Source organism: Massilia sp. CCM 8734 (assembly GCF_011682155.1).
In the GTDB taxonomy this organism is placed as follows: Bacteria; Pseudomonadota; Gammaproteobacteria; order Burkholderiales; family Burkholderiaceae_D; genus Telluria_A; species Telluria_A rubra.
The window spans coordinates 166,282-223,008 of record NZ_WHJI01000005.1 but is presented as its reverse complement, the minus strand read 5'-3'; the positions used below and the strand labels follow the sequence as shown (position 1 = coordinate 223,008).

Annotated in this window: 53 protein-coding genes and 1 riboswitch (2 of these 54 cut by a window edge); of the genes, 28 read left to right on the top strand and 25 right to left on the bottom strand. The window is 64.2% G+C overall.

From position 1 onward, the window contains the following. From cheA to flhD, 8 genes are all read right to left on the bottom strand, one after another. Positions 1–796 carry the 5' portion of a chemotaxis protein CheA gene (gene cheA / locus F2P46_RS07360; protein WP_166886861.1) on the bottom strand. 1,364 nt of this gene lie to the left of the window's left edge, so only the first 796 of its 2,160 coding nucleotides appear in the window; its start codon is at positions 794–796; its stop codon lies off the left edge, out of view. Between the two features lie 55 nt (positions 797–851). Then, entirely contained in the window at positions 852–1,217 is a 366-nt protein-coding gene (locus tag F2P46_RS07355; RefSeq protein WP_054267173.1) for a response regulator, read from the bottom strand. Between the two features lie 59 nt (positions 1,218–1,276). Further along, positions 1,277–1,825: a chemotaxis protein gene (locus tag F2P46_RS07350; protein WP_166886859.1), complete on the bottom strand. Its 549-nt coding sequence runs from the start codon at positions 1,823–1,825 to the stop codon at positions 1,277–1,279. Positions 1,826–1,853: 28 nt separating this feature from the next. Continuing rightward, positions 1,854–2,822 (bottom strand): flagellar motor protein MotB, encoded by a 969-nt coding sequence (motB, locus tag F2P46_RS07345; RefSeq protein ID WP_166886857.1) that lies wholly within the window; start codon positions 2,820–2,822, stop codon positions 1,854–1,856. A 56-nt stretch (positions 2,823–2,878) separates the two neighbouring features. Continuing rightward, entirely contained in the window at positions 2,879–3,739 is an 861-nt protein-coding gene (gene motA / locus F2P46_RS07340; RefSeq protein WP_166886856.1) for a flagellar motor stator protein MotA, read from the bottom strand. A gap of 185 nt (positions 3,740–3,924) precedes the next feature. Continuing rightward, a complete protein-coding gene (locus tag F2P46_RS07335; protein ID WP_166886854.1) occupies positions 3,925–4,737 on the bottom strand; it encodes a class I SAM-dependent methyltransferase in 813 nt (270 codons plus the stop codon). Further along, positions 4,734–5,348: a flagellar transcriptional regulator FlhC gene (gene flhC, locus F2P46_RS07330; RefSeq protein ID WP_166886852.1), complete on the bottom strand. Its 615-nt coding sequence runs from the start codon at positions 5,346–5,348 to the stop codon at positions 4,734–4,736. The genes F2P46_RS07335 and flhC overlap by 4 nt, the downstream gene beginning before the upstream one ends. Positions 5,349–5,402: 54 nt before the next feature. Continuing rightward, positions 5,403–5,720: a flagellar transcriptional regulator FlhD gene (gene flhD / locus F2P46_RS07325; RefSeq protein ID WP_166886849.1), complete on the bottom strand. Its 318-nt coding sequence runs from the start codon at positions 5,718–5,720 to the stop codon at positions 5,403–5,405. Positions 5,721–6,359: 639 nt separating this feature from the next. Here flhD and kynU point away from each other — a divergent pair. The 4 genes from kynU to F2P46_RS07305 all read left to right on the top strand — a co-directional run bounded on the left by kynU (position 6,360) and on the right by F2P46_RS07305 (position 11,251). Then, complete coding sequence (gene kynU / locus F2P46_RS07320) at positions 6,360–7,598, top strand: kynureninase (protein WP_166886846.1); 1,239 nt, start codon at positions 6,360–6,362, stop codon at positions 7,596–7,598. A gap of 9 nt (positions 7,599–7,607) precedes the next feature. Further along, positions 7,608–8,450 carry a tryptophan 2,3-dioxygenase gene (gene kynA, locus F2P46_RS07315; RefSeq protein WP_166886842.1) on the top strand — a complete coding sequence of 281 codons (843 nt, stop codon included), beginning with the start codon at positions 7,608–7,610 and terminating at the stop codon, positions 8,448–8,450. A 304-nt stretch (positions 8,451–8,754) separates the two neighbouring features. Then, positions 8,755–10,587: a cellulase family glycosylhydrolase gene (locus tag F2P46_RS07310; protein ID WP_166886839.1), complete on the top strand. Its 1,833-nt coding sequence runs from the start codon at positions 8,755–8,757 to the stop codon at positions 10,585–10,587. A 118-nt stretch (positions 10,588–10,705) separates the two neighbouring features. Then, positions 10,706–11,251: an alpha/beta hydrolase gene (locus F2P46_RS07305; RefSeq protein ID WP_166886836.1), complete on the top strand. Its 546-nt coding sequence runs from the start codon at positions 10,706–10,708 to the stop codon at positions 11,249–11,251. Positions 11,252–11,409: 158 nt separating this feature from the next. Here the strand turns inward: F2P46_RS07305 and htpG are convergent, their stop codons facing one another. Together htpG and F2P46_RS07295 are read right to left on the bottom strand one after the other, a co-directional pair. Beyond that, positions 11,410–13,329: a molecular chaperone HtpG gene (gene htpG, locus F2P46_RS07300; protein ID WP_166886833.1), complete on the bottom strand. Its 1,920-nt coding sequence runs from the start codon at positions 13,327–13,329 to the stop codon at positions 11,410–11,412. A 63-nt stretch (positions 13,330–13,392) separates the two neighbouring features. Further along, the gene (locus tag F2P46_RS07295; RefSeq protein WP_166886831.1) at positions 13,393–14,853 is read right to left on the bottom strand and encodes a PLP-dependent aminotransferase family protein; all 1,461 of its coding nucleotides are present in this window, start codon (positions 14,851–14,853) and stop codon (positions 13,393–13,395) included. 101 nt (positions 14,854–14,954) lie between these two features. Between F2P46_RS07295 and F2P46_RS07290 the strand changes: the two genes are divergently transcribed. The 4 genes from F2P46_RS07290 (at position 14,955) to F2P46_RS07275 (ending at position 18,929) form a co-directional block, all read left to right on the top strand. After that, positions 14,955–15,923, top strand: a complete 969-nt coding sequence (locus F2P46_RS07290; protein WP_166886828.1) for a threonine dehydratase — start codon at positions 14,955–14,957, stop codon at positions 15,921–15,923. 3 nt (positions 15,924–15,926) lie between these two features. Further along, on the top strand, positions 15,927–16,841 hold the full coding sequence (locus F2P46_RS07285; protein ID WP_229509132.1) for a DMT family transporter: 915 nt from the start codon (positions 15,927–15,929) through the stop codon (positions 16,839–16,841). 318 nt (positions 16,842–17,159) lie between these two features. Next, complete coding sequence (locus F2P46_RS07280; protein ID WP_166886825.1) at positions 17,160–17,621, top strand: RidA family protein; 462 nt, start codon at positions 17,160–17,162, stop codon at positions 17,619–17,621. Positions 17,622–17,735: 114 nt separating this feature from the next. Further along, positions 17,736–18,929, top strand: coding sequence for a PLP-dependent aminotransferase family protein (locus F2P46_RS07275; protein ID WP_166886822.1), 1,194 nt, complete (start codon positions 17,736–17,738; stop codon positions 18,927–18,929). Between the two features lie 72 nt (positions 18,930–19,001). Here the strand turns inward: F2P46_RS07275 and F2P46_RS07270 are convergent, their stop codons facing one another. Both F2P46_RS07270 and F2P46_RS07265 read right to left on the bottom strand, forming a co-directional pair. Then, positions 19,002–20,417, bottom strand: a complete 1,416-nt coding sequence (locus tag F2P46_RS07270) for a hypothetical protein (RefSeq protein ID WP_166886820.1) — start codon at positions 20,415–20,417, stop codon at positions 19,002–19,004. Positions 20,418–20,502: 85 nt separating this feature from the next. Further along, positions 20,503–21,870 (bottom strand): hypothetical protein, encoded by a 1,368-nt coding sequence (locus tag F2P46_RS07265; protein ID WP_166886817.1) that lies wholly within the window; start codon positions 21,868–21,870, stop codon positions 20,503–20,505. Between the two features lie 254 nt (positions 21,871–22,124). On the opposite strand from F2P46_RS07265, the gene F2P46_RS07260 reads away from it, so the two are divergent. Beyond that, on the top strand, positions 22,125–22,928 hold the full coding sequence (locus F2P46_RS07260; RefSeq protein ID WP_166886814.1) for an alpha/beta fold hydrolase: 804 nt from the start codon (positions 22,125–22,127) through the stop codon (positions 22,926–22,928). Between the two features lie 66 nt (positions 22,929–22,994). After that, positions 22,995–23,651: a 5,6-dimethylbenzimidazole synthase gene (bluB, locus tag F2P46_RS07255; protein ID WP_368737887.1), complete on the top strand. Its 657-nt coding sequence runs from the start codon at positions 22,995–22,997 to the stop codon at positions 23,649–23,651. Between the two features lie 60 nt (positions 23,652–23,711). On the opposite strand, the gene F2P46_RS07250 is transcribed toward bluB, so the two are convergent. The 3 genes from F2P46_RS07250 to F2P46_RS07240 are packed head-to-tail and all read right to left on the bottom strand — an operon-like array spanning position 23,712 to position 28,446. Beyond that, complete coding sequence (locus tag F2P46_RS07250) at positions 23,712–25,274, bottom strand: FGGY-family carbohydrate kinase (protein ID WP_166886809.1); 1,563 nt, start codon at positions 25,272–25,274, stop codon at positions 23,712–23,714. Continuing rightward, entirely contained in the window at positions 25,268–26,854 is a 1,587-nt protein-coding gene (locus tag F2P46_RS07245) for a glycerol-3-phosphate dehydrogenase/oxidase (protein ID WP_166886806.1), read from the bottom strand. Before F2P46_RS07245 ends, F2P46_RS07250 begins: the two co-directional genes overlap by 7 nt. After that, positions 26,851–28,446 (bottom strand): FAD-binding oxidoreductase, encoded by a 1,596-nt coding sequence (locus F2P46_RS07240; protein WP_166886803.1) that lies wholly within the window; start codon positions 28,444–28,446, stop codon positions 26,851–26,853. Before F2P46_RS07240 ends, F2P46_RS07245 begins: the two co-directional genes overlap by 4 nt. A gap of 109 nt (positions 28,447–28,555) precedes the next feature. Between F2P46_RS07240 and F2P46_RS07235 the strand changes: the two genes are divergently transcribed. The 8 genes from F2P46_RS07235 (at position 28,556) to F2P46_RS07200 (ending at position 37,543) form a co-directional block, all read left to right on the top strand. Continuing rightward, complete coding sequence (locus tag F2P46_RS07235) at positions 28,556–29,587, top strand: AraC family transcriptional regulator (protein ID WP_229509144.1); 1,032 nt, start codon at positions 28,556–28,558, stop codon at positions 29,585–29,587. A gap of 60 nt (positions 29,588–29,647) precedes the next feature. Then, on the top strand, positions 29,648–30,868 hold the full coding sequence (gene dapC / locus F2P46_RS07230; RefSeq protein ID WP_166886798.1) for a succinyldiaminopimelate transaminase: 1,221 nt from the start codon (positions 29,648–29,650) through the stop codon (positions 30,866–30,868). Positions 30,869–30,913: 45 nt separating this feature from the next. Then, complete coding sequence (gene dapD / locus F2P46_RS07225; RefSeq protein ID WP_166886795.1) at positions 30,914–31,741, top strand: 2,3,4,5-tetrahydropyridine-2,6-dicarboxylate N-succinyltransferase; 828 nt, start codon at positions 30,914–30,916, stop codon at positions 31,739–31,741. A 31-nt stretch (positions 31,742–31,772) separates the two neighbouring features. Beyond that, on the top strand, positions 31,773–32,918 hold the full coding sequence (locus tag F2P46_RS07220; protein WP_166886792.1) for a PilT/PilU family type 4a pilus ATPase: 1,146 nt from the start codon (positions 31,773–31,775) through the stop codon (positions 32,916–32,918). 163 nt (positions 32,919–33,081) lie between these two features. After that, positions 33,082–33,435 carry an ArsC family reductase gene (locus tag F2P46_RS07215; RefSeq protein ID WP_166886789.1) on the top strand — a complete coding sequence of 118 codons (354 nt, stop codon included), beginning with the start codon at positions 33,082–33,084 and terminating at the stop codon, positions 33,433–33,435. Between the two features lie 7 nt (positions 33,436–33,442). Further along, positions 33,443–34,594, top strand: a complete 1,152-nt coding sequence (gene dapE, locus F2P46_RS07210) for a succinyl-diaminopimelate desuccinylase (RefSeq protein ID WP_166886786.1) — start codon at positions 33,443–33,445, stop codon at positions 34,592–34,594. A gap of 25 nt (positions 34,595–34,619) precedes the next feature. Further along, positions 34,620–35,510: a 50S ribosomal protein L3 N(5)-glutamine methyltransferase gene (prmB, locus tag F2P46_RS07205; protein WP_166886966.1), complete on the top strand. Its 891-nt coding sequence runs from the start codon at positions 34,620–34,622 to the stop codon at positions 35,508–35,510. Between the two features lie 26 nt (positions 35,511–35,536). Beyond that, positions 35,537–37,543: an ATP-binding cassette domain-containing protein gene (locus tag F2P46_RS07200; RefSeq protein ID WP_166886783.1), complete on the top strand. Its 2,007-nt coding sequence runs from the start codon at positions 35,537–35,539 to the stop codon at positions 37,541–37,543. Positions 37,544–37,696: 153 nt separating this feature from the next. On the opposite strand, the gene F2P46_RS07195 is transcribed toward F2P46_RS07200, so the two are convergent. Continuing rightward, the gene (locus F2P46_RS07195) at positions 37,697–38,179 is read right to left on the bottom strand and encodes a chemotaxis protein CheW (protein WP_166886780.1); all 483 of its coding nucleotides are present in this window, start codon (positions 38,177–38,179) and stop codon (positions 37,697–37,699) included. Positions 38,180–38,454: 275 nt separating this feature from the next. Here F2P46_RS07195 and F2P46_RS07190 point away from each other — a divergent pair, with 275 nt between their 5' ends. Then, positions 38,455–39,438: an HDOD domain-containing protein gene (locus tag F2P46_RS07190; protein WP_368737886.1), complete on the top strand. Its 984-nt coding sequence runs from the start codon at positions 38,455–38,457 to the stop codon at positions 39,436–39,438. After that, a complete protein-coding gene (gene arfB / locus F2P46_RS07185; protein ID WP_166886774.1) occupies positions 39,435–39,833 on the top strand; it encodes an alternative ribosome rescue aminoacyl-tRNA hydrolase ArfB in 399 nt (132 codons plus the stop codon). The genes F2P46_RS07190 and arfB overlap by 4 nt, the downstream gene beginning before the upstream one ends. Before the next feature lie 6 nt (positions 39,834–39,839). Here the strand turns inward: arfB and F2P46_RS38195 are convergent, their stop codons facing one another. Then, entirely contained in the window at positions 39,840–41,672 is a 1,833-nt protein-coding gene (locus F2P46_RS38195) for a flagellar assembly protein A (RefSeq protein WP_267875835.1), read from the bottom strand. 259 nt (positions 41,673–41,931) lie between these two features. After that, positions 41,932–42,315: a hypothetical protein gene (locus F2P46_RS37530; RefSeq protein WP_229509130.1), complete on the bottom strand. Its 384-nt coding sequence runs from the start codon at positions 42,313–42,315 to the stop codon at positions 41,932–41,934. A 272-nt stretch (positions 42,316–42,587) separates the two neighbouring features. Between F2P46_RS37530 and ompR the strand changes: the two genes are divergently transcribed. Together ompR and F2P46_RS07165 are read left to right on the top strand one after the other, a co-directional pair. Then, entirely contained in the window at positions 42,588–43,289 is a 702-nt protein-coding gene (gene ompR, locus F2P46_RS07170; protein WP_229477061.1) for a two-component system response regulator OmpR, read from the top strand. A gap of 38 nt (positions 43,290–43,327) precedes the next feature. Beyond that, the gene (locus F2P46_RS07165; protein WP_166886766.1) at positions 43,328–44,662 is read left to right on the top strand and encodes a sensor histidine kinase; all 1,335 of its coding nucleotides are present in this window, start codon (positions 43,328–43,330) and stop codon (positions 44,660–44,662) included. Between the two features lie 8 nt (positions 44,663–44,670). Here F2P46_RS07165 and F2P46_RS07160 read toward each other — a convergent pair whose 3' ends face one another. The 3 genes from F2P46_RS07160 to F2P46_RS07150 are packed head-to-tail and all read right to left on the bottom strand — an operon-like array spanning position 44,671 to position 48,112. After that, positions 44,671–46,116 carry an NAD(P)/FAD-dependent oxidoreductase gene (locus F2P46_RS07160; RefSeq protein ID WP_166886763.1) on the bottom strand — a complete coding sequence of 482 codons (1,446 nt, stop codon included), beginning with the start codon at positions 46,114–46,116 and terminating at the stop codon, positions 44,671–44,673. Then, on the bottom strand, positions 46,116–47,564 hold the full coding sequence (locus tag F2P46_RS07155; protein WP_166886760.1) for an NAD(P)/FAD-dependent oxidoreductase: 1,449 nt from the start codon (positions 47,562–47,564) through the stop codon (positions 46,116–46,118). Before F2P46_RS07155 ends, F2P46_RS07160 begins: the two co-directional genes overlap by 1 nt. Next, a complete protein-coding gene (locus F2P46_RS07150) occupies positions 47,561–48,112 on the bottom strand; it encodes a hypothetical protein (RefSeq protein WP_166886757.1) in 552 nt (183 codons plus the stop codon). Before F2P46_RS07150 ends, F2P46_RS07155 begins: the two co-directional genes overlap by 4 nt. 158 nt (positions 48,113–48,270) lie before the next feature. Between F2P46_RS07150 and F2P46_RS07145 the strand changes: the two genes are divergently transcribed. Next, entirely contained in the window at positions 48,271–48,642 is a 372-nt protein-coding gene (locus tag F2P46_RS07145) for a YXWGXW repeat-containing protein (RefSeq protein ID WP_306667674.1), read from the top strand. 55 nt (positions 48,643–48,697) lie between these two features. On the opposite strand, the gene F2P46_RS07140 is transcribed toward F2P46_RS07145, so the two are convergent. Both F2P46_RS07140 and F2P46_RS07135 read right to left on the bottom strand, forming a co-directional pair. Beyond that, positions 48,698–49,045, bottom strand: a complete 348-nt coding sequence (locus F2P46_RS07140) for a hypothetical protein (protein WP_166886754.1) — start codon at positions 49,043–49,045, stop codon at positions 48,698–48,700. Between the two features lie 123 nt (positions 49,046–49,168). Continuing rightward, complete coding sequence (locus F2P46_RS07135) at positions 49,169–49,480, bottom strand: thioredoxin family protein (protein WP_166886751.1); 312 nt, start codon at positions 49,478–49,480, stop codon at positions 49,169–49,171. Between the two features lie 138 nt (positions 49,481–49,618). Here F2P46_RS07135 and F2P46_RS07130 point away from each other — a divergent pair, with 138 nt between their 5' ends. Continuing rightward, positions 49,619–50,407, top strand: coding sequence for an MBL fold metallo-hydrolase (locus F2P46_RS07130; protein WP_166886748.1), 789 nt, complete (start codon positions 49,619–49,621; stop codon positions 50,405–50,407). On the opposite strand, the gene F2P46_RS07125 is transcribed toward F2P46_RS07130, so the two are convergent. Then, positions 50,404–51,321: a LysR family transcriptional regulator gene (locus tag F2P46_RS07125; RefSeq protein ID WP_166886745.1), complete on the bottom strand. Its 918-nt coding sequence runs from the start codon at positions 51,319–51,321 to the stop codon at positions 50,404–50,406. The two genes, F2P46_RS07130 and F2P46_RS07125, sit on opposite strands and share 4 nt — an antisense overlap. A 160-nt stretch (positions 51,322–51,481) precedes the next feature. On the opposite strand from F2P46_RS07125, the gene F2P46_RS07120 reads away from it, so the two are divergent. Next, positions 51,482–52,687 (top strand): MFS transporter, encoded by a 1,206-nt coding sequence (locus F2P46_RS07120; RefSeq protein WP_166886742.1) that lies wholly within the window; start codon positions 51,482–51,484, stop codon positions 52,685–52,687. Between the two features lie 201 nt (positions 52,688–52,888). On the opposite strand, the gene F2P46_RS07115 is transcribed toward F2P46_RS07120, so the two are convergent. Beyond that, entirely contained in the window at positions 52,889–53,599 is a 711-nt protein-coding gene (locus tag F2P46_RS07115) for a glutathione S-transferase (RefSeq protein WP_166886739.1), read from the bottom strand. 134 nt (positions 53,600–53,733) lie between these two features. Between F2P46_RS07115 and F2P46_RS07110 the strand changes: the two genes are divergently transcribed. From F2P46_RS07110 to F2P46_RS07100, 3 genes are all read left to right on the top strand, one after another. Beyond that, positions 53,734–54,261, top strand: a complete 528-nt coding sequence (locus tag F2P46_RS07110) for an SRPBCC family protein (RefSeq protein ID WP_166886736.1) — start codon at positions 53,734–53,736, stop codon at positions 54,259–54,261. Between the two features lie 86 nt (positions 54,262–54,347). Continuing rightward, a complete protein-coding gene (locus F2P46_RS07105; protein WP_166886733.1) occupies positions 54,348–55,505 on the top strand; it encodes an iron-containing alcohol dehydrogenase in 1,158 nt (385 codons plus the stop codon). Between the two features lie 58 nt (positions 55,506–55,563). Continuing rightward, positions 55,564–55,662: riboswitch (TPP riboswitch) on the top strand. Positions 55,663–55,737: 75 nt separating this feature from the next. Beyond that, positions 55,738–56,727: the 5' portion of a TonB-dependent siderophore receptor gene (locus tag F2P46_RS07100; protein WP_166886731.1), read on the top strand. The gene runs 1,119 nt beyond the window's last position; 990 of the gene's 2,109 nt are visible here — the first part of the coding sequence; it begins with the start codon at positions 55,738–55,740; the stop codon falls past the right edge of the window.

Below are 56,727 nucleotides of genomic sequence, written 5' to 3'. Positions count from 1 at the left end.
CGCGTTCCTCGTCGGTCTGGACCTGGGTGGGGGCGTCGATCGGGTCGAAAAAGCCGTAACCCATGTCGTCTTCGATCTTGGCCCGTTCGCGGTCTTCGATGATCTGCTGCTCGGGCGTGAGCGCCGGCGCTTCGAAAATTTTCAGGTCGTCGGGGTTGAGCACGAACGAGCAGATCGCAATGATGTCGTCCAACGACTCGTGCGTGGTGACGGTGATCGCATGCCGGTCGTCCGGCAGCGGCATGACCGACACGCGCCCGAGCAGGCCCAGTTCGGCCGTGAGCGCATTCACATCGCGTTGCTCCACATGCGGCATCTCGATGCGAAAGCGCCGCCCGCCGGTGCTCACGTTGGCCTTGATCGAACTCTGGATGAACGAGGGCGCCGGCGGCGCGGCCACCGGCACCACATCCTGCGAGAGCTCCTGCAGCATCATGCGCACATTGGCCACGGCATCCTGGTCGACGTGGGCGCCGTTGCGATGGCCGTCGAGCTGCATCTTGAGGATGTCCTTGGCCGCGAGGAAGGCGTCGACGTGTTCGGCGGTGAGCGCCATTTCGCCTTTGCGGATGCGGTCGAGCAGCGACTCCAGGAAATGGGTCACTTCGGTCATGTCGTTCAGGCCGAACGTCGACGAACCGCCCTTGATCGAGTGGGCGGTGCGGAAAATGGCGTTCAGGTCTTCCGGATCCGGCGACGCGATGTCGACGGCCAGCAGCAGACGCTCTTTTTCGGCCAGCAGTTCTTCGGCTTCATCGAAGAAGACCTGGAAAAACTGGCTTATGTCGATGGTCATGGTCAGACTCCGTGAATTTCGCGATGCATCATGGCGCGTGCTCCCACCCGGTTCATCAACCGATGACTTTTTTGACGACTTCGATCAGGCGCTGCGGGTCGAACGGCTTGACCAGCCAGCCATTGGCGCCGGCGGCACGTCCCTTGGTCTTCATTTCGTCGGACGATTCGGTGGTCAGCATCAGGATCGGCACCTTCTGGTACGCGGGCAGGCCGCGCAGCAGTTTGATCAGGGACAGGCCGTCCATGCGCGGCATGTTCTGGTCGGTCAGCACCAGGTCGACCGTTTGCTGCTTGGCTTTTTCGAGCCCGTCCTGGCCGTCGACCGCTTCCACCACGAGGTAGCCCGCGGCCTTGAGACTGAATGCCACCATCTGGCGCAGCGAACTGGAATCGTCGACTGCGAGTATTGTTTTAGCCATTTTTGCTCCTGCTTTTTTTGAATCGGGGGCACTGCGCCCATAATCATCGAGAGTGAACCTTAGAACAGTTCTATGTCGCCACTTTCCAGATGCTGCTGATTGACTGCTTTTCTTAGTACACTGCGTAATTCGAGCGACTGGATCGCCAGCGCCATGCTGACCTTGCCGAGCAGTTCGACGATTTCTTCGCTGCCCGTCTCGGGCACGATGTCGGCGCCGTGCGCACCCAGGGTGCCGAGGAACTCGCGCAGGCCGGTCACCCGTTTCAGGGTGCGGTCGATCAACTGGCTCGTCATGTCCTGGAACTGCATGCTGGTGATCGCCGTGTTCACGTGCGCGCCGATCTCGCCCGACATGGCGCCCAGGCGCGCGCTGTCTTCCGGGCTCGGCGTGCCGCCGGCCAGCAGCAGGTTGATGGTATCCTGCTGCGCCCCGACGGCGGTATGAATGGCCATGAAACTGCTGGTGAGCTTGTCGATGGCTTCCTCCAGCAGCAAATGGGTCTGGAGCAGATCGGTCTCGACTTCCGTCAGGTGCTTCTTGCCGTGATCCGACACGCCCGACAGCAAGCGCTTCACGTGCGAGCCCAGTATTTTCTTTCTTGTCATTCGCCCTCTCCCGTAACTTCCCTGGCCATCATGGCGCCGCCTTCGTTACTGCCGGTGCTGCTGCCGGCGCCTGTCCCGCCGCCGGCGTAGCGACGCCCGGCGTGGCGACGCCCGACTGCTCCGGCACCTCCATCGAGGCGCCGTCGCGCATGACCGCTTCTTCCGTGCGCTTGTTCATGACGATGATGCTGATGCGCCGGTTCGCCGCGGAAAACGGATCCTGGCGGTCCAGCGGCGCCGCTGCGGCCAGTCCCACCACGCGCAGGATCTTGGCGTCGCTCATGCCGCCGATGACCAGTTCGCGCCGCGACGCATTCGCGCGGTCGGCCGACAATTCCCAGTTGCTGTAACCGGTGTCACTCATGTACGGGGTCGAATCGGTGTGGCCCGACAGGCCGATCCGGTTCGGCACTTCATTCAAGACGATCCCGATCACGTGCAGGATGTCGCGCGTGTACGGCTGCAGTTCGGCCTTGGCCAGGTTGAACATCGGCCGGTTCAATTCGTCCACGATCTGGATGCGCAAGCCTTCGCTGGTGATATCGAGCAGCAGCTGGTTCTTGTATTTTTTCAGCAGCGGATTGGCCTCGATGGTCGCTTCCAGCTTGGCCTTGAGTGTCTTGAGGCGGTCCGCCTCGGCCGCTTCCAGCGCCGCCTTGGCCGCCTTCAGGTCATACGTTTTCTTGTCCGGGTTTTCGCCGCGCTTGACCTGGCCGGTGCGGCGCGACAAATCCTGGCCGCCGCCCTGCAGGATCGAGGAACTGTCGCCGCTGCCCGAGCCGCCCGCCAGCGCCACCTTCAGCGGGGTCTGGAAAAATTCGGAAATGCCGTTCAAGTCACCCTTGCTGGTCGAACCCAGGAGCCACATCAGCAGGAAAAAAGCCATCATCGCCGTCACGAAGTCGGCGTAGGCGATCTTCCAGGCGCCGCCGTGGTGGCCGCCGGCGGTCTTCTTGATGCGCTTGACGATAATCGGCCGCAGGCCTTCATCGGACATATGCGCTCCGTCTGGTCGGCATCATGCAAGGGGCTAAGTGGCTGGGCATGATGGGCTTATTTGGTCTTCGATTTCTTGATGTGGTCTTCCAGCTCGGCGAAGGTCGGTCGCTCGGTCGAGTACAGCACCTTGCGCCCGAATTCAACCGCCAGCGCTGGCGCGTAGCCGTTCAAGCTTGCCAGCAGGGTCACTTTCACGCACTGGAACATCTTGGTCGACTCTTCCAGCTTCTGTTCGAGCAGGCTGGCCAGCGGGCCGACGAAGCCGTACGCCAGCAAAATCCCGAGGAAGGTGCCGACCAGCGCCTTGGCGATCAGGATGCCCAGTTCGGCCGGCGGAATGCCGACCGACTCCATCGTGTGCACCACGCCCATCACCGCCGCCACGATGCCGAACGCCGGCAAGCCATCGCCCAGCTTGGCGATGCAATGGGCCGGAACCGCGCCTTCGTGGTGGTGCGTTTCAATTTCGTTATCCATCAGATTTTCAATCTGGAAGGCGTCCATATTTCCCGATACCATCAAACGCAGATAATCGGTCATGAATTCGACAATATGGTGGTCGGCCAGCACGCCGGGATATTTGGAAAACACCGGGCTTTGTTCCGGGTTTTCGATATCGCCTTCAATCGACATCAAGCCTTCCTTGCGCACTTTGGAAAGGACGTCGAACAGCAGCGACATCATCTCCATGTACAGGTCCTTGGTATAGCGCGAGCCCTTGAACAGGCCGGGAACGGCCTTGAGCGTGGCCTTGATCGATTTGCTGTTATTGCCGACAAAAAAAGCGCCAAAAGCCGCACCGCCGATCATCACCAGTTCGAGCGGCTGGAACAGCGACGCCAGGTGGCCGCCACTGGCGGCAAAGCCGCCGAAGACGGAACCGCAAACGATGATGTATCCGAGTATGACTAACAAGTGCGCTGACTCCCAGGTTGGAAAGAGCTCGGGCAGCGCCCGACGTTTTAAAGAAAACAACGCCAATATATGAATGGCAATGAATGCTGTCGTTTCTTTAAATTGCTCGATTCATTTAATTTACATACGGAACTACAATAGCGTGAGACGGCCCGAGCGGCAAGGAAAACCCTGCCGTCTGTCTCCTAAAAGTGCCATCCGTAGAGAGGCGCGCCACGCCCTGTAGGCATAAGAATAATATCCGGCGTTTTTTCCGTTATCAGAAACTCATAACTGAGCAAAATGCTACCGGGACGCATCTCTTTTGAGGCCTTGTTCCATAAAGCACTCATTGGCGCCGGCGACAGATAAGCGAACACCGCGTCGTAGTTACTTAAATCAAGATTGTCGTAATCGCCACGTACAAAACGCGCGCGACTTGCGGTAAGCCGGGCGCGCAAAAAGCTCAGCAGCCAGGGCAGGGGCGCCAGTTCGATGCCCACAAAATCCGACTCCGGCCGGCGCCGCGCCATCTCCATCGTAAAACCGCCCAGGCCGCTGCCGATATCGATCACCAGCAAGGGTTTGTCTTTGGGCAGCAGCTTGTCGACTTCATTCCAGACCCACTTGCCGGAGGGGTAGTACGGCACCTGGGTGCGGAAGGTGGACCAGTACAGCGCCAGCAGGAACAGGAACACGCCCAGGAACAGCAGCGGAGGCATGTCGAGGCTGAGCGCGCCGGTCAAGGCCAGCGGAAACACCAGCGCGATCCCGAGCCACCACACGGCCAGGCCGCGCAGGCGCGTCATGGCGCAGGCGACGATGCCCTGCACCAGGGCGAGATCGGCATACGCCAAGGCGGCGCCGCTGCGCGCCAGCAGGAACACGATGAGCAAGGTCAGCGGAAAAGCCAGGCATTGCAGCAGCAGCGCCTGCACCGCGGGGGCACGCCAGATGCGGCGAAGGGCAAGGCTTGCGCCCTGCCCTTCGGAGGATGTGCGGGAAGGTTTGCCGGTCACGCGTTCAGCAGCGCCGTCGCGGCGGCGTGCGCGTCCCTGGCCGCTTTGGCGTCCCTGGCGTCGCTCGCATCCTTGGCGTCTTTGGCATCCTTGACCTTCCTGGTCTTGCCGGCGCGCGAAGGCATGTTGCACAGGCCGCACTGATACCCGTGGTTCAGGTCGAGGCAATCGACCACGAACTTGCCCTGGCACTTGTCGCACGGGGCCATGGCCAGCATTTTGCTCTGGAAGAAGCGCACCAGGGTCCACGCGCGGGTGAGCGAGAGCAGCGCTTCGACGCCGGGCTCGGGCGGCATTTGTTCGAGGTACAGCTTGTAGGCCTTCATGACCGCTTCGATACCGGTGGCGCCGGCATGCTCGACCAGGAATTTATGGATATTGATGAACAGCGAAGCGTGGATATTCGGCTGCCAGGTGAGGAACCAGTCGGTCGAGAAAGGCAGCATGCCCTTCGGCGGCGAGACGCCCTTGAGTTCCTTGTACAGCTTGAGCAAGCGTTCGCGCGAGAGCGACACTTCGGTCTCGAGCAACTGCAAGCGGGCGCCCAGGTTGATCAGCTCCATGGCCAGGCCGATTTCCTGGGCTTCCGATACGACGCTTTTCTTGGCCATGAGCTCTCCCGAGGTTGCTGTTGTTGGCCGCGACTGCGACAAACCAGGCAACGCTTAAACGATTTCTTCGACTGCCTGGCCGGCCATCAGGATGGCGGCGTGGGACTGGGCGAGGACGCGGTCTTTGCTATTGCTGGTCAACATCGACAGAATAGCACCATCGTCGAAGCGGAAGCGCGCCAGCATCATATTGCCGCCAGCCAACTTCAGGATCTGGGAATTGCTCATGTTTTCGATCAGTTCAGCGATGTCCGCCGAAATCCCGAGACGGAAGATCGCGGTCACTTTGTCGGCGCGAATCATCTGCTGGGCGAGCATCAGGTAGCTCAGGTTCGCATCACGAATTTCAGCCATCATGTCGTTCGCAGTCATTTTCCGTCTCCTTCAATCCGTTGAAATCTGGCGCTGTGTTCGTATTGCCAGTGAGATAGATTCTGACTGTACAGCAACAATACGAGAATAGGCGCGCGCCTGTATTTTGGGTGAGGTACAGATGAGGCAAGTCCGTAGGTGTTCGTCCTACGAACCCTGCCGGATCATGGTCGCGCCCCTATGAAAACGGGGCGGAGAAGCTGATTGTGGGGCGCTGTGTAACTGACCCGTCGACGCGGTTTTTCTGTCGTCTTGTACCGGTTACGTCAAACTTTTGGAGAACTTGAGGGTTTTTTCAAAATAAATTCAAAAAAACTGAAAACAGTTTGAAAGTTCCGCGTGTCTGACTCGGTAACGGCGGGTGGACGGGGAACTTGAGGGGAAGTTGAAAAATATTTTCACGCTCAGTGCTCAGGTCGTTTCCGTAACGCCCCTGTCGTTCTCGCAGCCAGCTCGTCGTTCCCGCGAAGGCGGGAATCCAAGTACGTGCCGACGCCACTAGCGGATCAATCAACTTGGGTTCCCGCCTTCGCGGGAACGACGGGGCGGGGGCCATTCCCGCCTCCCGCCTCAATTTTCTTGCTACACTGCCGCATTGGCTCAAATTACATGAAGCCTAAAGTATTTCTAAGGTGAACGATGAACCGTAACGACTGCCTTGCCCTCGACGCCGGCGACGCCCTCGCCCCCTTGCGCCAGCAATTCGACCTGCCCGATGGCCTGATCTACCTCGACGGCAACTCGCTGGGCGCCCGCCCGCGCGCCGCCCTCGCCCGCGCGCAAGACGTCATCGCCCGCGAATGGGGCCGCGACCTGATCACCAGCTGGAACACGGCCGGCTGGTTCGACCTTCCCAAGCGCCTCGGCGACCGCCTCGCCCCGCTGATCGGCGCGGCGGCCGGCGAGGTCGTCGTCAACGACACCACCTCGCTCAACCTGTTCAAGGCGCTCGCCGCGGCCCTGCACATGCAGTCGGGCTCGCCCGGGCGCAAGCTCATCGTCACCGAACGCAGCAACTTCCCCACCGACCTGTACATGGCCCAAGGCCTGACCGGCTGGCTCGACCGCGGCTACGAGGTGCGCCTGGTCGACTCGGTCGAGGAGCTTGCCGGCGCTGTCGGGCAAGACTGCGCGGTCGTCATGCTCACCCACGTGAATTACCGCACCGGCTACCAGCACGACATGGCCGCCATGAGCCGCCACGCGCACGAACAGGGCGCGCTGATCCTGTGGGACCTGGCCCACTCGGCCGGCGCCGTGCCGCTCGAGCTGCAACGCGACGGCGCCGACCTGGCCGTCGGCTGTACATATAAGTACCTCAACGGCGGCCCCGGCGCGCCGGCCTTTATCTGGGTGCCCGAGCGCCACCAGGCGGCCTTCACCCAGCCGCTGTCGGGCTGGTGGAGCCACGCCCGGCCGTTCGCCATGGCGCCCGAATTCGAGCCGACCGCCGGCATCGGACGCGCGCTGTGCGGCACCCAGCCGATCGTCTCGCTGTCCCTGGTCGAATGCGGGCTCGAGATCTTCGAACAAACCGACATGCACGCCATCCGCGCCAAGTCGCTGGCCCTGACCGACTTGTTCATCGCCCTGGTCGAACAACGGTGCGCCAGCCATCCGCTGGGCCTTGCCACCCCGCGCGAGCATGCGCGGCGCGGCAGCCAGGTCAGTTTTACCCACCCGCACGGCTACGCGGTGATGCAAGCCCTGATCGCGCGCGGCGTCATTGGCGACTACCGCGAGCCGGCCATCATGCGCTTCGGCTTTACGCCGCTGTACACCAGCTTTGCCGACGTCTGGGACGCGGTCGAGATCCTGCGCCAGATCCTCGATGACCGAGCCTACGATATTGCCGCCAGCCGCGGCGCCGTTACCTGAAAGCGAATTATGTCCGATGAAGCAAAATGCCCGGCCCAATGGCACGGCGCCAAGATGGATTTCAGCGAAGCGATGAGCTACGGCGACTACCTGGGACTCGACCAGATCCTGGGCGCCCAGCATCCACGCTCGCCCAACCACAATGAAATGCTGTTCATCGTGCAGCACCAGACCAGCGAATTGTGGCTCAAGCTGATGCTGCACGAATTGCACGCGGTGCGCGCCAACCTGCGCGCCGGGGAACTGGCGCCGGCCTTCAAGATGCTGGCCCGGGTGGCGCGCATCATGGACCAGTTGGTGCACGCCTGGGACGTGCTGGCGACCATGACGCCGACCGAATACACCGCCATCCGCCCGTTCCTGGGCGCGTCGTCGGGCTTTCAGTCGCACCAGTACCGCGAACTCGAATTCCTGCTCGGGAACAAGAACGCGGCGCTGTTGAATGTGCACGACACCGCGCCGGCGGCGCACGCGGTGCTCGATCGCGAACTGCGCGCGCCCTCGGTCTACGACGAAGCGGTGATGCTGCTCGCGCGCAGCGGCTTTGCCATCGCGCCCGAACGCCTGAACGCCGACTGGACCCTGCCGACCCGCGCCGACGACTCGGTCAAGGCGGCCTGGCTGACCGTATACCAGGACCCGTCGCAGCACTGGGCCTTGTACGAACTGGCCGAAAAGCTGGTGGACATGGAGACCGCCTTTCGCTTCTGGCGCTTCCGCCACGTGACGACGGTCGAACGCATCATCGGTTTCAAAACCGGCACCGGCGGCACGGCCGGCGTGAGCTACCTGCGCAAGATGCTCGATGTAGTGCTGTTTCCGGAGTTGTTCTCGCTGCGCACGGCCCTGTAAGCGGTACAAGAGCCTGGAAGGTTCGCGCTGCGCCGGGCGACGACTTCATGATCAGCCAGCCGGTATCCTGAATACTTGCAGCAAGTCAGTGTTTCTTCCACGCCGCACGGCGGAAAGGTTTCCATTGACTTGGACGGGAGCATGATGTCAAATGTTCCACAGTCACCTGAAAACGATTTCAAAACTATTCGGGGACGACAGGCGCCAAGGTGCGCCGCACGCAGAACCGAGATGGCAGCAAGCCCGATCCCGCCACTGGCCCGTCGCCCCTCGCTCACCGACATCGACTCAGGAGACAATAGCGATGAGCATGACCCTCAGCAATGCAGCAGTATTGCGCCCAACCTTCCGCCCGACTTTCCACCTCCCCTTCACGCGCCTGGCCGCCGTGCTGGCGCTGTCGCTGTGCGCCGGCGCCGCGCTGGCCGATGTGGCGGCGCTGTCGGTGGCCGGCAACCAGGTGCTGGTCGGCGGCAAGCCGGGCAGCATCAGCGGCAGCAGCATGTACTGGTCCAACAACGGCTGGCCCGGCGCGCGCTTCTACAACGCCGGCGCGGTCGGCTGGCTCAAGGAAGACTGGAAGGCCAAGCTGGTGCGCGCCGCCATGGGCGTGGAAGAAGACGGCGGCTACATCCAGTTCCCGGCCGATAACAAGGCGCGCGTCAAGGCGGTGGTGGACGCCGCCATCGCCAAGGACATGTACGTCATCATCGACTGGCACTCGCACTACGCCTTCCGCCATCAAAACGAAGCGATCGCCTTCTTCCAGGAGATGGCGCGCACCTACGGCAACCACAAGCACGTCATCTACGAGATCTACAACGAACCGAAGGACGACGTCACCTGGGACGCCAACGTCAAGCCGTACGCGCAGGCGGTGATCGCGGCGATCCGGGCGATCGATCCCGACAACCTGATCATCGTCGGCTCGCCGCACTGGTCGCAGGATGTCGACATCGCCTCGCGCAATCCGATCACGGGCCACAGCAACATAGCCTACACCCTGCACTTCTACGCCGGCACCCACACCCAATACCTGCGCGACAAGGCCACCACCGCCATGAACAACGGCCTGGCCCTGTTCGTGACCGAATGGGGTTCGGTCAACGCGGACGGCAACGGCGGCGTGAACTACCCCGAAACCAACGCCTGGATCGACTTCATGAAGAAGCACAACATCAGCAACGCCAACTGGGCGCTGGATGATGCCAGAGAAGGCTCGGCCAGCCTGGTGCCGGGAGCCAGCTCCAACGGTGGCTGGGCCAACTGGGACCTGACCGAATCGGGCAAGCAGGCGCGCGAGACGGTGCGCAACTGGCCATCGACGCCGGATGCCGGCTGCGCCACCGCCAGCGTGCCATCGACCATCCAGGCCGAAGCCTGGTGCCAGATGAGCGGCGTGCAGCTGGAAGCGACCAGCGACGCCGGCGGCGGCCAGAACGTCGGCTACATCGACAGCGGCGACTGGATGAACTACACGGTCGACGTGCCGTCCGCCGGGCTGTACACGGTGTCGTACCGCGTAGCGAGCGCCAGTGGCGGCGGCAGCATCAGCCTGGAACGGGCCGGCGGCAGCCCGGTGTTCGGCACCAAAGCGGTGGGCGCGACCGGCGGCTGGCAAAACTGGAGCACCATCTCGCACGACGTGCAGCTCCCGGCCGGCAAGCAGTCGATCGGGATCGCGGCCAAGACCGGCGGCTTTAACCTGAACTGGATCGGCATCGCCGCCGCCGGATCGGGCGGGCAGATCGCGCTGATCCAGGCCGAAGACCATGCCAGCATGAGCGGCGTGGAGTCGGAACCGACCACCGACGCCGGCGGCGGCAGGAACGCCAGCCATATCGATACCGGCGACTGGATGTCGTACACCAACGCACCCGTGCTCATTCCCGAAACCGGCGCCTACACGATCGAATTCCGGGTGGCCAGTCCGGGCGGCGGCGAGCTCAGTTTCGAGGAAGCCGGCGGCAAGCCGAACTACGCCACGGTAGCGGTGCCGGCCACGGGCGGCTGGCAGAACTGGGCCTCGGTGAACCGGACCGTGACCTTGTCGGCCGGCAGCCATTCGTTCGGCGTGTATGCGAAACAGGGCGGCTGGAACCTGAACTGGATCAAGGTGAGCAAGGGCGCGCGATAACGCCCCCTGTGCCGCGGCCGGGCGCGCTGTTCATGCCAGTGCGCCCGGCCGCGTGCACAACCGCTGGCGCCTTTAGTCGTACAATCGTTGTAATCGAACCAACGACAGCGGAGGGGTAATGGATTGCGATGTACTGACATTGGCGGGGATCTGGAATTCGGGGCCGTCGCACTGGCAAACGCACTGGGAACGGCGCAACCCGAAGTGGAAGCGGGTCGCGCACCGCGACTGGAACAATCCCGATTGTCACGAATGGGTCGATGAACTCGATGCGGCCATTGCGATGAGCGAAGGGCCGCCGATCCTGGTGGCGCACAGCATGGCGTGCGGCCTGGTGGCGCACTGGGCGCGTTCGGAATCAAAGCTCGGTATCAGCGGGGCCTTCCTGGTGGCGCCGGCCGATGCCGATGCCCACTCGTTTCCGTCCGAGGCGGTGGGGTTTGCGCCGGTGCAGCTGCAAAAGCTGCCGTTTCCGAGCATTGTGGTGGCCAGCACCAACGATCCTTACGTGTCGATCGAACGCGCACGCGCGTTTGCCCAGGCGTGGGGCAGCCGCTTCGTCGAGATTGGCGACGCGGGGCATATCAATGGGGAGAGCGGGTACGGCGACTGGCCGGAGGGGGAGAAGCTGTTGGGGGAGCTGTGCAAGCAGGTGTCGGGGTAACATGCCAACGTAATTTGACAATTCACGTTACCCTCAAAACCGTCGTTCCCGCGCAGGCGGGAACCCAATTTCGTGCCGCAGTTGCAGGCGGCTCCAAAAAACTTGGGTTCCCGCCTGCGCGGGAACGACGGTCTTGAAGATAGCGGTACTAACGGAGCTTACTTCGCGCCGGCGAGCAGCATCTCGTTCAGGCGCTTGACGAACGTCGCCGGATCGCTCAGCGAACCGCCTTCAGCCAGCAGCGCCTGGTCGAACAAGATGTGCGCCCAGTCGCCGAACTGGGTGCTCGCCGCGTCTTCATTCTTCAAACGCGTCACCAGCGGGTGATTCGGGTTGATCTCCAAAATCGGCTTCGACTCCGGCGCACTCTGCCCGGCCGCCTTCAACATGCGCAGCAGGTTGCCCGACAGCTCATTTTCATCGGCCACCAGGCAGGCTGGCGAATCGGTCAGGCGGAACGTCACGCGCACGTCCTTGGCCTTCTCGCCCAGCGCCGCCTTCATGCGCTCGACCAGGTCCTTGTAGGAGGTTTCGGTTTCTTCGTGTTCCTTCTTCTCGGCTTCATCTTCCAGGCCGCCCAGATCAAGGCCACCCTTGGCCACCGACACCAGTTCCTTGCCTTCGAACTCGGTCAGGAACGACAGCATCCATTCATCGACGCGGTCGGTCATCAACAGCACTTCCACGCCCTTCTTGCGGAAGATTTCGAGGTGCGGGCTGTTCTTGGCAGCGGTGTAATTGTCGCCGGTGACGTAGTAGACCTTCTCCTGGCCTTCCTTCATGCGCCCGATGTAATCGGCCAGCGAGGTCGTCTGGTCGGCGTTCTCGTTGGCGGTCGAGGCGAAACGCAGCAACTTGGCGATGCGTTCGAGGTTGCCGGAATCTTCGCCGATGCCTTCCTTGAGAACCTGGCCGAATTCCTTCCAGAAGGTGGTGTACTTGTCCTTCTTTTCCTGCTCCTCGGCGTTGGCCAATTCTTCGAGCATGCCCAGCACGCGCTTGGTCGAACCTTCGCGGATCACCTTCACATCGCGCGATTCCTGCAGGATCTCGCGCGACACGTTCAGCGGCAGGTCGTTCGAATCGATCACGCCCTTGATGAAGCGCAGGTAGGCCGGCATCAGCTGCTCGGCATCGTCCATGATGAACACGCGCTTGACGTACAGCTTGATGCCGCCGCGCTTGTTGCGGTCCCACAGGTCGAACGGGGCGTGGCCCGGCACGTACAGCAATTGCGTGTATTCGCTGCGGCCCTCGACCCGGTTATGGGTGTGGGCCAGCGGCGCCTGGAAGTCGTGCGAGACGTGCTTGTAGAATTCCTCGTACTGCTCGGGCGTGATGTCGTTCTTGTTGCGGGCCCACAGCGCGCTGGCCTGGTTGACCGTCTCGGTTTCATCCTTGAGGACTGTCTCGCTTTTCTCGGCGTCCCACTCGTCCTTTTGCATCACGATCGGCAGCGAGATGTGGTCCGAGTACTTGCGGATGATCGATTTCAGCTTCCAGCTCGACAGCAGCTCGTCCTCGCCTTCGCGCAGGTGCAGGATGATGTCGGTGCCGCGCGCGGTCTTCTCGATCGCTTCGACGCTGTAATCGCCCTCGCCCGCCGACTCCCAGCGCACGCCTTCGGATGCTTCGGCGCCGGCGCGGCGGGTTTCGACCGTGATCTTGTCGGCCACGATGAAGCCCGAGTAGAAGCCCACGCCGAACTGGCCGATCAGGGCCGCGTCGGCCTGCTGGTCGCCGGACAGTTTGCCGAAGAATTCCTTGGTGCCCGACTTGGCGATGGTGCCCAGGTGCGAAATGACTTCGTCGCGGCTCATGCCGATGCCGTTGTCGGAAATGGTGACCGTGCGCGCTTCCTTGTTAAAGGCGACGCGGATTTTCAGTTCTGGGTCGTTACCGTATAAAGCGTCGTTATTGATCGCCTCGAAGCGCAGCTTGTCGGACGCGTCGGACGCGTTCGAAATGAGCTCGCGCAGGAAGATCTCCTTGTTCGAGTACAGGGAGTGGATCATCAGTTGCAGCAACTGTTTTACTTCTGCTTGAAAACCAAGGGTTTCTTTTTCGGCAACAGCCATTTTTAGTCCTCGTGTAAGACGGGTTGAACGGATTGTGCAGAAATGGGGGTGTTCCGGGCGATTTCAAGGCCTGCGAACCGGGCTCCCCAGTTCCTTGGCCAGAAATTCCCACACGCCCGGCTCCTGGGAGGTCGACACATTCATGCGCATCCGGGTCGACGGCAGCTGGCTGGGCGAAAACAGCGCCCCCGGCGCCAGCAGCAAACCGGCGGCCATGGCGCGTTCGGCCAGGGCAATGGTATCGACACCGGTGTCGGCCCAGATGAACATGCCCGCCGGCGGCGCCACGTCGATGCGCAAGCCGACCTTTTCCATCTGGCGCACCGTGTGCGCGCGCACCGCGTCGAGCCGTGCGCGCAGGCGGTCGGCGTGCTTGCGGTACAAGCCCTCGGAGAGCACTTTGTATACCACGCGCTCGCCGATGTCGCTGGTGGTGAGCGTGGCCAGCATCTTGCGGTCGCACAGGCGCTGCGCCCACTCGGGCGAGGTGGCGATGAAGCCGACCCGCAGGTTGGCCGCCAGCGACTTGGAAAAGCCGCCCAGGTAAATCACCCGTTTCAGCTGGTCGAGCGCCGCCATGCGCGTGGCCGGCTGCACCGCGCTGCCGGGATGCAGGTCGCAATAGATATCGTCTTCGACGATGGTAAAGCCGTGTTCCTCGGCGATGCGCAGCACCTGGAACGCCTTGGCCGCCGACAGCGAGGTGGAGGTGGGGTTGTGCAGCACCGAATTGATCACGTACAGCTTCGGTCTGTGCAGCGCCGCCATGGCGGCCAGCTGGGCGAGGTCCGGGCCATCGGGCAGGCGTGGAATGCCGACCACCTTCAGCCCCATCGCCGCAAAAGCGCCGAACATCAGGAACCAGGCCGGGTCGTCGACCAAAATGGTGTCGCCGGGACGGGTGAACTCGCGCGCCACCAGGTCCAGCGCCTGGGTCACGCCGACGGTGGTCACGAACTGCTCGGGCGCGGCGTCGATTTCGAGCTCGGCCAGTTTTAGCTGGAGCTGCTGGCGCAGCGGCAGGAAGCCCTGCGGCATGCCGTAGTTAAGCAGCAGCGCGGCGCTCTGGCGGCTGACCGCGCGCAGGGCGTTGGCGATCATCGGGCCGTCCAGCCATTCGGACGGCAGCACGCCGGAGCCGGGCACCCGCTGCGAGGGCGCGGGACGGAACATGTTGCGGATCAGCCAGACCACGTCGAGCGGCTTGGTTTCCAGCGCCGCCGGCGCGGCGTCCGGCGCCGAGCGCTCGCCGGCGTTGAGCGGCGAGCGCTCGCGCACGAAGAAGCCGGCGCCACGGCGCGACTCCACGTACCCCTTGGCCACCAGCTTGTCGTAGCTGGCCACCACCGTGAAGCACGACACACTGTGAGTGGCGGCGAACTGGCGGATCGACGGCATGCGCGCGCCGCTGCGCAGGATTTTATCGTCGATGCGGTTTGAGACCGAACGCACGATCTGGTCGATCAGCGTTTCGCCCGAGCCGCGCGTGAGCAGGCCGATGGCGGGATTGCTTGTATTGGTCATGGCACCGTCACAGTATGCGTAATTATGTTGATAAGTGTATTTGCACTGTACTGGTTTTCTCGTCTAGGATACACCCATCGACCCACCTTTGAAAGAGCGCCATGTACTTGCCGTCCCTTGCCGAACTCGATGCCGCCGCGGCCCTTGTGTACCGCGCCATGCCGCCCACGCCGCAGTATTCGTGGCCGCTGCTGAACGAGGCGCTCGGCACCGAGGCCTGGGTCAAGCACGAGAATCACACGCCGCTCGGCACCTTCAAGGCGCGCGGCGCGGTGGTCTATCTCGATGCGCTGGTGCGGCGCGCGCCCGAGGTGCGCGGCATCATCGCCCCGAGCCGCGGCAACCATGGGCAGGCGATCGCCTTCAGCGGCGCGCGCCTGGGATTGCAGGTGACGGTGGTGGTCCCGCACGGGAACAGCGTGGAAAAGAACGCCTGCATGCGCGGCCTGGGCGCGCGCGTCATCGAACATGGCCACGACTTCCAGGAAAGCCGCGAGCATGCGCTGGCGCTGATGCGCGAGGAAGGCCTGCACATGGTGCCCTCGTACCACGAAGACCTGGTGGCGGGCGTGGCCAGCGGCTGGCTCGAACTGTTCCGCGCCCAGCCCGACCTGGACCTGGTGCTGGTGCCGATCGGCCAGGGTTCGGGCATCTGCGGCGCCATCGCGGCGCGCCACGCGCTGGGCGTGAAAACCCGGATCATCGGCGTGGTGTCGAGCCATGCGCCGGCGTACCAGCTCTCATTCCGGGCCGGGTACAGCATCGAAGCGGCGGTCAGCACGGTGGTGGCCGACGGGCTGGCGTGCCGCGTGGCCGATGCGGCGTCGCTGGTGGCGGTGCTCGAATGGGCCGACGACGTGCTGGCCGTGACCGACGACGAAGTCGCACGCGCCATGCGCCTGTATTACCGCTGCACCCACAACCTGGCCGAGGGCGCGGGCGCGGCGGCGCTGGCGGCGGCCATGCAGATCAAAGACGGGCCGCTGATCCGAGGCAAGAAGATCGGCCTGCCATTGACTGGCGGCAATGTCGACGCCGAACTGTTTCGCCACATCCTGCAAGGACCCTGAGCCATGACGAGCACCTTGACGATGACAGCGCGGCCCGCCATGTCGGACGAGAGCGCCGGGATGCTGCTGGGGCTGGCCGGGGTTGCCCTGTTCAGCCTGACGCTGCCCTTCACGCGGATGGCGGTGGCCGGGCTGGAGCCGGTGTTTGTCGCCTTGGGGCGGGCCTTGGTGGCGGCCCTGCTGGCGGCCATCTGGCTGGCGTGGAAGCGCGCGCCGCTGCCGCCGAGGTCGGCGCTATGGCCGCTGGCGATGGTCTCGCTCGGCTGCGTGATCGGCTTTCCGTGGCTGACCTCGATTGCCTTGCGCAGTTTGCCGGCGTCGCACGGCGCGGTGCTGGTCGGCATCTTACCGCTGGCCACGGCGCTCGTTTCCGCGCTGCGCGGCAACGAAAAGCCCTCGCTCGGCTTCTGGCTGACCGCCCTGACGGGTTCGGCCATCGTGATCGGCTTCGCCCTGCGCCAGAGCGGCGGCAGCTTCCACCAGGCCGACCTGCTGATGTTCGGGGCAGTGGCGGCGGCGGCGGTGGGCTACGCCGAGGGAGGAAAGTTATCGCAGAGCATGGGCGGACAACAAGTGATCAGCTGGGCGCTGGTATTGTCGGTGCCGCTGGTGTTACCGCTGCTTATCTGGCTGGCGTTGCCGCAGCTGGACCGGATGGCCGAGGCTGGTGCGCGGGCATGGATCGGCTTTGCGTACGTATCGATATTCTCGATGTTCATCGGCTTTTTCTTCTGGTACCGGGGCATGGCGCGCGGCGGCATTGCCCGGGTGGGGCAAGTGCAACTGCTGCAACCGTTCATGACGCTCGCTGGCGCCTGGCTGCTGCTGGGCGAGCCGCTGGAGCCGGCCAACATCGGCTTCGCCCTCGCGGTGATTGCCGTCGTCGCCATCGGCCGCCGCATGCAAATCAAACGCTAACACCCCCAACCGGGGTCAGAGCTTTAATTGGAAACTTTTTATAGCAAAACCGCCAAAGGCGCCGGTTTTGCAAGCTTTTCACGGCAAGCCGGGTCGGTAAGCCCTTGGGACGCTGAAAATGCGATCGGTCGAATGCGATCTGCGTTAATAGAGAGAAAGAGTTTCGAATTAAAGCTCTGACCCCGGTTGTAGGAGTTTCGGAAGTTGTTTTGCCGGAGGCTGTCCCAACTTTTGGCCTTGGCGTGATTCCGGTGGGCAGTCGGTCGTGCCCGACGTACAATACTGCCTTGTCTTTCTATCCGCTTCCGAGGAATCACCATGACCGTCTACGACACACTGAAATCGCTTGATATCACCCTCAGCCCACCTGCCGCGCCCGTCGCCGCGTATGTGATGTATGTCCAGACCGGGAATCTGGTGTTTATTTCCGGACACATCGCGAAGAACGCCGACGGTTCCGTCAATGCCGGTCAGCTGGGCAAGGACGTCAGCACCGAACAAGGTATCGCCGCCGCGCGCGCGATTGCGATCGATCTGCTGGGCACGCTTCAGGAAGCCTGCGGCGGCGATCTCGGCAAGGTCAAGCGTATCGTCAAACTGATGAGCCTGGTCAACTCGACCCCCGGCTTCACCGACCAGCACCTGGTCACCAACGGCGCTTCGGAACTGCTGGCCGAGGTGTTCGGCGATGCCGGCAAGCATGCGCGCTCGGCCTTCGGCGTGGCGCAGAACCCGCGCGGCGCCTGTGTCGAAATCGAAATGATCGTCGAAGTCGCTTAAACCAACATCAACATCCCGGACGCTGCTTATCCGGCGGCGTCTTTCCAGCCGCTTACCCAGCGTGCTCTATAATCGGCCCAGTGCGAACCCGGCCGCCTTGACTGTGAGACCAGTATGAAAATCGAAAATCCAAACCCCATCGAGTGGCGTTTTTCCGAGCGCGCCAGCCAGCTTCAGAGTTCGTTCATCCGCGAAATCCTGAAGATTACCCAGCGTCCGGAGATCATCTCCTTCGCCGGCGGCCTGCCCTCGCCCGCCACCTTCCCGGTCGAGCACATGAAGGCGGCCTTCGACAAGGTCTTGTCCGAAAACGGTAAAGTGGCATTGCAATACGGCCCGACCGATGGCTACCCGCTGCTGCGCGAGTGGATCGCCAATTCGCTGTCCACCGCCACCTGCAAGATCCTGCCGGAACAGGTCCTGATGACCTCCGGCTCGCAGCAGGCGCTCGACCTGCTGGGCAAGGTGCTGATCGACGAAGGCAGCCGCGTGCTGGTCGAAACGCCAAGCTACCTGGGCGCGCTGCAGGCGTTCTCGGTGTATCGCCCCGAATTCAAGTCGGTTGCAACAGACGAGCATGGCCTGGTGCCGTCCTCGATCGCCGCCGTGGCCGAGGGCGCGCGCCTGCTGTACGCGCTGCCGAACTTCCAGAACCCGACCGGGCGCAGCCTGTCCATCGAGCGCCGCCAGGAACTGGTCGAAACCTGCGCCCGCCTCGGCCTGCCGCTGATCGAAGATGATCCGTACGGCGCGCTGAGCTACAAGGGCGAGCCGTTCCCGAAAATGCTGAACATGAACCCGGACGGCGTCATCTACATGGGCTCGTTCTCGAAGGTGCTCACGCCGGGCATCCGCCTCGGCTACGTGGTGGCGCCGCTGCCGCTGGTGCGCCGCCTGGAACTGGCCAAGCAGGCCGCCGACCTGCACACCGCGCAGCTGACCCAGATGGTGGTCTACGAAGTGGTCAAGGATGGCTTCCTCGACCAGCACATTCCAACCATCCGCGCGCTGTACGCCAACCAGTGCCAGGCGATGCTCGACGCGGTCGCCGAGTTCTTCCCGGAAGGCGTCACCTGGACCAAGCCCGAAGGCGGCATGTTCATCTGGGTCACCCTGCCCAAGCATATCGACGCCATGAAGCTGCTCGACCAGGCCATCGCGGCCAAGGTGGCCTTCGTGCCGGGCGCGCCGTTCTACGCCAACGAGCCGGAAACGAACACCCTGCGCCTGTCCTTCGTGACGGTGCCGCCGGAGCGCATCCGTGAAGGCGTCGCCATCCTCGGCAAGCTGATCGCCGCCCAGATGTAAATCCGGCCGCGGCAAGCCAGCGCCGTCCCCCAGGCAACTGGCGGACGGCGTTTTGCATTCGATGCGCCGGCGTCAGGGCCGCTTTCTCAAGGTGGCCACATACTCGCCGCGCGAGGTTTCAATCACCGCGCTGGCGCCCTCCAGGCGCACGCCGTCCAGCGTCGCTTCCGGCCCCGGCGCGCAGATCGCCGGCGGGCAACTGCGCTGCCCGTCGAAGCGGGCCAGCGGCCGCAGGCTTTTGCGGTCGAGCACATGCACCACCGGGCGCAGGCGGGCGTCGCCGGAACGCGCCAGGTCGCCGGCCAGCACCACGTAGCTGGCGGAACAGAAGCCGGACATGCGGCCCATCCTTCCCGCCGCGATCACTTCGCGCCCGTCCAGCGAGCGCAGGCCCGCGATGCCGTCGATGTCGGCGCTGCCGATGGGGCAGCGCTGGCGCACCACTTCGGCACGCGCCAGCGGCTTGTCGTGCGCGAACGGCAGTCCCTGGCCCATGGCACGCAGCAGCGCCCCGCCATACTCGGAGTGCAGCCCGGAATTGGGCGCGCGCGCCATGAGCGGACAAAGACTGCGGGGGCGGCCGCGGCCGCTATCCACGCTGGCCACCCGCTGCTCGTACAGCAGGCGGCGCGGTTCGCCTTTGAGCAAACGCAGCACGGCGCCGTCGGCCAGCGCTCTTACCTCCAGCAGCAGGGCGCCGGGCTGCGCCGCCTGCCTGATCATCAGGCTCTCTTCGCGGTCGGAATACGCGATCCAGGCCGCCCCATCGGCATGCGCCTCGGTGAACCCGCCCGGCAGTTCCAGCGCCGGCCCGGCGCCCGCCGGTTTCAGCACACGCGCATCGATGTCGAGCACCAGCGGCTCGCCGCCGGGCGCGTCCGACGGCACGGGCCAGGTCAGCGGGACCGGGCACAAGTCGCTAGTGGTGTAGATCATGCCGTGAGGCAGAAGCAAGGCCCGATCGTCATGGTCGGCGGCGCGCCACTGGCGCGCATGCAGCGCCACCGCCGCGACGAAGCTGAGCACCATGAGCAGCCCCAGCACCAGCGCGCCGCGCACACCGATGAGCCTGCGCCTGGACGCCGTGGCGGCGCTCAGCAGCACCAGCGACCACAGCCACATGAATGCGCCCCATCCCCAGCTGACCGCGTGCGCGCCGTGCCCGCCCGTCATGCCGGGAATGCCGTTCAACAGGGGCAAGGTGGCGGCGAACAGGAGCATGAGCACGATGGACTTGCGCGGAATCTTGCCCATGCACAAACGCCACGCCGCGTACAGGAAGAAGGGATTGGCATACACCGCCCAGCCGTTCGCGGCCCAGCCGAATAACAGGCCGAGCAGCATGAGGCCACCGCCTGGCAACGGGGGGCTGTATGCCCCGGTGGCAAACACCGGGCTCCCCATCGAAACCATCCATGCGAGCAGCGCCGCGCCCAGCAGGAAAACATCGACCGGCCGCAAGTGCGCGGGGGTACTTGGAGAAGTCATCGTCGTTTGCACCAGAAAATGCCCTTGGCAAGGTGTTGCTCACGGGCAGGCGCCATTATACGAAGCGCAGGCCGCGCCGCAGCGGTCAGAATCGGTCGCTCATCGTGGCGCAATAGCTGCCCAGCGTGGTCTGTATCACGGCTTTTCTGCCATCCAGGCCGATTGCCTGGACAGTCACGGCAACTCCCGGCCCGCACACGGTATCCGGGCAACTGTCCGCGCGACTGAAAACGGCAAGGGGCTTGAGCGTCTTGCGGTCATACACGTACATCGACTGCCACAGCGCAGGTTCATGCGGAGGCGCGCCGTGATACACCAGCACCATGTAGCTTGCGGAGCAAAAGCCGGATACCTTGTGGCGGCTCGCGTTCCAGATCATGACCTCGCGCCCATCCCAGTTGCGCAATCCTTTGATGCGGTCGATATCTTCCGTACCGAAGTCGCACGGTTCGCGCGCCTCCTCGGCACGGGGCAATGGCGTGCCCGCTTGAATGGGCGGATCGAACGCCATGGCGCGCATCAGCGCCTTGTCATAATCGTCCCGCTGCGAAAACCTGGACCGGTCATGGAGCGGGCAAAATCCGACGTCGCCTTTGGCCGACGCCACCTCGTGCAAACGCTGCTCGTACAGCACGCGCTGCGGCGCGCCTTTGAGCAAGCGCATGACGGCGTCCTTGCCCTCGGCTTTGAACTGCAGTACCAGCGATCCTGCCTGGGCCTTCTCCCTCACCATCACGGTGGCGGACGTTCCTTCCATGCGATGCACGCGCCAGGCGGAGCCATCGCCCTGTTCGTCGGTGAACTCGACGGGAAGATCGAGCTTGACGCCGCTGCTACGCAGCAGCGGATCGATATCGAGCACCACCGCTTCGCCCGTCGCCCCGTCCAGCGGCGCCGGCCAGGCCAGTGCGAAGGGACATAATTCGCTGACGGTAAATATCATTCCGTTCGACAGTAGCGCCTGCCTGTCGGGCTCGTTCGCATGCCACCACTGGTAGCCATGCAGCGCCAGCGCCGCCACGCAGGCGAGCACAATTGCGAGCCCGAGCCGCACCGCACCGCGCCTGGCCAGGCGCTCCTCCTTTGCCCGCGCCGCAGCGGCGAGCAGCACCAGCGACACCAGCCAGAGAAAGGCTCCCCAGCCCCAGCTGACCACCGGCCAGACCGTCCCCGATGAGAAATTGGCATACGAGCCATCGAGGAAGGGCAATGTGGCCGCCAAGAACAGCATGGCGCCGATGGCATAGCCGGCCGGTTTGCCGGCATGCACACGCACGGCGCCGACAGCGAAGAACACGTTTGCATACACGGCCCATCCGTTCACCATCCAGCCGAGCACCAAGCCGTCCAGCATGACGTCCAGGCCCTGATCGGGCCAGCGTTCGCCTTCGAGGGTAAACGCCGGCAAGAGAAGGGAAACGCCCCAGGCGATCAGCGCCGCGTGGAGCAGCATCTGGGCCAGCGGCCTCGGTGGCGGGGGGGGAAAGCGGAACGTGCATCGTCGATGGATCCATATGCGGATCAAAAGGTTTCCGATCACGGTACAGCCATTATAAGAGCGGCAAGCCGGGCTCTCTACCCGTGAGGCATAAAGCCACAAATTTCCCGGCAAATACACTTTGATTTGATAACAGGAATAGAATAAGCCGACAACCGCGCGCTCTGATAGGTAAGGGAGCCAATGCTGTACTCACTCGTGGATGCGCCATGAATATTCAGCAACGCAACAACGTGAATTTTTACGGAACCGGTTCCTCCACCCTGGTATTCGGCCACGGCTTCGGCTGCGACCAGAACATGTGGCGCAAGCTGCTGCCCGCCTTTTCCGACCACCACAAGGTCGCCCTGTACGATCTGGTAGGCAGCGGCGGCTCCGACCTGGCGGCCTACAACGAGTTCGACTACGCCACCCTGCACCGCCATGCCGAAGACCTGCTCGAGATCATCCACCAAGTCGCCAACGAGCCGGTGGTTTTCATCGGCCATTCGGTCAGCGCCATGATCGGCATGCTGGCCGCGATCCGCGAGCCGGCCATGTTCGCCGGCCAGGTGATGGTCGGCCCGTCGCCCTGCTTCATCAACGATGGCGACTACATCGGCGGCTTTAACCGTGAGGATATCGACACCCTGCTGCGCCTCATGCACGACAATTACCTCAAATGGGCCGCCAATATGGGGCCGCTGATCATGGGCGCGCCCGGCCAGCCCGACCTGCAGCTGGAGCTGACCGCCAGCTTTTGCCGCAACGATCCCGAAATCGCCCGGCATTTCGCGCGCGTCACGTTCCTGTCGGACCACCGCGCCGACGTGCCGCGCTCGCACACGCCCACCTTGATTTTGCAAAGCACCGATGACATGATCGCCCCGCGTGAAGTGGGCGAGTACATGCGCCGGCACCTGCCGGTAAGCTGGCTGGCGTTTGTCGACAATATCGGGCATTGCCCGCACATGAGCGCGGCGAGCGAAAGCGCGGAGCTGATCCGCACCTTCATCTCGCGTTTGCTCAAGTAGCCGGGCTGCCCGATAATGGTGGCACCGGCGGCGCAATCCGCGCTGCCCGCCACCTGCGAGGCCACCGTGACCGATCAATTCAGCCAGGGCGATATCGACGCCGTCTACCGCGCCATCGCCGCGCGCCGCGACGTGCGCCATTTTGTACCGGGCGCCATCGACGAGGCGCTGTTCGCAAGGCTGGTCAACGCGGCGCACCAGGCCCCCAGCGTGGGGATGATGCAGCCGTGGCGCTTTATCCGCATCCGCAGCGACGCCGTGCGCGAGGCGATCGTGAAGCTGGTCGACGAGGAACGGCTGGCCACGGCCGAGGCGCTGGGCGAACGCGGTTCGGAATTCATGCGCCTCAAGGTCGAGGGAATTCGCGAATGCGGCGAATTGCTGGTGGCGGCGCTGATGGACCGGCGCGAGGAGTATGTATTCGGACGGCGCACCTTGCCCGAGATGGACCTGGCGTCGGTGGCCTGCGCGCTGCAGAACATGTGGCTGGCCTCGCGCGCGGAGGGGGTCGGGATGGGCTGGGTGTCGCTGTTCGATCCCGACAAGCTGGCCGCGCTGCTGTCGATTCCGGCGGGCGGCAAGCCGGTGGCGGTGGTCTGCATCGGGCACGTGGCGCAGTTTTATCCGATGCCGATGCTGGAGATGGAGGGGTGGGCATCGCGCAGGAAGCTGGAAGATACGGTGTTTGTGGATAGCTGGGATCGAAAAGCGAACGTTGAATAGCCACCGTCGTTCCCGCGCAGGCGGGAGGTCGGTTCCGGCAGTGCCGGGACCGACGGTGGTTCAAGGCTTCTTCGGGTACCCCGTAATCTCCGCAATCTGCGCATACATCGGCTGCAAGCGCGCGTACATCTTGCGGTACACCTGCCTGTACAACCGGTCGTACATGACCCGGTTCGCCGCAATCGGCTCGAACACCCGCCCGATGCGCGTCATCCCCGCAATGGCCGCCGCAAAGTCAGGGTACAAACCCAGGCCGACCGCCGCCGCAATCGCCGCCCCCAGTCCCGACGTTTCATACACGTGCGGGCGCGCCGTCGGCAGCCCGAAAATATCGGCCGTCAGCTGCATCGCCGCGTCGCTCTGCGAGCCGCCGCCCGACACCCGCAACTCGGTAATCGGCACGCCGCTGCGTTTCTCGGTGCGCTCCTTCCCCTCGCGCAGCGCATACGCCAGTCCTTCCAGGATGGCCCGGTACACATGCGCGCGCGTGTGCACATCGCCAAAGCCGATGATCGCGCCCTTCGCCTCCGGCCCCGGCACGCGGATGCCAGGGCTCCAGTAAGGCTGCAGCATCAGTCCCATGGCTCCCGCCGGCACCGCATTGACCAGTTCATCGAACAACTGCTCCGGCGCGACATCTTCTTCCAGCGCGCGCGCACGCTCGTGGTGGCCGAACTGCTCCTTGAACCAGTTCACCATCCAGTAGCCGCGAAAAATCTGCACCTCGGTGCTGTAGGTATCGGGTATGGCCGCCGGGTACGGCGGAATGAACGGCGTCACCTCCACATAGCGGCCGCTGGTGGTGTTGATGGTGGCCGTGGTGCCGTAACTGAGGCAGCCGATATGCGGCGCCTGGCAGCCCGCGCCGATCACTTCGCACGCCTTGTCGGCGGCCGCCGCCAGCAGCGGCGTGCCGGCCGGGATGCCGGTCAGGGCGGCCACCGCATCGTCGATCTTGCCGATCACCGTGCCTGGCGCCACCAGTTCGGGCAGCATCTGGGGCGTGATCGCGAGCGCCTGCCACTTCCAGTCGCGCGGCCCGGCCCAGCGCTGGCGCTTGTAGTCGAACGGCAGGTACGCCACCTGCGAGCCGGTCGAATCGACATAGCGCCCGCACAGGCGGTAGTTCAGGTAGCCCGACAACAGCAGGAACTTGTGCGTGCGCGCCCACACATCCGGCTGGTGCGCCTTGATCCAGTTGATCTCGGCCTCGCCGCGAAAGTAGTCGATCGTGCCCTTGACCCGCGCCAGCCGGAACGCCAGGTTCCACCACATGCCCACTTGCGGCGCCACGTCGGTGCGGCGCTGGTCCAGCCAGGTGATGGCCGGCCGCAGCGGCACGCCGTCAATGCCGACATTGATCACCGTGCCGCGCTGGGTGGTCACGGCCACGCCCTGCACTTGCGTCTTGTCGGCGCCCGGCTGCTGCCACAACTGCTGGCAGGCGCGGCACAGCGACTGCCAGTAGTCTTCCGGGTCGTGCTCGGCCCAGCCGGGATGCGCCGAAAAATAGCTCTCGAAATGCACCTGCGCCTTGGCCACGATATTGCCCTGCAGGTCGAACAGGATCGCGCGCACGCTCTGGGTGCCGTTGTCGATGGCGAGGATGGTCTTAGTTAGCATGGCAGCTTGCCCGGAAGGCCGTAGTGCGCCTGCCACAGCGCCAGATACGCCGCTTCGCTGGCACTCCAGCGCGTGTCGTCCCATTCCAGCTCGCGCTGGCAGATCGCGCGGATGCGCGCCAGGTGCCGCACTCCCCCGCCGCGCAGCTGCAAGCCGAGGCGGGTGCGGCGCAGCAGCAGGTCTTCCAGGTGCTGCACCGCTTCCGTGCGCGCCGCCCAGCGCAGTTCGGCCCACAACGATTCGGTGCCGGAAATGGTTTCCAGCTCGCCCGCGCGCGCCGCGTCGATCAAGGCCTGCGCATGCGCGCCGTAGCGGCCGCGCAAACGCCGCACCAGCGCCGGCCGCAGCGGCGCGACCAGCGATGGCGACGGCGCAAACACGGTGCACGGCGCCAGGTCGTCGCGCCAGCCGGGTAACAAAGGCATGGCGTGGCGCAGCGCGTCGAGCGCGATCACGCGGAAGGTGGTCAGCTTGCCGCCGGTGACGGTCAACAGGCCGTCTTCCAGCCACACGGCATGGTCGCGCGAGGCCTTGGACGGGTCGCCCGCGCCGCTGTCGATCACCGGGCGCACGCCGGCGTAGGTTGCGATCACATCCGCCTCGCTCAAGGCCAGTTGCGGGAACTGCGCATGCAGCGCCGCCATCAGGTAATCGAGTTCGGCCCGCGTGATGGCCGCTTCGCATGCCAGGCCGGCGCCATGATCGACGTCGGTGGTGCCGACCAGGGTAACGCCTTCCCACGGAAAGGCGAACACCGGGCGGCCGTCCGCCGGATGCATCAGGCTGACCGCTTGCGCCAGCGGCAGGCGCCACGCCGGCAGCACCAGGTGGCTGCCGCGCAGCGGACGCAGTCGCGGTGCGCCGCCCGCTTGCGCGCGCAGGCCGTCGGCCCAGGCACCGGTGGCGTTGATGACCACCCGCGCGCGCACTTCGTGGGTGGCGCCATCGCGCCCGTCGAGCAGCACTGCGCCGTTGACAGTGGCGCCGCTGCGCAGCAGTTCGCGCGCGGCCATGTAGTTGATCGCCACGCCGCCATGGGTCTGCGCTTCCTGCAGCACGCGCAGCACCAGGCGCGCGTCGTCGGTCTTGGCGTCGGTGTAGAGCATGCCGCCCTGCAGGCCGGCGCGCGCGGCGTTTGGCGTCATCATCGCAAATTCGCCATCGTCGACGTAGTGGCGTTCGCGTTTACCGGCAAGAAAATCGTACATCGCCAGACCGAGCAAGAACGTCTTGCGGCCCGGCTTGCGGCCCACGTAGTCGCCAAAAGCGAAGCTTTGCGGTTCGACCAGCCCCGCAGCTCCGGCCAGCAGCGCGTCGCGCTCGTGCACCGATTCGCGGGTCAGGGCGATGCGGCCTTCTTTCAGGTAGCGCAGGCCGCCGTGCACCAGTTTCGAGGAGCGGCTGGAGGTGCCCCAGGCAAAATCGCGCTGCTCGACCAACAGTGCTTTCAGGCCGCGGCGCGAGGCCTCCAGCAGGATGCCGGCGCCGGTGATGCCGCCACCGATGATCAACAAGTCCCATTCGCGCGCCAGCAGCAGCGGCAGCGTGGTGTGCCAGCCGTTCTGCCAGTGGGCGCTCATGGCGACACCAGCTTGCCCGGGTTCATGCGGCCATCCGGATCGAAGTGGCGAAACAGCGTGCGCATGGCGCCCATGCCCAATAAGCCTTTTTCGGACGCGAGGTAAGGCGCGTGGTCGGCGCCGACGCCATGCTGGTGGCTGATGGTGCCGCCGTTGACGACGATCGCCTCCGACACGGCGCTCTTCAGGCGGCGCCAGCGCTGCAAGTCTTCTTCATAGCTGCCCGAGAGGCGGTACACGAAGGTGGTGTAAACGCTGGCGCCCTGCGCATACAAATGCGACAGGTGGGTGTAGGCGTGCACGCGCTCGCCGCACGAGGCCATGGCCTGCGCGGCGGCGTCTTCCAGCGCGTGCATCATGGGTGTGACGCCCGGCCAGTCGACCGCCGTTTCCACCGTGTCGATGGCGTAGCCGTGCTGCCAGGCGGCGTTGCGCAGGTAGACGTTGCGGAACCGGTTCTGCTTCCATTTGTCGCCCATGGTGCGGCCCACATGCACGCCCCCGCCGGCGCGTGCGATCGCCAGCGCGGCGCGCAGCGCGTGCTTCGCGTTGGCGGCGCTGCCGCTGGCGCCGATCATCAGCATGCATTTGCCGTCGGCGCAGCCGCGCCAGCGCAGCCAGGTTTCCAGCGCGCCGATCAGGCGCTTGTGGCCGGCCAGGGTCAGCATGGTCAAGGTCTCCAGCGGATTCGACAGGCGCAGCATCGACAGCGGCAGCCTGGCCTGCGCCAGCTCGCGCGTGGCGGCGGCCGCCGCGTCCCAGCTCGGGAAGAACACGGCGCGAAAGGCTTCGTACTGCGGCAGGCGGCTGATGCGCACCGTCGCCTCGGTGAGGATGCCGAGCCGGCCCTCGGAGCCGAGCACCATTTCGCGCAGGTCGGTACCGGCGGCCGACGCCGGAAAGGTCGGCAAGTCAAACGTGCCGACCGGTGTTTCGACCCTGCCGCCGGCAAACAGCTGTTCGATGCGCCCGTAGCGCAGCGACTGCTGGCCGGACGAGCGCGTCACGACCCAGCCGCCCAAGGTCGAGTATTCGAACGATTGCGGAAAGTGGCCGAGCGTGTAGCCGAAGGCGCGCAGCTGCGCTTCCAGGTCCGGCCCCAGCACGCCGGCGCCGAAGGTGGCCAGTTGCGCGTCCTTGTCCAGGTCGATCATGGCGCGCATGCGCGTCAGGTTGATGGTCAGTACCGGTTTGGGCCCGGCGTCGACGCCGACATGGCCGGCCACGCTGGTGCCGCCGCCGTACGGAATGACGATGGCGCCGCACAGTGCCGCAAAATCGAGCAGCTCGCGCACTTCTTCGCCGCTTTCGGGATAGGCCACGCCGTCCGGGGCGGTGTCGATTTTGCCGTAGCGCAGGCGCAGCCAGTCGGGCAGGCTCTGGCCAAGCGCATTGGCCAGCCGTGCGGCGGCCGAGGTGTCGATCAGCGGATGCGGGGGCAGGCGGCTGGCGCCGATGCGCGCGCAGGCGTCGGCATGGCTGGTCTCGGCGCCGGCGGTTCCAGGCCCCAGGCGTTCGCCCAAAAATGCCAGCGCGTCGTCGTTCAACGCAAATTCAATGGCATCGTCGCCCCATCCGTTCCACCGTTTCATCGTTTTTTCCCGTTATACTTGTCTGTTCATCCACAGCCGCCAGCGTATGCGAAGGCGGGCTTCACGTATTGCGCTTTCATGACAACTGCTTTGTTCAAACATGCCAGCGATGCCACCCGTGCCGCGCGCTGACGCGCGCCGCGTCACCGGGTCCTATCTGCAGCCGCTGCTCGAAGCGGCGCAGGCGCGCGGCGTGGCCCCAAGCGCGTTGGCCGATGCCGCCGGCCTGCCCGCGGCGACGCTCGAGCGCCTGCCCGATTCGCTCGGCGCGGCCGATTACGTGCGCCTGCTGGCCGCCGGCGCCGAGCTGGCGCGCGACCCGCATTTCGGCCTGCACGTGGGGGAACGGGTCAGGCTGGGAACGTACAGCGTGTACGGTCTGATTTTGCTGTCGTGCCGCGATTTCGGCCAGGCTTTCCAGCAGACCTTGCGCTACGAGCAGCTGGCGCACGACCTGGGTCGCTCGGTGCTGCACCTCGATGGCGCACAGGCGCAGTACGAATGGGTCAGCAACTATCCCGACGGCAGCCGCCACCTGGTCGAAAGCGTCTTTGCCGGCATCCGCACCTTTACCAACTGGCTGGCCGGGACCGCGCTGCCGGCGCCGCAACTGGAGTTTACCCACGCGCAGCAGGCCGACGGCGCCGAGTATGCGCGCATTTTCGGCGCGCTGCCGCGCTTCGGGGCGAGCGCCAACGCGGCCGGCTTCGACGCCCAACTGCTTGGCTGGCCGGTGCCGAATGCCGATGTGGGCCTGTATCCGGTGCTGCAGCGGCACGCCGAGCAGCTCCTGCGCGAGCGCGGCCGGGATGACGATGGGGTGGTGCCGCGGGTGCATGCGGCCATCATCGGCAACCTGGCGCACGACCGGGTGCGGCTGGCCACGATTGCGGAAGAACTCAAGCTCTCGCCACGCACCCTGCAGCGCAAACTGAGCGAGGCCGGGGCCAGCTTCCAGCAGGTGCTCGACCAGGCGCGCTACGCCCTGGCCATGGATTACCTGCGCCAGGGCGGCCTGTCGCTGGTCGATATCGCGTTTTTGCTGGGCTATCAGGAGCAAAGCGCGTTCTCCCACGCCTTCAAGGAATGGTCCGGGGTAAATCCCGGAGCGTGGCGCGATAGCGGCCATTTGCGCCTATAATACGTCGCTGTTCCGATCTACGCTAACCCTGCGCTTCCTGCGCCAAAACCTGGCAACGCCGTGAATCCACATCTCGACAAACTGCACCCCTACCCTTTCGAAAAACTGCGCCAGTTGTTCGCGGGCGTGACCCCGAACCCGGACTACGCCGCCATCAGCCTCGGGATCGGCGAGCCGAAACACCCGACGCCGCCCTTCATCCAGAAGGCGCTGGCGCACGGTGTGGCGGGACTGGCCAATTACCCGACCACGGCCGGCAGCGACGCTTTGCGCGGCGCCATCGCCGGCTGGCTGGAACGGCGCTACGGCGTGCCGGCCTTGAATCCGGCCACCCAGGTGCTGCCGGTGAACGGCTCGCGCGAGGCGCTGTTTGGGATCGCCCACTGCGTCATCGATGCCTCGAAACCGGCGCCGCTGATCGTCTGCCCCAACCCGTTCTACCAGATCTACGAGGGCGCGGCCTACCTGTCCGGAGCCGAGCCGTACTTCGTCAACTCGGAACCGGGCCGCAATTTCGGCTGCGATTACGCCAGCGTGCCGGCCGCATTCTGGCCGCGCGTGCAGTTGCTGTACCTGTGCACCCCGGGCAATCCGACCGGCGCCACCCTGTCGCTGGCGGACTGGGAGCAGTTGTTCGCGCTGTCCGACCGCTACGGCTTCGTGATCGCCGCCGACGAATGCTATTCCGAGATTTACCACACCAGCGCGGCGCCCCTGGGGGCGCTGGAAGCGGCGCACCAGCTCGGGCGCAGCGGCGGCGAGACGCCGTACGCGAACCTGATCGTGTTTTCCAGCCTGTCCAAGCGCTCCAACGTGCCGGGCATGCGCTCGGGCTTCGTGGCCGGGGACCCGGCCGTGATCAAGAAATTCCTGTTGTACCGCACCTACTGCGGCGGCGCCATGTCGCCACCGGTGCAGGCCGCGTCCATCGCCGCCTGGGGCGACGAAACCCACGTGCAGGAAAACCGCGTCAAGTACCGCGAAAAGTTCGCCCTGGTCACCCCGCTGCTCAGGGAAGTGATGGATGTGGAGCTGCCCGACGCCGGCTTTTACCTGTGGGCCGACGTGCGCCGCAGCGGCCTGTCGGACACCGAATTCGCGCGCCGTCTTTACGCGGAATATAATGTAACGGTCCTGCCGGGCAGCTATCTGGCGCGCGACGCGCACGGCATCAACCCGGGCAGCAACCGCATCCGCATGGCCCTGGTCGCCGAAGTCGACGAAGGCGTCGAGGCAGCCCAGCGCATCGTCCAGTTTTGCAAGTCACTGAAGTCTTCTTGAATCGGTCACACTGATTCCGCCACACCACTTACTGATAATACGATCATGACCCAACAACTCCAAAGCATCATCGACACCGCCTGGGAACAGCGCGCCGAAATCAATCCATCGAACGGCACGGCCGAACTGCGCGAGGCAGTCGCCCACGTGATCGCTGGCCTGGACGACGGCAGCATGCGCGTGGCGCAAAAAACCGGTGCCGACTGGGTCGTCAACCAGTGGATCAAGAAAGCGGTGCTGCTCTCCTTCCGCCTCGAGAACAACAGCGTCATGACCTCCGACGGCACCATGCAGTTCTACGACAAGGTACCGACCAAGTTCGCCAACTACACGGCCGACGATTTTGCGCGCGGCGGTTTTCGCGTGGTGCCGCCGGCCGTTGCGCGGCGCGGCAGCTTTATCGCCAAGAACGTGGTGCTGATGCCGTCCTACGTCAACATCGGCGCTTACGTCGATGAAGGCGCCATGATCGACACCTGGGCCACGGTCGGTTCGTGCGCGCAGATCGGCAAAAACGTGCACCTGTCCGGCGGCGTTGGCATCGGCGGCGTGCTCGAACCGATGCAGGCAAATCCGACCATCATCGAAGACAACTGCTTCATCGGCGCCCGCTCCGAGATCGTCGAAGGCGTCATCGTCGAGGAAAACTCGGTCATTTCGATGGGCGTGTACATCGGCCAGTCGACCAAGATCTACGACCGCGCCACCGGCGAAGTGAGCTACGGCCGCGTGCCGGCCGGCTCGGTCGTCGTGTCGGGCAACCTGCCGTCGCCGGATGGCCTCTACAGCCTGTATTGCGCCGTTATCGTGAAACGTGTGGACGCCCAGACACGCTCTAAAACAGCGATCAACGAATTGCTTCGCGGTATCTGATACAGTAAAAGTCCAAACCAGGAGAAAAAAAATGGCAATGGACCGCTTGTTCCATCTGATGAAAGAAAAAAACGCGTCGGACATGTTCTTCGCGGTCAATTCGCCCGTCCACATCAAAATCAACGGCAACCTGATTCCCATCAACCAGCAAAAGCTGGAGCCGGAAAACATTTCAGCCCTGCTCGCGGAAATCTGCACCCAGGAGCAGATGGACGAACTGGCGCGTGAAAACGAGCTGAACATGGGTATTTCGGTCGCCAACCTGGGGCGTTTCCGTCTGTCGGCGTTCCGCCAGCGCGGCTCGATTTCGGCCGTGTTCCGCTTCGTGCCGGCGATCATCCCGCCTCTGGCCGACCTCGGCCTGCCGCACGTGCTGGCCGACCTGATCATGGAAAAGCGCGGCTTGCTGCTGCTGGTCGGCGCGACCGGTTCGGGCAAGTCGACCACCATCGCCTCGATGCTGGATCACCGTAATGAATTGCGGGCCGGACACATTTTGACCCTGGAAGACCCGATCGAATACCTGTTCAAGAACAAGAAATCGATCGTCAACCAGCGCGAGATCGGTAGCGATGCCAATAGTTTCTACATAGCACTGCGCAATTCGATGCGCCAGGCGCCCGATTGCATCCTGATCGGCGAGATTCGCGACAAGGAAACCATGGCTGCGGCCCTGGCGTACGCCCAGTCCGGTCACCTGGTGCTGGCGACCTTGCACGCGAACAACTCGTACAACGCGTTGAACCGGATCATCAGTTTTTATCCGATCGAAAACCGCCCTGCGCTGCTGCAGGATTTGTCGTCGGCGGTCAAGGCGATCGTGTCGCAGCGCCTGGTGCGCTCGGCGGCGGGCGGCACCCGCCAGGCGGCGGTGGAAATCATGGTCAACACGCGCTATATCGCCGACCTGATCGACAACGGCGAGATCGGCCAGATCAAGGAAGCGATGGAAAACAGCCTGTCGCCGGGTTCGCAGACCTTCGAATCGGCCTTGTACGAGCTGGTCAAGAGCGGCCTGATCACCCAGGAAGAAGGGCTGGCCAATGCCGACTCGGCAACCAATCTGTTGTGGCTTCTTAACAACGGTCCGGACATACGCGCCGCGAGTACGCCGGAGGCAGCGCCCAAGCCTGTCGTGGAATCGTCGTCGTTCACCGAGTTTACGCTCAATAGCTGATTCGGGCGGCGCTCGCCGCCCTCCTGCGCCGCATGCGCAGGAGCTTCTCCCCGGCCACCGCGCTACCAGCGGTGCGCCTGTGGTATCCTCCCGGGTTCCCCAAGAATACTCAGGCAACCACGCCCGCATGCCGGGCGCCGGACCGCCGCGCTCCTGATCGACCATGAAAAAAACCCTGTACGGCATTCCCAACTGCGACACCGTCAAAAAAGCCCGCACCTGGCTGGCGGAGCACGCGCAGCCATTCGACTTCCACGACTTCAAGAAGCAGGGGCTCGAGCGCGCCACCGTGGCCGCCTGGCTCGAACAACTGGACTGGGAAGTGCTGGTCAACCGCAAGGGCACGACCTGGCGCAAGCTGCCCGACGAGCGCCGCGCGGCCATCGTCGACAAAGCCAGCGCGCTCGAACTGATGCTCGAACAGCCCTCCGTCGTCAAGCGCCCGGTGCTGGCCGGCGCCGGCAAGCTGTCGGTCGGCTTTTCGGATGAGCAGTACCGCCAGATCTTCTCACTTTAAGACGCCAATGACCTTTTCCCGTACCCTCGCGCTGACCGAAAAACTGATCGCGCTGTCCTCGATCACACCCGACGACAAAGGCTGCCAGCGGCACCTGATCGAGCAACTTGCGCCGCTCGGCTTCGTGTGCGAGACCATCGAATCGAACGGCGTGACCAACCTGTGGGCGCGCAAGGGCGCCGCCTCGCCGGTGTTCGTCTTCGCCGGCCACACCGACGTGGTGCCGACCGGCCCGGTCGAACAATGGCAGTCGCAGCCCTTCATTCCGACCCAGCGCGACGGCAAGCTGTATGGACGCGGCGCGGCCGACATGAAGACCTCGATCGCGGCCATGGTCGTGGCGTGCGAAGAATTCATCGCCGAACACCCCGATCACACCGGCTCGATCGCCTTTTTGATCACCAGCGACGAAGAAGGCCCGGCCACCGACGGCACTGTGGTGGTCTGCCGCCTGCTGGAGGAGCGCGGCGAAAAGATCGACTACTGCCTGGTGGGCGAGCCGACATCGGCCAACACCCTGGGCGACATGATCAAGAATGGCCGGCGCGGTTCGCTGTCGGGCAAATTGGTCATCAAGGGTATCCAGGGCCATATCGCCTACCCGCAGCTGGCCAGGAATCCCATTCACCAGGGCGCGCCGGCATTGGCCGAACTGGCCGCCGAGCAGTGGGATGCGGGGAACGAATACTATCTGCCGACCTCGTGGCAGATGTCGAACATCCACGCTGGCACGGGTGCGAACAACGTGATCCCGGGCGAGGTGACGATCGACTTCACCTTCCGCTTTTCGACCGCCAGCACGTTTGAAGGCCTGAAAGCGCGCGTGCATGCGATCCTCGACAAGCATGGCCTGGAATACGCGCTGGCGTGGACCTTGTCCGGCCTGCCCTTCCTGACCCCGCGCGGCACCTTGTCGGACGCGCTCTCTTCGGCCATCTTCACCGAGACCGGCGTGCGGACCGAATTATCGACCACGGGCGGGACCTCGGACGGGCGCTTCATCGCCCGCATCTGCCCGCAGGTGATAGAATTCGGCCCTCCGAATGCCAGCATCCACAAGATTGACGAGCACATCGACGTGCGTTTCATCGATCCGCTCAAGAATATCTATCGCCGCACGCTCGAGCACCTGCTGGCGCCTGCGCCGCACAACACATGACCCGAGAACAGCCATGACGACTACTCTGTTTACATCGACTTTTACTACGCCGCGCGACCTGCTGCGCTATGCAATCACCCGTTTCAACGGCGCCAAGCTGTTTTTCGGCCACGGCAGCGCCGAAGCGCTGGACGAAGCGGCTTATCTGATCCTGCACACGCTCAAGCTCCCGCTCGACAAGCTCGATCCCTTCCTCGACGCCCGCCTGCTGCCGGACGAAGTGCTGCAAGTGCTGGCCGTGATCGAACGGCGCGTGGGCGAGCGCGTGCCGGCCGCCTACATCACCAACGAAGCGTGGCTCGGCACCTATGCCTTCTACGTCGACGAGCGCGTGATCGTGCCGCGTTCCTTCATCCATGAACTGATCCCGCACCAGTTCAGCCCTTGGGTGGAAGATCCGTACGCGGTCGAGAACATCCTCGAACTGTGCACCGGGTCGGGCTGCCTGGCAATCATGATGGCCGACGCCTTCCCCGACAGCGTGGTCGATGCGGTCGACATTTCGACCGACGCGCTGGCCGTCGCCGAGCGCAATATCCGCGAATACAAGCTCGAAGGCCGGGTCAACCCGATCGCCTCGGACCTGTACCAGAATGTCCCGTTCAAAAAATATGACCTGATCATCTCGAACCCGCCGTACGTCAATTCGGCGTCGATGGCGTCGCTGCCGCCGGAGTACCTGCGCGAGCCGCAGATTGCGCTCGACGGCGGCGCCGACGGCATGGACCTGGTGCGCAAGATCGTCGCCGGGGCCGCCGAACGCCTGTCGCCGAACGGCATCCTGATGGTCGAAATCGGCAACGAGCGCGACTACGCGGAAGCGGCCTTCGGCCACCTCGGCCTGACCTGGGTGACCACCAGCGCCGGCGACGATATGGTTTTCCTGCTCACCGCAGAGCAGTTGCAAGCACAGTAATCCTCACTCATTACAAAAAGTAGAACATGATCCGTTTCCTGAACGTTAGCCTGATGCGCGGCACCAAGCCGCTGCTGGAAGGCGTCGACCTTACCCTTAACCCGGGCGATAAAATCGGCCTGATCGGCGCCAATGGTGCCGGCAAATCGAGCCTGTTCGGCATGCTGCGCGGCGAGCTGCACCCGGACCAGGGCGAGATCGATTTCCCCGCCAAATGGCGCATGGCTTACGTGGCCCAGGAAACGCCGCCGCTCGAACGCGCGGCGCTCGATTACGCGATCGACGGCGACGTCCACCTGCGCAAACTCGAAGCGGAACTGGCGCGCCTGGAATCGGAACCGGAAACGACCGAGAACGGCATCGCCATCGGCGAGATCTACAGCGCGCTGGCCGACGCCGACGCCTACACGGTGCAGTCGCGCGGCGAACAGCTGTTGCTGGGCCTTGGCTTTTCGCTGTCGCAGATGCAGATGCCGATCGTCAGCTTCTCGGGCGGCTGGCGCATGCGCCTGAACCTGGCGCAGGCGCTGATGTGCCCTTCCGACCTGTTGCTGCTCGATGAACCGACCAATCACTTGGATCTGGACGCGATCATCTGGCTGGAAGACTGGCTCAAACGCTATGCCGGCACCCTGATCATCATTTCGCACGATCGCGACTTCCTCGACGAGATCGTCAACGTCATCGTGCATATCGACGAGCGCAGGCTGAAACGCTACTCGGGTAACTACTCCGGCTTCGAACGCCAGCGCGCGGCCCAGATGATCCTGGCCGCCGGCGCACTCGCCAAGCAGCAGCGCCAGCGTGCCCACCTCGAGTCGTTCGTGAACCGCTTCAAGGCGCAAGCCTCGAAAGCGCGCCAGGCCCAGAGCCGTATGAAGGCGCTCGAAAAGATGGAAGAACTGGCGCCCTTGCGCGCCGCCGCCGAATTCTCGTTCGAGTTCCGCGAGCCGCTGGCCGCACCGAATCCGCTGCTGGTGATGGAAGACGTGGACGCCGGCTACCATATCCTCGACGAGCATGGCGACAAGGTCGGCGACAAGGTGATCGTTTCAAACATCAAGTTCTCGCTGCAGATCGGCCAGCGCATTGGCCTGCTGGGTGTGAACGGCGCCGGTAAATCGACCCTGATCAAGACCATCGCCGGCGAACTGATGCCGCTCACGGGCGACGCCACGCTCGGCAAGGGCCTGTCGATCGGTTACTTCGCCCAGCACCAGGTGGAGATGCTGCGCCATGACGAGTCGCCGCTGTGGCACTTGTCCAAGATCGCGCCGACGGTGCGCGAGCAGGAACTGCGCAACTTCCTGGGCGGCTTTAACTTCCCGGGCAATATGGTCACCAGCCCGATCCGCCCGTTTTCCGGCGGCGAAAAGGCGCGCCTGGCACTGGCGCTGATCGTCTGGCAGCGCCCTAACCTGCTGCTGCTCGATGAGCCGACCAATCACCTGGATCTGGAAACGCGCGAAGCGCTGACCATGGCGCTGGCGCAGTTCGAAGGCACCCTGGTGGTGGTATCGCACGATCGCCATCTGCTGCGCGCGACCACCGACCAGTTCATCATCGTCGCCGACGGCAGGCTGCAGCCGTTCGACGGCGACCTGGACGACTACAAGGACTGGCTGTTCCAGACCAAGCTTGGCAAGGGCACCACCGTGCTGCCGGCGGCGGGCAAGGATAACAAGACGGCGTTCCCGGTGGCGGCGGCGGTTGCGGCGCCGAGCGCGCCGGTGGTCGACAAGAAGGACCAGAAGGAGCAGAAGCGCCAGGACGCGGAACAGCGCCAGCGCACGGCGGCGCTGCGCAAACCGATCGAAGGCAAGATCAAGCGCCTGGAAGAGCAGATCGCCAAGCGCAACGAGCAAAAGACCGACGTCGACGCCAAGCTCGGCGAAGCGAGCATCTATGAGGCGGCCAACAAGGCCAAGCTGAAAACGCTGCTGGCCGATCAGTCATTCTACAAAAAGGACCTGGCGCAGCTGGAAGCGGAGTGGATGGAGTTGCAGGAGCAGTTGGAAGGGTTGGCGGCGTAACCCTTACCGCAGCGCGCACTACACCCCGTCGCCCCCGCGCAGGCGGGGGTCCAGGTTCGTAGCTCAGTTATCGGCTACGGAACACACTTGCCCCCCCCTGCCGAGGGCCGCCTTGGCGCGGGGGGCGACGGTTTTGAGGGTAACGATAGCGCCTTACGCAGCCTGCTGCGCCACCGTCTCGCGCCGGATCGACATCAGCTTGTCGATATCGACCAATATCAAACGCCGCCCGTCGGTTTCGCCCAGTCCCATTAAATAGTCGCAGCCATTCTCGCGGGTCATGCCAGGAATCGGCGTGATCTGGTCCGGATACATGCGCACCACGTCGGTCACCCCGTCCACCAACATCCCCATCACGCAGCTCGACAGCTGCAGGATGATCACGTCGGTCGTCGGGCCGGGCGAAGCGGCGCGCTCGTTGAACGCCACCCGCATGTCCACCAGCGGCATGATCACGCCGCGCGACACCGCCACGCCCTTGACGATCGCCCCTTCCGAGGCGAAACGCTCGAGCGACTGGAACGTGAGCAATTCTTTCACCTTGCAAAAATCCACCCCGTATTCCATGCCCCCAAGCTGAAAGCTCAGGAACTCCAACTTCCCGACAGGGGCAGACTGCGTTGAAATCGTGTGCATGGTGGTCCTTTCGTCTCTGCGGGGCTGCGGCAAGGTCGCGAAACCCCATCGTAATGCGCGTGTGCAAGCGTCTCGTTGAGCGCGATCAAGGTTTGGGGCAGTCTGGCCGCGCTTGCAATGCAACGGGAAGTCTTTACAATGGGGCGGCAATATTCCATGGGGATCATTGCGAACTTGAAGGACGGACAATGTATCAATGGGTGAAGCGACTTTTTTCTGCTTCCGAGCCGGCGCCCGACGCGTCTGGCGCGGCGCAGGCCAGCCGGCCATCAGCCGTGGCAGCGACTGGCGGCGCGCCACCCGGATCGGCGGCCCAGTTATCGTTCGAGCAGCGCGACGGCGTCAATGGCACCTATTTCAACTGGCTGTTCGAGAATGCCGACGTCACTGGCCTGGACACCACGCCGCACGAAAACCAGGTGCTCGACGCGCTCACGGCCATCCTGACGTCGCAGCAATCCGGCGCGGCGCTGGTGCGCCGCCTTCCCGGCCTGCTGCCGCAACTGCTGCAAAGCCTGCGCAGCGATAACTTCTCGGGCGCGCAGCTCTCGCGCACCATCTCCAACGACGTGGTGCTGGTGGCGGCCGTGATCCGCATGGCCAATACCTCGTTCAAGGGCAGCGGCACCACGATTACCAGCGTCGAACACGCGGTCATGCTGATCGGCCAGGAAGGCTTGCGCCACCTGATCACCAGCGTCGCCTTCCGCCCCATCATCGACCTCAATTCGGGCCAGTACACGCGCTTGCTGGCGCCGCGCATCTGGGACCAGTCCGAGCGCTGCGCGGTGGCCAACCGCATGCTGGCCGAAGCCATGGGCGTCGATCCTTTCGAAGCCTTCCTCGCCGGGCTGGTGCAGAACGTGGGCTTGATCGTCACCCTGCGCATCATGGACCAGATGAGCCAGGGAGAGAAAGAACTGGGCTCGGAGATGTTCTGCGCGCGCCTGGTGCGCGACGCCCGCATCCTGAGCTGCAGCATCGGGCGCGAATGGAATTTCCCGGAGAACGTGGTCAGCGCCATCGGCGAGCAGGCCGGCATGCGCAAGGGCGTGCCGGTGTCGCCGCTGGGACGCTTGCTGACCCAGTCCGATTACCTGAGCAAGGTGCGCATCCTGGTCGATAACGAACGCCTGGGGCAGGACGATGCGGTGCTGTTCAAGGGACTGTCGCCGCAGGCCATGGCGTGTTACCGCGCGCTCGACGCGATCGAAGACGATGTCGTGGCGACGCCCGCCCCAGCAGCGCCGGCGCCGTGAACGCAACGATCGATCCGGGCGAGGTGGAGTTTTCCGCCATCCGCGCCCAGGGGCCTGGCGGGCAGAATGTGAACAAGGTCTCGTGCGCGGTGCATTTGCGCTTCGACGTGGGCGCGTCGTCGCTGCCCGAGGCGATCAAGGAGCGGCTGCTGGCCCTGTCGGACCAGCGCATCACCCAGGCCGGCGTGGTGGTGCTCAAGGCGCAGCAGTCGCGCAGCCTGGAACAGAACAAGGAAGACGCGCTGCGCAGGTTGCAGGAGCTGGTCGACAGCGTGGCGGTGCTACCCACGATACGGCGCGCGACCAAGCCGACCAGGGGCTCGCAGCGCCGCCGGCTCGATTCGAAGACCAAAAGCGGGCAGACCAAGGCGATGCGGGGCAAGGTCAGCGAGTAGCGCGTCTCACGCCCCGCTCTTCCAATCGACCGCCCCGTCCTCCCCCGCAAAAATCACCTCCCCTTCGGCGCGCTTGGTGCGCAGTTTGAGCTTGATGTCCTTGGCCGGCAAGTCGTAGATGCTGGCGCCGTCCGGGTGATAGCTCATCCCCCGCACCACCGTCTCGCCCTCGATCCGCTTGACCGTCACCGAACTGACCCCGGTGCTGTCGACGCGCTGGCGCACCAGCTCCGCCAGCAGCGCGGCGCCGGCCTGCTGCTCCGTTTCGGCCGCCTTCACGTCCAGCGACACCCTGGCGATCGCCTTCAAGGCCGGCCCCGCCGCCAACGCCATTTTCTGGAACATCGGCACCTGCTCCTCGGTCAAGATCAACTCCTTCTTGCGCACCTTGGAGGCCAGCATGACGTACTTGCGCACTTCCGGCTCATTGGTCATCGCGTCCATCTCGGCCTTGCGCCGCAACGCCAGCGCGGCGAACTGCGCGACCCGCGCCGTCATCGTCACGATCACCTCGTCCAGGCGCGCGCTGTCGGGCTGCAGCGCGAAGATGTGCATCTCGCTCTGCCGGCGCGGCCCGGCGCTGTTGACCGTCACCGTGCGCGCCGCGATGGCGCAGCCCTCGGCCTGGCTGATCGTCACATCCTCGCCCATGATCTCGCAGTTCACCGCGTGCATGATGGTCACGCGCGTGCCGGAAATGACACAGCTCTCGGCGCGGTTGAGCACCACCTCGCCGGCGCTGGCCTGGATCACCGAGCCCGACGCCACGCCCTTGACGCGGATATCCCCGCGCGCGTTATGCGCCGTACCGCCGACCAGGTTGCGGTTCAACAGCACCGTGCCGCCGCGCGAGATGATGTTCCCGAACACGTCGGCGTGAATCGTGATGCCCTCGCCTTCGACCACGCGCTTTTCCTGCACTTCACCGAATTCTTCGAAGTCGCCGCTCAGTTTCAGGTTGCCGGTGGTGCGCGCGCTCACGCCATCGCGGCTGATGATCTTGTCGCCCACCGAAATCTGGCCGCTCTTGCTGTCCACATTCAAAAAACCGGCGTGCTGCGCGATCAGGAACTCGCCCTCGCCCGTGACCTCGACCACCGTCCCCGGTCCGGCCATGGGCGTGACTTCGGTATCCTTCGGCATGGGCGGCTCGATCCGCAATCCGGACAGCTCAAAACCCCGCTTGCCCGCCACGCGCGGCACCTTCTTTAGCAGCCGCACCCCCTTCTCGACCTGCGGAAAGCGGTTCTGGAAGGCCATCAGATCGAGCTTGCCGTTGGCCAGTTGCAGCGGCGCGTCGCTGCGATGCAGGTCGCTGGTCACTTCGATCACATGCGCGTCGCGCCCCGCCCGTGGTTCGAGCAGCCTGGCCACCACCACGCGCTCGGACTTGCCGCCGTCGATGGCCTGGCGCACCGCCTCGACATCAATCCCGAAACGGATCCCCTTGCCCCACATGTCGGCGATGAATTCGTCCACATCGAGCCGCTCGGGGGTGCCCGGGCCATCCGGGTCGGCGGGGTCGGCCACGTACACCGGTTCGAAAAAATATTCGGCCTTGCCGCGGTTGATCTTGACCGACTTGTAGAGCGGGCGCCGCAGCGGGCTGAAAGGCCGGATGGCCGAGGCCAGGCGGATGATCACGTGGCCATCGGCGGATTTGGGCAAGGGCGGGCCGGCGCCGTAAACGGCCTTGATCAGCAAGGGATAGTCGAGCTCGACCAGGTAACTGGTGGCGAAGATGCGGTCGATGGCGGCGCCGAAGGTCGTGCCGAGCACGCTCGGGTCGCCGTATACGCCGTCGGGACGCTCGATGATGCAGTGATCCAGCTCGGGCATTGCATCGCCCGGGCCGGCGGCCGAACTTGCGCCAGAAAATTCAATCGACAAGACGTCACTCCATTGCTGATGCAAGCTTATACACCTGGCAAGTGTATTTCGCTATTGGTAAGTTTTTTCTAGCGTAACAGCTTGTCTCATCTAAATAAACAATTGGATGCGCGAAACTCAACAAATGTAACAATCGGGGGAATGGGGTGGTGCGAGGGGGAGGCAGGTGCGCGATGGCGCCGGGCGCCGTGGTGCGCCCGGGAGAGGGTCAGCGGCGCGGCGCGTTCCTGTAAATGTCGACGCCGGCTTCGTTGATCTGGCGCCGCAGGTCGCGCCGCTCGTCGGCCGTCATGCGGCTGCCACGCCGGGCGGCGTCGGCATTCTGGGCGTTTTGGTCCTGCTGGGCCTGCAACTGGCGACGTTGGTCGTCGGCGCGCGCTTCGAACTGGCGCTGCGTATCCTGGCGCTGCTGCTGGGTGCGCTGAGCGTCGGCCATGCGCTGGGCATCGCGTTCCTTGTCGCCGGGGTTGGCCTGGGCCACGGACAAGCCGGCGCAAGCGAACAGGCAGCACACAGCAACGCGACGGACGAACGCATGCCTGCAACGATCTGCGAGGGTGGCTGTCTTGGTTTCGGTGTGTGCGTTATTCATGGTGATCCTCTTCCGCAGTGCCTGATAAACATATAAGCTTGACCTGCTACTGGAACTCAGTGTATGACCATTTGCATCTGGGCATAAGCCGAATTGGGTAAAGTTTGTAACAGTATGTAATGACCTTCGCGCATCGTGTTCTATCGGGCGATAAGACGTTACCATAGCGACATGAATCTGACAAATCTGACAGCCAAATGAACACACCAGCCTCCCCTACCTCAGGCAACAATACAACGCAGGCGAACGCCAATGGTCACGCCGCCAAGATTATGGTAGTCGACGACGACGTGCGCCTGCGCGATTTGCTGCGCCGCTATCTTACCGAACAGGGCTTTTTGGTGGTCACCGCCGAGAGCGCGCCTGCCATGAACAAGCTGTGGCTGCGCGAGCGCTACGACCTGCTGGTGCTCGACCTGATGCTGCCCGGCGAAGATGGCCTGTCGATCTGCCGCCGCCTGCGCGGCGCGGGCGACCAGACCCCGATCATCATGCTCACCGCCAAAGGCGAAGACGTGGACCGCATCGTCGGCCTCGAAATGGGCGCCGACGACTACCTGCCCAAGCCCTTCAATCCGCGCGAACTGGTGGCCCGTATCGGCGCCGTCCTGCGCCGCAAGGGGCCGGACGAGATTCCGGGCGCGCCATCCGAAACGCCGCAGTCCTTCGAGTTCGGCCAGTTCGTGCTGGACCTGGGCACGCGCACGCTGAAGAAAAATGGCGAGACGGTGCCGCTGACGACCGGCGAATTCTCGGTGCTCAAGGTGTTCGCACGCCATGCGCGCCAGCCGCTCTCGCGCGAAAAACTCATGGAGCTGGCGCGCGGGCGCGAATACGAAGTCTTCGACCGCAGCCTGGACGTGCAGATTTCGCGTCTGCGCAAGCTGATCGAGCCCGATCCCTCGTCCCCGCTGTACATCCAGACCGTGTGGGGCCTGGGCTATGTGTTCATTCCTGAAGGCCAGCCACGCTAGTGTTTGCACGCGATTCAAGCACGCCTCACAGCACGCAAATGAGCTGGCTCAGGAGCGGCCTGTTCTGGCGCACCTTCCTCTTGCTCAGCATCCTGACCACGGTGTCCATGGCCTCGTGGATCGGGATGATCAGCGCCGTGCAGCGCGGTCCGCAAGTCGAACAGACGGCCGACCTGGTCATTTCGGTGGTGACCATCACCAAAGCCGCCCTGACCCACTCCGCGCCCGAACTGCGGCGCGAGCTGCTGTTCGAATTGGTCAGCAACGAAGGCATCCGCATCTTTACGCTGGAGAGTTCCGACGCGGTCGATCCGCCGCCGGACAGCACCCTGATGCCGGAAATCGAAGCCATCATCAAATCCAAGCTGGGCGCGGACACGCGTTTTTCGAGCCGCGTGAACGGCACCGCCGGCTTCTGGATCAGTTTCAAGATCGACGACGACAGTTACTGGCTGATGCTCGAACGCGAACGCCTGGAAGGCTTGACCGGCGTGCAGTGGCTCGGCTGGGCCACGGTGGTGGGCGCATTGTCGGTGGTCGGCGCGGCGCTCATTTCGAGCCTGGTCAACCTGCCGCTGGCGCGCCTGACCGCCGCGGCGCGCGCTATCGCCCAGGGCAAAAAACCGGACCGGCTGCCCGAAAAAGGCTCGAAAGAGATCATCGAAGCCAATCGCAGCTTCAACCAGATGGTGGAAGACTTGCAGCAGGTCGAATCGGATCGCGCCGTCATCCTGGCCGGCATTTCGCACGACCTGCGCACGCCGCTCACGCGCATGCAGCTCGAGCTGGAAATGGCCAAGCTCAGTAACGAAGCGCGCGAAGGCATGCAGTCCGATATCGAACAGATGGACGCCATCATCGGCCAGTTCCTCGACTACGCCAAGCCGACCGAGGCGGCCACGTTTGTTCCGGTCGATATCGGCGAACTGCTGCAGGACACCGCGCGCGAAGCGGAGCGCATGCTCGACATCCATGTCACGACCCACATCGAAGAAGGCGTGCACGTGATGGGCAACGCCACCGACCTGCGGCGCGTCTTCAACAACCTGGTGGAGAACGCCCGCCGCTACGGCAAGACGCCGGGCAGCGACTTTACCGAACTCGATATTTCGTGCCGCATCAAGCCGCACGGCCTGGGCAAGCGCGTGGTGATCGAAGTGCAGGACCACGGCCAGGGCGTGCCGGACGATCATATCGAACTGCTGCTTAAGCCGTTCACGCGCATGGACAGCGCGCGCGGACAGGCCAACGGCGCCGGGCTGGGACTGGCAATCGTGGAACGGGTGGTCTTGCGCCACAACGCCGAACTGCAGGTCAGCAACCGCGAAGGCGGCGGCCTGCGCATCGCGCTGGTGATGGCGCTGGCGAGCTGACGCCTCGATCAGCGCAGGGTGTAGTTCTCGCTGTCGAAACGGCGCGTGGCCCAGCGGTAGGAAAAGGTAAACCCGGGCCAGATGGCGTAATTGCGGCCCTTGCCGTCCAGGTACCAGTTCTTGCAGCCGCTGCTCCACACCCCGCCGCGCAGCTTGCGTTGCAAGGTATCGTTCCAGGCGCGCTGCGCTTCCTCCTTCACATCGACCGAGTGCAGCTTGCGCGCGCGGATGGTCTTGATGGCGGCAAGCGCATAGTTCACACCGGCCTCGATCATGTAGATCATCGAGTTGTGGCCCAGGCCCGTGTTCGGCCCGACGATCGTGAAATAGTTCGGAAAACCGGCCACCGTGCAGCCCTTGTAGGCTTCCAGGCTGTCGGCGAACATGCGCTTGCCGCCGCACCCGCGCACATCGACCGCGTGGAGCACGCGCTCAACGTCGAACCCGGTCGCGAAGATGATCACGTCCGCCGCTCGTTCGGCGCCGTCGGCGCTGGCGATGGCGTTGGCGCTTACCCGGCTGATGCCGTTTGTGATCAGCTTGACGTTGGGGCGGGCCAGGGCCGGATAAAAATCGTTCGCCATCAGCACCCGCTTGCAGCCCATCTTGTAGCCGGGCGTGAGCTGGCGCCGCAGCAGCGGGTCGTCAATCTGGCGTTCCAGATGACGGCGCGCCACCCACTGCGGCAGCGCCAAGAATCGCGAGGTGGTCAGGAACAGTGGCGCGCGCGATTCGTACAGCAGGTAGTTCAGGGCGCGGTAAGCGAGCCGCAGCGGCGCCACGCGCGCCAGTAACGAGCGCTCGCGCGGGCCGATCACGCGGTCGGGACGCGGCATGATCCATTGCGCCGTGCGCTGATACACATCGAGCTGCGCGACCAGCGGCGCAATCTGCGCAATGAACTGGACTGCGCAGGCGCCGTTGCCGATGACGGCCACGCGCTTGCCGCGCAGGTCGACCGCGTGGTCCCAGCGGCTCGAGTGAAAGGCGGGGCCGGCAAAGTCGGCCAGTCCCGGCAAGGCCGGAATGGCTGCGCGGCTCAGGGCGCCGGGCGCGCTGATGACCGACCTGCTGGTGAGCGTGCCGGCGCCGGTGCGCACCAGCCAGTAGCCGCCCTCCTCGTCGAATTGCGCGCCTTCGTAGGCGCAGCCCAGGCGCAGGTGCGGCGCCAGGGCGAAGTCGCGCACCAGCGAGCGGGTGTAGGCCAGCAGTTCGTCCTGCCCCGCGAAACGGCGCGTCCAGCGCGCATTGGGCGCGAACGAGAACGAATACAGATGGCTGGGAATGTCGACCGCGCAGCCGGGATAGGTGTTTACCCACCAGGTGCCGCCGAAGTCCTTGTCTTTTTCGAGGATGATGAAGTTGTCGATGCCGGCCTGTTTGAGCCGCACGCCGGCGCACAAGCCGCCGAAGCCGCTGCCGATGACGATGACCTCGAAATCGGGCGCGCCCATCAGGTGCGCACCACGTAGTTGCCGATGTCGAAGCGGCGCGTGGCCCAGCGATAGGTGAAGGTAAAGCCCGGCCAGGCCGCGTAATTGCGTCCGCGCGCATCGAGGTACCAGCTTTTGCAGCCGCTGTTCCAGATCGTGCCGCGCAGCTTGCGATGCACCCTGGCGACGAAGTCGCGTTGCACCTGCGCCTTGACGTCGACCGAGTGCAGGCCCTGCGCGCGGATCGCCTTGATGGCCTCGACCACATAATTGACGCTCGACTCGATCATGTAGATCATCGAATTGTGACCGAGCCCGCTATTCGGCCCGGTGACCGTAAAATAGTTCGGAAAGCCGGCCACGGCGCAGCCCTTGTAGCAATCCTGGTCATGCTCGAACAGGCGCTTGCCGCCACGTCCGCGCACCTCGATGGCGCCCGGCGCGTGCCCCACATGAAAGCCGGTCGCGTAGATCAGCACATCGACCGCCCGCTCGCCGCCGTCGGCGCAAACGATGCTGCTGGCGCGCACCTGCGCCACCGCGCTGGTGACCAGGCTGACGTTGGGGCGCGTGAGCGCCGGGTAGTAGTCGCTCATGACCAGCACCCGCTTGCAGCCCATGGTGTAGTCGGGCGTGAGCTGGCGCCGCAGCGACGGATCGGCCACCTGGCGATGCAGGTGGCGCAAGCCAACCGCCTGCGCCAGGCGAAACAGGCGCGGAAAAAACACGTACAGCGGCGCGTTGATTTCATACAGGGTGTAATTGAAGGCGCGGTACAGCAGGCGGATCGGCGCGAGCCTGGTCAACAGCGAGCGTTCGCGCGGGCCGATGGCACGGTCGTGGCGCGGCACGATCCACTGCGCGGTGCGCTGGTACACATCGAGCTGCGCGACGATGGGCGCAATCTGCGGGATGAACTGGATCGCGCTGGCGCCGTTGCCGATCACCGCCACGCGCTTGCCGCGCAGGTCCACGTCGTGGTTCCAGCGGCTCGAATGAAAGGCCGCGCCGGTAAACGTGGCGATGCCGGGCAAGGCCGGAATCGCCGCCCGGTTCATCGCGCCCAGGGCCGACACCACGCACTTGGCGCTCAATGGCCCGGCGCTGGTGCGAACACGCCAGTAGCCACCCTCCTCCTCGAACTGCGCGCCTTGGTAGGCGACACCGAGGCGCAGGTGCGGCGTGAGGCCGAAGTCGCGCACGATGGCGCGCGTGTAGTCGAGCAGTTCGGACTGGCTGGCCAGGCGGCGCGTCCAGTTCGGATTGGGCGCGAACGAAAACGAATATACGTGGCTGGGAATGTCAACCGCGCAGCCGGGATAGGTATTGACTTGCCAGGTGCCGCCGAACTGCGCGTCTTTTTCGAGGATGACGAAATTATCGATGCCGGCCTGCTTGAGCTTGACGGCGGCGCACAGCCCACCGAAACCGCTGCCGATGACGACCACCTCGAACCGCGGCGCGGTCATCGGTTCGGCACGCGCGTTTGCAGCAGCTCGGCCCGAAAGCGCGGCTTGCCGTCGCGCTCTAACACGTAACTGAGTTTGCTCCCGTCCGGCGAGACCGAGAGCGTCCAGACGTTGGTGGCGGCGGCGTTAATCAAGCGCGCCGTGTAGGCATCGGCGCGGAACATCTGCGCGATGGCGCTGCCGTCGCTGCCGGCGGCGCCGCCGTACATGGTTTGCTTGTCCGGCGCGCCGTCGGCATGGCGGTGGTCGTGCTGCAAGGTCAGGCCGGACGGGGTGCGGGTGATTATCCAGGTACGCGAAGCGTCCTCGCCGACGACGAAGGGAATCCGGATCTCGCTGGCGTTGCAGGCGCTGACGGTAGCGACCAGCTTCTTGCCGGCAAAGGCTTCGCCGCCGTCGTCGGGCGCCACCGAGGCGCCCTCGTACACGGCGCCGCACAGCTTGCCGAGGTTGGCGAAAAAGGCGTCGCGCGCGTCAGCGGCGGGGACCGCGTGGCAGGGCAGCGCCAGCATGCCGGCCAGGACGATGGCAGTGGTGCGCAGGATCATGGAGCTCGCTCTCGGGTGGTGATGGTGGCAATGACGATAGGCGCGGCCCGCGCAAAAGTCAACGTTTTGCAAACGCAAGCTTATGAGCGATTCCGCACATACATGCATTTATGCAAGGGGTATAAAGATCGGACACCATTCGTAACTAGGAGAAGACGATGATGAAAAAACTGTTAATTGCCGCCCTGATTGCCGGCTCGCTCGGCAGCGTCGCCGCCCCCGCCATATCGGCGGTGATCATCGTGCGCGAAGCGCCGCCGGAACCGCGTGCCGAACGCACACCGCCGGCACGACGCGGTTATGTCTGGGCGCCTGGGCACTGGGACTGGCGCAACAATCATCACGTCTGGGTCCGTGGCGCGTGGATTCGCGACCGCAAGGGCTACCATTACACCGCACCGGCGTGGCAGGAGCGTGATGGACGCTGGGAAATGCAGCGCGGTAACTGGGCTCGTGGACAGCGCGACAATGACGGCGACGGCGTGCCAAATCGTCGCGATGAGCGCCCGAACAATCCGAATCGCCAGTAATGGATGTTCCGCGCGGGGCATGCCAGCCCTGCGCGGCCGGATGACCAGGCCTGGTTCAGGCCGGAGAAACCTGGCCGCCGCATTGCATGACCAGATAATCGCGCACCGCGCGCACATCGGTAAACGGCATTTCCCCGATCACTTGGCGGATATGCCGTAGCGCATCCCATAAAAATTCATAGTGACCCTCGTTCACCGGAACCAGGCTGTACACACCCGTGGTGGTGGTGAACAGGTGCCGCTCGTTGGGCACAAGGAAGGCCGGCATCAGCGGCGTGCCTTCGTCATCCCAGAAACGCCACAAGCTTGCCTCCACATCGACCGCGTCGCAATAGACGGAGGCCGTCAGCGCGTCGGGAAAGACGAGCAGCGAACATTCTTCGGTATCGGCGGCAAAGATCATCTGGTCCTCGGGGGCGCGGGATGATGGATGCTTCGGCAGCACCCTTCCCTTAACCGTAACACATAAAACAACATTATGCGCTTGCTTGACCCGCTAATGAACTGTCCGCGCCCGCGCAGACTTCTACGCTTCGAGCGCCTTGCGCAGCTCGGCCACGGCGTCCGGGCGCACCACGCGCGCGACTTCCTTGCCATCCTTGATGACCACCACCGTCGGCCACAGCTTCACCTTGAATGAGCGGCCCAGCTTGCGGCCACTGCCGTCCTCGACCTTGATATGACGCGCCTCGGGCATGGCCGCGAGCGCCTGTTCGATCAGCGGCGCCGCTGCGCGGCAATGACCGCACCAGTCGGTGCCGAAGTCCAGCACCACCACGCCCGGCGTGGCATCGATCTCGCTGCGTTCCGGCTGTGCCGGTAAATACGGTGTGCTCATGCGGCTGCTCCTGATGTCGGTTGCATAAGCCTACCGCAAAACGACGCGCCGCACTGCACAACTCACGAGTTTGAATTGGAAACATTGCCAAGAGCCAATTGAAGGTCTACAATAAACCCTTTCAAAGGTAGGGTTATCATGGCGATCGAACTGTTCAATAACGGCAAGCACATCTGCCTGATGTTCTCCGATCTGGTCGATGAAGGCGAAGCCTCGGTCCAGTCGAACCAGTTTTTGATTGTCCAGGATGGCACCGGCATCTTGCTCGACCCGGGTGGGGTGTTGACCTACAACGAACTGTTCATGGGAATGAGCAAGTATTTTCCACCAAAACAGCTTCGTTATGTCTTCGCTTCGCACGCCGATCCCGATATCATCGCCTCGCTGCCGCGCTGGCTGGCCGGTTCGGACACCAAGCTGCTGATTTCGTCGATCTGGTCGCGTTTCGTGCCGCACTTTTGCGCGCAGGGCAAAACCGAGGGCCGCATCATCGCCATTCCCGACGAGGGCAGCCTTTTGCCGCTGGGGGACACCGAATTCCAGATCCTGCCCGCGCATTTTTTGCATGCGGAAGGGAACTTCCAGTTTTACGACCCGGTCAGCCGCATCTTGTACTCCGGGGACATGGGCGCATCGATGCTGCCGGACGGCCTGGCGATGGACCCGGTGCAAGACTTCGACAAACACCTGCCCTACATGCATGGATTCCACTCGCGCTACATGGTGTCGAACAAAGTTTGCCGCTACTGGGTCGAGATGGTGCGCAAGCTCGATCCGGAATGGATGGTGCCGCAGCATGGCGCGCCATTCAAGGGACGCGAGATGATCGGGCGCTTCCTCGACTGGATTGAAACGCTGCCTTGCGGTGTCGATCTGATGACCCAGGAGATGTATCAGGCTCCGCGCAAGATCACCGTCAGCCTTTAGCCGCTCGGCGTCAGCACGGTCGCGCCGAGCCGGTCCGCCAGGAAATCGACCAGCGCCGCCACCCGCGGCGCCAGCGCGCCTTGCTTGTAGAACACCGCCCATACCGGCTGCGACCATGGCAGGGTCAGCGGGTCGAGCACGGGCATCAACCTGCCCGCCTCGACATCGGCACGCGTCAGAAAATCCGCCAGGCAGGCGATACCCGCACCCGCCAGCGCCAGGTGGCGCAAGGTTTCCCCGCTCGACGCCAGCACCGCCGGGCTCACCGTCACCCCCTCGCTACCCGTGTCCCCGCCTTGGTCCGCCAGCGGCCAGGTGTTGAGCGAAGCCGGCGCGGTGAAGCCGAGCAAGCGATGCGCGCTCAATTCCCGCACCGTGGCAGGCGTGCCGTGGCGCGCCAGATAGGATGGCGCGGCCAGCAGCCGCAGCGCGCTGCTGCCGAGACGGCGCGCGTTGAGGCTGGAATCGGCCAGCTGGCCGATGCGAATGGCCACATCGGCCCGCTCTTCGATCAGGTCGACCAGGGTTTCGCCACTGGTCAGTTCGAGCCGGATCAGCGGGTAGGCGTCGAGAAAGGCCGGCACCAAGGGCGCCACCAGATGATCGAGCGCGGGCGTGGCGGCGTTGACGCGCACCAGGCCGGATGGCTGCGAACGGCGCGCCGACACTTGTGCTTCGGTATCTTCCAGCGCGGCCAGGATGGTGCGCGCGCGGCCGAGCAGCCAGTCGCCCTCTTCGGTCAGGTCCTGGCGCCGGGTGGTGCGGTGCATCAGGGTCATGCCCAGCTGTGCTTCAAGCCGGGCAATGGCGCGGCTGATGCCGGACGGCGTTTGCCCGAGCCGCTCGGCGGCGGCGGAAAATGAACCGGTATCGATGACTGCGGCAAACGCACTGAGCGCGTCGACGTCGATCATGTCTTTCTCCACAGTCAAAAAGCCATTGTACGGGAAGGCACAGCGTCGCCCTGTGATTAGTGACTGCGAGTCAAAAGTATAGTGTGCTGCGGGGCATTTTTCTTCCCGGTCTTTGCGCGCAGACTGCATGCCATCGCAAACCGCCTCAACTGGAGAATCCATGCCACTCGCACTCTGGGCGCTGACACTCAGCGCTTTCGCCATCGGGACCACCGAATTCGTCATCGTCGGCCTCATTCCCACCATTGCCGCCAGCCTCGGCGTGTCGGTTCCCTCGGCTGGATTGCTGGTGAGCCTGTACGCGCTTGGCGTGGCCATCGGCGCGCCGGTCCTGACCGCCCTCACCGGCCGCGTGCCGCGCAAGCATTTGCTGCTGGGTTTGATGGCACTGTTCACCGTCGGCAACCTGGTGGCCTGGATGGCGCCCGGTTACTACGCCCTGATGGCCGCGCGCGTCCTCACTGGCCTGGCGCACGGCGTGTTCTTTTCGATCGGCTCGACCATCGCCACCAGCCTGGTGAGCAAGGAAAAGGCCGCCAGCGCCATTGCACTGATGTTTACCGGCCTGACCGTCGCGCTGGTCACAGGCGTGCCGCTGGGAACCTGGATCGGCCAGAGCTTCGGCTGGCAATCGACCTTTTTGGCGGTTTCCCTGCTGGGCGTGATCGCATTTATCGGCAGCTATTTCCTGGTACCGTCGCAGATCGCCCTGAGTCCACCGGCAAGCCTGCTGACGCAAGTGGCCGTGCTCAGGAAACCGCGCCTGCTGCTGGTGTACGCCATGACCACCCTGGGCTACGGCGGCACCTTTATCGCGTTCACCTATCTGGCGCCGATTTTGCAGGAAGTGTCCGGCTTTTCAGCGTCGAGCGTGAGTTTGGTGATGCTGGTGTACGGCGTGTCGGTGGCATTCGGCAATATCTGGGGTGGCAAACTGGCCGACAAGAAAGGCCCGATCAAGGCCTTGCAGATCGTCTTTGCGCTGCTGGCGGCTGTCTTGCTGCTGCTGACCTTTACCGCCTCGAACACGTGGCTGGCGCTGGGTACGGTGTTGTTGTGGGGCGCGGTGGCGTTTGGCAATGTGCCGGGACTGCAAGTGTACGTGGTGCAGCGCGCCGAACGGGACGCACCGCAGGCGGTCGACGTGGCCTCAGGGCTCAACATTGCCGCATTCAACGTCGGCATCGCGCTTGGCGCCTGGGGCGGCGGGCTGATCGTGGCGTACCTGGGCCTGATGGCCACGCCATGGATCGGCGCCATTGTCGTGGTCGGCGCGTTGGGACTGACCACGCTCGCAGGCTGGCTCGACCGTCGCGACGGACTGGTGCATGTGGCGGGCGCAAGCCGCGCAGTCGGGGCGCACTAAGGAAATCCTCGGGCGCACGGATGACCGTGCTGCGCGGCTGTTGAGCGCGCAGCACGCGACCACACCATGTGCGGCTGGACGAGCACAGCAAGTAGCCCCCTCGCCGGGCTGACCGAGAGCAATCCGCAGCGGGCAGCCATCGCCAGCAACGGTCAAGCGGTCACAGTCAATAGCCAGCGGTCAGCGATCAGCGGCCAGCCGTCAGCGGTCCAGCTCTGGATAATGCCGGAAGATTCCATCTTCATTAAACGCGATCCGGCGCTTCGACGCGAGGTAGGCGGCAATATTCGGCCGCTGCGCCACCCGCTCGTGCAAAGCCACCAGCCCGGGATAGTCGCCTTCGAGCCGCTTCATTGCCTTGGGAAACGCATAGCGCAAGCCCTCCATCACCTGGAACATCGATAAATCCGCATACGACAGGCGCGTGCCTACCAAAAAACCGCCGCGGCGCTTGGGCTGCTGCAGCACACCCTCAAAGTAAGACAGGAACTTGGGTATCCGGTTCCCTACAAAATCGGCGGCGCGTCGTTTCGCTTCCTTTTTCTGGTCTTCGTAATACAGCGACACGCCCACGGGATGGTGCGTGTCGTGCGCTTCGTTGACGAGGTCGGCAATCGTCAACTGCAACTGATGGGTCCACAGGCGGCCCGCCTCGGCCCGTGGCGCAAGGCCGTGGCGCGCACCCAGATACAGCAGGATATTCGCCGTCTGCCCGATGGTCAGCGCGCCCGCCTTGAGAAACGGCGGCGCGAACGCCGGGGCCGCCTGCACGGCAAGCTCGGCCGCGACCTTGTCGGCTCCATTCTTCTGGCGCCCCACGTCCACATACGCCGCACCCGCCTCCTCCAGCGCCAAGCGAACGAATTCGCCGCGTCCCTGGATCGTCGGCCAGTAGTAAAGTTCATACGTCATCGCGTCTCCCATGCATGGATCAGTTGTGCGGCGATTATCGCCGATCCGCTTGAACGGGCAGCGCACGCCGTGCTAATCTGCCAATGCTGCCGATCCGACAGCGCATGCTCCGACCTATATATAAGGGGAACGCCATGATACGAAGAATCGCTCTTGTGTTGGTGCTCTTGTTCATCGGCATTCTGGGCATGGCGGCGATGCAGCCGAACACGTTTTCCGTGACCCGCTCGGTGACCATCAAGGCGCCGCCGGAGAAAATCCTCGCCCTGGTCGGCGATTTCCACCAATGGCAGGGCTGGTCGCCGTGGGAGCGGCTCGACCCAAGCATGCAGCGCGTCCACAGCGGCGCGCCGAGCGGCAAAGGCGCGGTGTACGCCTGGACCGGCAATGACGACGTCGGCGCCGGCAAAATGGAAATTACCGAACTCACGCCCCCGTCCAGGGTCGTGATCAAGCTCGATTTCATCAAGCCGTTCGAGGTGTCGAACGTGACCGAATTTACGCTCGTGCCCAAGGACGGGCAAACGCAAGTTAGCTGGACCATGTCCGGCCCGATGCCCTTCATCTCGAAAATCATGAGCGTCTTCATGAGCATGGACCGGATCATCGGCAGGGATTTCGAGAAGGGGCTGGCGAACCTGAAGGCCGCGACCGAAAAGTAAGCCCGGGTTTTTGGCCCCCTCCCCGCAAGAATCCCGTGCTTGAGCGATAATCTGGCATCATCATCGAGCCAACACGAGGATCCATTTTGCTTAACTTCGACTTCTACAATCCGACGCAGATCCTGTTCGGCCAGGGCCAGATCGCCGCGATTTCCAAACACATTCCCGCGTCCGCGCGCGTGCTGCTGGTCTACGGCGGCGGCAGCATCAAACAGAACGGCGTCTACGACGAGGTCATGGCCGCACTGGCCGGCTTTAGCGTCACCGAATTCGCCGGCATCGAACCGAATCCCAGCTACGAAACGCTGATGCGCGCCATCGCCCAGGTCAAGGCCGAGAAGATCGACTTCCTGCTCGCCGTGGGCGGCGGCTCGGTCATCGACGGCACCAAGTTCATCGCCGCCGGCGCCCTGCTCGACGCGGACCCGTGGACCATCCTGGAAAAGCGCGGATCGAACATCACCGCCGCCCTGCCGTTCGGCGCGGTGCTGACACTGCCCGCCACCGGCTCCGAAATGAACAGCGGCGGCGTTGTCACCCGCAAGTCGACGCACGAGAAGTTTTCGTTCATGAGCCGCAAATGCTTCCCCGCTTTCGCCGTGCTCGATCCGGGCATAACGTATTCGCTGCCCACGCGCCAGGTCGGCAACGGCGTGGTGGACGCCTTTGCGCACGTCATGGAACAGTACATGACCTATCCGGTGGGCGCCAAAGTCCAGGACCGCTTCGCCGAGGGCCTGCTGCTCACGCTGATCGAAGAAGGCCCGCAGGCGCTGGCCAATCCGGACGATTACGACGTGCGCGCCAACATCATGTGGACCGCCACCCTGGCCTTGAATGGCCTGATCGGCGCCGGCGTGCCGCAGGACTGGGCCACCCACATGATCGGCCACGAGCTGACCGCGCTGCATCATCTCGATCACGCGCAAACGCTGGCCATCGTCCTGCCAAGCATGCTGCGCGTACGCAAGGAAGCCAAGCGCGCCAAGCTGCTGCAATTCGCAGAACGCGTGTGGAACCTGTCCGGCGGCGATGAAGATACCCGGATCGAGGCCGCCATCACCCGCACCGAAGAATTCTTCGAGCTGATGGGCGTCAAAACCCGCCTGGGCGACTACGGCCTGGGCACGAAGGACATCGACGGCGTGCTGGCGGCGCTCGAAGCGCACCGCATGGTCAAACTCGGCGAGCAGCGCGACGTTACGCTCGATGTCAGCCGCAAAGTGCTGGAAATGAGCCTGTAAAGCGCACCACGCACAGCTGGCGCGGGCCTTCTGCGCCCGCGCCAGCTGTGATAAAATCGACATTCGCTAGGGGTCCTGGAAGTCATTTTCCGGGTGAGAGATACCCTCCGTACCTGATCTGGATAATGCCAGCGAAGGAAAGCGCAAAGTAGTTCCCTCCTTTGTTTGCTCCCCCGTTGGCTCCGGCTTTTTAAGCAACGCCCCGCACGCCGGCGCGTAATACGAGCACATTATGTCATCGCCAAAATTCAAGCAGTCCGTCATCGCCCTGGCCATCGTCCAGGCGTTCGCCTTTTCCGCACACGCGCAAACCAGTTCGCAATCGATGCCTGAAGTCGTCGTCAGCGGCGCCAGGCAGATCAGCGCCGACCGCGCCAGCGTAGCCGGCTTTTCCGACACGCCGCTGCTGTACACGCCGGCCACGGTGGTGTCCATCGGCCGCGAGCAGATGCAGGACTACAGCATCCGCAACAGCACCGACGCCATGAAGTTCGACGCCAGCGTGAGCGACTCGTACAACGCGATCGGCTACGCCGAACAGTTCTCGATCCGCGGCTTCATGCTCGATAACGGCGCCAGCTACCGCAAGGACGGCATCGCCATCTCGGGCGACACCCAGATCCCGCTCGAGAACAAGGAGCGCATCGAGATCCTCAAGGGCCTCTCGGGCCTGCAGGCCGGCGTGACCGCGCCGGGCGGCATCGTCAACTACGCGCTCAAGCGCCCGACCGCCGCGCCATTGCGCTCGGTCACCGTGGAAGCGCGCGAGCGCGGCACCGTGTACGGCGCGCTTGACCTGGGCGGCCGCTTCGAGGACAAGCGCTTCGGCTACCGGGTCAACGCCGCCGGCGAGCGCCTGCGTTCCTACGTCAAAGGCGCGGACGGCGAGCGCTCGTTTGTCTCGGGCGCGTTCGACTGGCAGATCTCGCCGCAGGCGCTGCTGCAGCTCGACATGGACTACCAGAAAAAATCCCAGATCACCGCGCCGGGCTACCAGCTCATTCGCGGCGTTGCGCTGCCCACCAACATCTCGGCCAAGACGCTGCTCAACAACCAGCCGTGGACCAAGCCTGTCGACACCCACACCAGCAATATCGGACTGCGCTTCGAATACCAGATCAACGACGCCTGGCGCACCACCGTCACCGCCAACAAGCACCAATTCAAGCGCGATGACTACACCGCCTTCCCTTACGGTTGCGGCAACGAGGGCGATGGCTTC

What these genes read in the sequence shown, in the direction of transcription:
- F2P46_RS07355 (WP_054267173.1), bottom strand. Translation starts at nt 1,217, where the DNA reads ATGGCTAAAACAATACTCGCAGTCGACGATTCCAGTTCGCTGCGCCAG.
- F2P46_RS07350 (WP_166886859.1), bottom strand. Translation starts at nt 1,825, where the DNA reads ATGACAAGAAAGAAAATACTGGGCTCGCACGTGAAGCGCTTGCTGTCG.
- motB (WP_166886857.1), bottom strand. Translation starts at nt 2,822, where the DNA reads ATGTCCGATGAAGGCCTGCGGCCGATTATCGTCAAGCGCATCAAGAAG.
- flhC (WP_166886852.1), bottom strand. Translation starts at nt 5,348, where the DNA reads ATGGCCAAGAAAAGCGTCGTATCGGAAGCCCAGGAAATCGGCCTGGCC.
- flhD (WP_166886849.1), bottom strand. Translation starts at nt 5,720, where the DNA reads ATGACTGCGAACGACATGATGGCTGAAATTCGTGATGCGAACCTGAGC.
- kynU (WP_166886846.1), top strand. Translation starts at nt 6,360, where the DNA reads ATGAACCGTAACGACTGCCTTGCCCTCGACGCCGGCGACGCCCTCGCC.
- kynA (WP_166886842.1), top strand. Translation starts at nt 7,608, where the DNA reads ATGTCCGATGAAGCAAAATGCCCGGCCCAATGGCACGGCGCCAAGATG.
- F2P46_RS07310 (WP_166886839.1), top strand. Translation starts at nt 8,755, where the DNA reads ATGAGCATGACCCTCAGCAATGCAGCAGTATTGCGCCCAACCTTCCGC.
- F2P46_RS07305 (WP_166886836.1), top strand. Translation starts at nt 10,706, where the DNA reads ATGGATTGCGATGTACTGACATTGGCGGGGATCTGGAATTCGGGGCCG.
- htpG (WP_166886833.1), bottom strand. Translation starts at nt 13,329, where the DNA reads ATGGCTGTTGCCGAAAAAGAAACCCTTGGTTTTCAAGCAGAAGTAAAA.
- F2P46_RS07295 (WP_166886831.1), bottom strand. Translation starts at nt 14,853, where the DNA reads ATGACCAATACAAGCAATCCCGCCATCGGCCTGCTCACGCGCGGCTCG.
- F2P46_RS07290 (WP_166886828.1), top strand. Translation starts at nt 14,955, where the DNA reads ATGTACTTGCCGTCCCTTGCCGAACTCGATGCCGCCGCGGCCCTTGTG.
- F2P46_RS07285 (WP_229509132.1), top strand. Translation starts at nt 15,927, where the DNA reads ATGACGAGCACCTTGACGATGACAGCGCGGCCCGCCATGTCGGACGAG.
- F2P46_RS07280 (WP_166886825.1), top strand. Translation starts at nt 17,160, where the DNA reads ATGACCGTCTACGACACACTGAAATCGCTTGATATCACCCTCAGCCCA.
- F2P46_RS07275 (WP_166886822.1), top strand. Translation starts at nt 17,736, where the DNA reads ATGAAAATCGAAAATCCAAACCCCATCGAGTGGCGTTTTTCCGAGCGC.
- F2P46_RS07270 (WP_166886820.1), bottom strand. Translation starts at nt 20,417, where the DNA reads ATGACTTCTCCAAGTACCCCCGCGCACTTGCGGCCGGTCGATGTTTTC.
- F2P46_RS07265 (WP_166886817.1), bottom strand. Translation starts at nt 21,870, where the DNA reads ATGCTGCTCCACGCGGCGCTGATCGCCTGGGGCGTTTCCCTTCTCTTG.
- F2P46_RS07260 (WP_166886814.1), top strand. Translation starts at nt 22,125, where the DNA reads ATGAATATTCAGCAACGCAACAACGTGAATTTTTACGGAACCGGTTCC.
- F2P46_RS07250 (WP_166886809.1), bottom strand. Translation starts at nt 25,274, where the DNA reads ATGCTAACTAAGACCATCCTCGCCATCGACAACGGCACCCAGAGCGTG.
- F2P46_RS07245 (WP_166886806.1), bottom strand. Translation starts at nt 26,854, where the DNA reads ATGAGCGCCCACTGGCAGAACGGCTGGCACACCACGCTGCCGCTGCTG.
- F2P46_RS07240 (WP_166886803.1), bottom strand. Translation starts at nt 28,446, where the DNA reads ATGAAACGGTGGAACGGATGGGGCGACGATGCCATTGAATTTGCGTTG.
- F2P46_RS07235 (WP_229509144.1), top strand. Translation starts at nt 28,556, where the DNA reads ATGCCACCCGTGCCGCGCGCTGACGCGCGCCGCGTCACCGGGTCCTAT.
- dapD (WP_166886795.1), top strand. Translation starts at nt 30,914, where the DNA reads ATGACCCAACAACTCCAAAGCATCATCGACACCGCCTGGGAACAGCGC.
- F2P46_RS07220 (WP_166886792.1), top strand. Translation starts at nt 31,773, where the DNA reads ATGGCAATGGACCGCTTGTTCCATCTGATGAAAGAAAAAAACGCGTCG.
- F2P46_RS07215 (WP_166886789.1), top strand. Translation starts at nt 33,082, where the DNA reads ATGAAAAAAACCCTGTACGGCATTCCCAACTGCGACACCGTCAAAAAA.
- dapE (WP_166886786.1), top strand. Translation starts at nt 33,443, where the DNA reads ATGACCTTTTCCCGTACCCTCGCGCTGACCGAAAAACTGATCGCGCTG.
- F2P46_RS07200 (WP_166886783.1), top strand. Translation starts at nt 35,537, where the DNA reads ATGATCCGTTTCCTGAACGTTAGCCTGATGCGCGGCACCAAGCCGCTG.
- F2P46_RS07195 (WP_166886780.1), bottom strand. Translation starts at nt 38,179, where the DNA reads ATGCACACGATTTCAACGCAGTCTGCCCCTGTCGGGAAGTTGGAGTTC.
- F2P46_RS38195 (WP_267875835.1), bottom strand. Translation starts at nt 41,672, where the DNA reads ATGCCCGAGCTGGATCACTGCATCATCGAGCGTCCCGACGGCGTATAC.
- F2P46_RS37530 (WP_229509130.1), bottom strand. Translation starts at nt 42,315, where the DNA reads ATGAATAACGCACACACCGAAACCAAGACAGCCACCCTCGCAGATCGT.
- ompR (WP_229477061.1), top strand. Translation starts at nt 42,588, where the DNA reads ATGGTAGTCGACGACGACGTGCGCCTGCGCGATTTGCTGCGCCGCTAT.
- F2P46_RS07165 (WP_166886766.1), top strand. Translation starts at nt 43,328, where the DNA reads ATGAGCTGGCTCAGGAGCGGCCTGTTCTGGCGCACCTTCCTCTTGCTC.
- F2P46_RS07160 (WP_166886763.1), bottom strand. Translation starts at nt 46,116, where the DNA reads ATGGGCGCGCCCGATTTCGAGGTCATCGTCATCGGCAGCGGCTTCGGC.
- F2P46_RS07155 (WP_166886760.1), bottom strand. Translation starts at nt 47,564, where the DNA reads ATGACCGCGCCGCGGTTCGAGGTGGTCGTCATCGGCAGCGGTTTCGGT.
- F2P46_RS07150 (WP_166886757.1), bottom strand. Translation starts at nt 48,112, where the DNA reads ATGATCCTGCGCACCACTGCCATCGTCCTGGCCGGCATGCTGGCGCTG.
- F2P46_RS07145 (WP_306667674.1), top strand. Translation starts at nt 48,271, where the DNA reads ATGATGAAAAAACTGTTAATTGCCGCCCTGATTGCCGGCTCGCTCGGC.
- F2P46_RS07140 (WP_166886754.1), bottom strand. Translation starts at nt 49,045, where the DNA reads ATGATCTTTGCCGCCGATACCGAAGAATGTTCGCTGCTCGTCTTTCCC.
- F2P46_RS07135 (WP_166886751.1), bottom strand. Translation starts at nt 49,480, where the DNA reads ATGAGCACACCGTATTTACCGGCACAGCCGGAACGCAGCGAGATCGAT.
- F2P46_RS07130 (WP_166886748.1), top strand. Translation starts at nt 49,619, where the DNA reads ATGGCGATCGAACTGTTCAATAACGGCAAGCACATCTGCCTGATGTTC.
- F2P46_RS07125 (WP_166886745.1), bottom strand. Translation starts at nt 51,321, where the DNA reads ATGATCGACGTCGACGCGCTCAGTGCGTTTGCCGCAGTCATCGATACC.
- F2P46_RS07120 (WP_166886742.1), top strand. Translation starts at nt 51,482, where the DNA reads ATGCCACTCGCACTCTGGGCGCTGACACTCAGCGCTTTCGCCATCGGG.
- F2P46_RS07115 (WP_166886739.1), bottom strand. Translation starts at nt 53,599, where the DNA reads ATGACGTATGAACTTTACTACTGGCCGACGATCCAGGGACGCGGCGAA.
- F2P46_RS07110 (WP_166886736.1), top strand. Translation starts at nt 53,734, where the DNA reads ATGATACGAAGAATCGCTCTTGTGTTGGTGCTCTTGTTCATCGGCATT.